The 54,954-nt window shown below is 53.3% G+C and carries 63 protein-coding genes and 6 tRNA genes (1 of these 69 only partly in view); 25 read left to right on the forward strand and 44 right to left on the reverse strand.

All coding sequences use genetic code 11. From position 1 onward, the window contains the following. Positions 1–118 precede the first annotated feature (118 nt). The 3 genes from serA (at position 119) to ABCO64_RS07510 (ending at position 2,441) form a co-directional block, all read left to right on the forward strand. Positions 119–1,705: a phosphoglycerate dehydrogenase gene (gene serA, locus ABCO64_RS07500; RefSeq protein ID WP_253459411.1), complete on the forward strand. Its 1,587-nt coding sequence runs from the start codon at positions 119–121 to the stop codon at positions 1,703–1,705. Between the two features lie 85 nt (positions 1,706–1,790). Then, positions 1,791–1,864: transfer RNA gene (locus ABCO64_RS07505), tRNA-Val, on the forward strand. 145 nt (positions 1,865–2,009) lie between these two features. Continuing rightward, positions 2,010–2,441 carry a pentapeptide repeat-containing protein gene (locus tag ABCO64_RS07510; RefSeq protein WP_253459005.1) on the forward strand — a complete coding sequence of 144 codons (432 nt, stop codon included), beginning with the start codon at positions 2,010–2,012 and terminating at the stop codon, positions 2,439–2,441. A 94-nt stretch (positions 2,442–2,535) separates the two neighbouring features. On the opposite strand, the gene ABCO64_RS07515 is transcribed toward ABCO64_RS07510, so the two are convergent. Beyond that, positions 2,536–3,258 carry an FkbM family methyltransferase gene (locus tag ABCO64_RS07515; RefSeq protein WP_253459008.1) on the reverse strand — a complete coding sequence of 241 codons (723 nt, stop codon included), beginning with the start codon at positions 3,256–3,258 and terminating at the stop codon, positions 2,536–2,538. A 326-nt stretch (positions 3,259–3,584) separates the two neighbouring features. Here ABCO64_RS07515 and ABCO64_RS07520 point away from each other — a divergent pair, with 326 nt between their 5' ends. From ABCO64_RS07520 to ABCO64_RS07530, 3 genes are all read left to right on the forward strand, one after another. Next, positions 3,585–4,187, forward strand: a complete 603-nt coding sequence (locus ABCO64_RS07520) for a superoxide dismutase (RefSeq protein WP_253459011.1) — start codon at positions 3,585–3,587, stop codon at positions 4,185–4,187. Positions 4,188–4,223: 36 nt separating this feature from the next. Continuing rightward, positions 4,224–4,472 carry an FKBP-type peptidyl-prolyl cis-trans isomerase gene (locus ABCO64_RS07525; protein WP_253459014.1) on the forward strand — a complete coding sequence of 83 codons (249 nt, stop codon included), beginning with the start codon at positions 4,224–4,226 and terminating at the stop codon, positions 4,470–4,472. Between the two features lie 90 nt (positions 4,473–4,562). Then, the gene (locus ABCO64_RS07530; protein WP_253459017.1) at positions 4,563–5,102 is read left to right on the forward strand and encodes a hypothetical protein; all 540 of its coding nucleotides are present in this window, start codon (positions 4,563–4,565) and stop codon (positions 5,100–5,102) included. A gap of 22 nt (positions 5,103–5,124) precedes the next feature. Here the strand turns inward: ABCO64_RS07530 and ABCO64_RS07535 are convergent, their stop codons facing one another. Together ABCO64_RS07535 and ABCO64_RS07540 are read right to left on the reverse strand one after the other, a co-directional pair. Continuing rightward, positions 5,125–5,586, reverse strand: coding sequence for a hypothetical protein (locus ABCO64_RS07535; protein WP_253459020.1), 462 nt, complete (start codon positions 5,584–5,586; stop codon positions 5,125–5,127). 64 nt (positions 5,587–5,650) lie between these two features. Continuing rightward, positions 5,651–5,724: transfer RNA gene (locus tag ABCO64_RS07540), tRNA-Ile, on the reverse strand. Between the two features lie 175 nt (positions 5,725–5,899). Between ABCO64_RS07540 and iorA the strand changes: the two genes are divergently transcribed. Next, positions 5,900–7,669 carry an indolepyruvate ferredoxin oxidoreductase subunit alpha gene (iorA, locus tag ABCO64_RS07545; RefSeq protein WP_253459023.1) on the forward strand — a complete coding sequence of 590 codons (1,770 nt, stop codon included), beginning with the start codon at positions 5,900–5,902 and terminating at the stop codon, positions 7,667–7,669. Further along, positions 7,666–8,247, forward strand: a complete 582-nt coding sequence (locus tag ABCO64_RS07550) for an indolepyruvate oxidoreductase subunit beta (RefSeq protein WP_253459026.1) — start codon at positions 7,666–7,668, stop codon at positions 8,245–8,247. The genes iorA and ABCO64_RS07550 overlap by 4 nt, the downstream gene beginning before the upstream one ends. A gap of 113 nt (positions 8,248–8,360) precedes the next feature. Here ABCO64_RS07550 and ABCO64_RS07555 read toward each other — a convergent pair. The 5 genes from ABCO64_RS07555 to ABCO64_RS07575 all read right to left on the reverse strand — a co-directional run bounded on the left by ABCO64_RS07555 (position 8,361) and on the right by ABCO64_RS07575 (position 10,717). Next, positions 8,361–8,432: transfer RNA gene (locus tag ABCO64_RS07555), tRNA-Ala, on the reverse strand. Positions 8,433–8,444: 12 nt separating this feature from the next. After that, positions 8,445–9,452 carry a transcription initiation factor IIB gene (locus tag ABCO64_RS07560; protein ID WP_253459029.1) on the reverse strand — a complete coding sequence of 336 codons (1,008 nt, stop codon included), beginning with the start codon at positions 9,450–9,452 and terminating at the stop codon, positions 8,445–8,447. Then, positions 9,440–9,688 (reverse strand): H/ACA ribonucleoprotein complex subunit GAR1, encoded by a 249-nt coding sequence (locus ABCO64_RS07565; RefSeq protein WP_253459032.1) that lies wholly within the window; start codon positions 9,686–9,688, stop codon positions 9,440–9,442. The genes ABCO64_RS07560 and ABCO64_RS07565 overlap by 13 nt, the downstream gene beginning before the upstream one ends. 91 nt (positions 9,689–9,779) lie before the next feature. After that, complete coding sequence (locus ABCO64_RS07570; RefSeq protein WP_253459035.1) at positions 9,780–10,442, reverse strand: histidinol phosphate phosphatase domain-containing protein; 663 nt, start codon at positions 10,440–10,442, stop codon at positions 9,780–9,782. Then, entirely contained in the window at positions 10,439–10,717 is a 279-nt protein-coding gene (locus tag ABCO64_RS07575; RefSeq protein ID WP_253459038.1) for a signal recognition particle subunit SRP19/SEC65 family protein, read from the reverse strand. The genes ABCO64_RS07570 and ABCO64_RS07575 overlap by 4 nt, the downstream gene beginning before the upstream one ends. 50 nt (positions 10,718–10,767) lie before the next feature. Between ABCO64_RS07575 and hypB the strand changes: the two genes are divergently transcribed. The 4 genes from hypB to ABCO64_RS07595 all read left to right on the forward strand — a co-directional run bounded on the left by hypB (position 10,768) and on the right by ABCO64_RS07595 (position 12,956). Continuing rightward, a complete protein-coding gene (gene hypB / locus ABCO64_RS07580; RefSeq protein WP_253459042.1) occupies positions 10,768–11,418 on the forward strand; it encodes a hydrogenase nickel incorporation protein HypB in 651 nt (216 codons plus the stop codon). 108 nt (positions 11,419–11,526) lie between these two features. Next, a complete protein-coding gene (locus tag ABCO64_RS07585; RefSeq protein WP_253459045.1) occupies positions 11,527–11,904 on the forward strand; it encodes a 30S ribosomal protein S8e in 378 nt (125 codons plus the stop codon). Between the two features lie 153 nt (positions 11,905–12,057). Further along, positions 12,058–12,480 (forward strand): hypothetical protein, encoded by a 423-nt coding sequence (locus ABCO64_RS07590; RefSeq protein ID WP_253459048.1) that lies wholly within the window; start codon positions 12,058–12,060, stop codon positions 12,478–12,480. Then, positions 12,477–12,956: a DUF2240 family protein gene (locus tag ABCO64_RS07595; RefSeq protein ID WP_253459052.1), complete on the forward strand. Its 480-nt coding sequence runs from the start codon at positions 12,477–12,479 to the stop codon at positions 12,954–12,956. The genes ABCO64_RS07590 and ABCO64_RS07595 overlap by 4 nt, the downstream gene beginning before the upstream one ends. Positions 12,957–12,979: 23 nt before the next feature. Here the strand turns inward: ABCO64_RS07595 and ABCO64_RS07600 are convergent, their stop codons facing one another. Both ABCO64_RS07600 and infB read right to left on the reverse strand, forming a co-directional pair. Continuing rightward, positions 12,980–13,381 carry a 30S ribosomal protein S6e gene (locus ABCO64_RS07600; RefSeq protein WP_253459055.1) on the reverse strand — a complete coding sequence of 134 codons (402 nt, stop codon included), beginning with the start codon at positions 13,379–13,381 and terminating at the stop codon, positions 12,980–12,982. Between the two features lie 69 nt (positions 13,382–13,450). After that, positions 13,451–15,226, reverse strand: coding sequence for a translation initiation factor IF-2 (gene infB / locus ABCO64_RS07605; protein ID WP_253459058.1), 1,776 nt, complete (start codon positions 15,224–15,226; stop codon positions 13,451–13,453). 193 nt (positions 15,227–15,419) lie between these two features. Here infB and ABCO64_RS07610 point away from each other — a divergent pair. From ABCO64_RS07610 to ABCO64_RS07620, 3 genes are all read left to right on the forward strand, one after another. Further along, a tRNA-His gene (locus tag ABCO64_RS07610) sits at positions 15,420–15,492 on the forward strand. A gap of 262 nt (positions 15,493–15,754) precedes the next feature. After that, entirely contained in the window at positions 15,755–17,722 is a 1,968-nt protein-coding gene (gene cooS, locus ABCO64_RS07615; protein ID WP_253459061.1) for an anaerobic carbon-monoxide dehydrogenase catalytic subunit, read from the forward strand. After that, entirely contained in the window at positions 17,712–18,539 is an 828-nt protein-coding gene (locus ABCO64_RS07620; protein WP_253459064.1) for an ATP-binding protein, read from the forward strand. Before cooS ends, ABCO64_RS07620 begins: the two co-directional genes overlap by 11 nt. Positions 18,540–18,553: 14 nt before the next feature. Here ABCO64_RS07620 and ABCO64_RS07625 read toward each other — a convergent pair whose 3' ends face one another. Further along, the gene (locus ABCO64_RS07625; protein WP_253459067.1) at positions 18,554–19,024 is read right to left on the reverse strand and encodes a peptidylprolyl isomerase; all 471 of its coding nucleotides are present in this window, start codon (positions 19,022–19,024) and stop codon (positions 18,554–18,556) included. Between the two features lie 79 nt (positions 19,025–19,103). On the opposite strand from ABCO64_RS07625, the gene ABCO64_RS07630 reads away from it, so the two are divergent. Both ABCO64_RS07630 and ABCO64_RS07635 read left to right on the forward strand, forming a co-directional pair. Continuing rightward, on the forward strand, positions 19,104–19,799 hold the full coding sequence (locus tag ABCO64_RS07630; protein WP_253459072.1) for a SagB/ThcOx family dehydrogenase: 696 nt from the start codon (positions 19,104–19,106) through the stop codon (positions 19,797–19,799). Continuing rightward, a complete protein-coding gene (locus tag ABCO64_RS07635; RefSeq protein ID WP_253459075.1) occupies positions 19,799–21,547 on the forward strand; it encodes a serine hydrolase domain-containing protein in 1,749 nt (582 codons plus the stop codon). The genes ABCO64_RS07630 and ABCO64_RS07635 overlap by 1 nt, the downstream gene beginning before the upstream one ends. Before the next feature lie 2 nt (positions 21,548–21,549). Here ABCO64_RS07635 and ABCO64_RS07640 read toward each other — a convergent pair whose 3' ends face one another. The 6 genes from ABCO64_RS07640 to ABCO64_RS07665 form a co-directional block, all read right to left on the reverse strand. Continuing rightward, positions 21,550–21,693: a hypothetical protein gene (locus ABCO64_RS07640; protein WP_253459078.1), complete on the reverse strand. Its 144-nt coding sequence runs from the start codon at positions 21,691–21,693 to the stop codon at positions 21,550–21,552. Positions 21,694–21,922: 229 nt separating this feature from the next. Continuing rightward, complete coding sequence (locus ABCO64_RS07645) at positions 21,923–22,936, reverse strand: flippase-like domain-containing protein (RefSeq protein WP_253459081.1); 1,014 nt, start codon at positions 22,934–22,936, stop codon at positions 21,923–21,925. Between the two features lie 5 nt (positions 22,937–22,941). Continuing rightward, positions 22,942–24,696, reverse strand: a complete 1,755-nt coding sequence (locus tag ABCO64_RS07650; protein ID WP_253459084.1) for a ferrous iron transporter B — start codon at positions 24,694–24,696, stop codon at positions 22,942–22,944. Then, positions 24,693–25,568 (reverse strand): nicotianamine synthase family protein, encoded by an 876-nt coding sequence (locus tag ABCO64_RS07655; RefSeq protein ID WP_253459087.1) that lies wholly within the window; start codon positions 25,566–25,568, stop codon positions 24,693–24,695. Before ABCO64_RS07655 ends, ABCO64_RS07650 begins: the two co-directional genes overlap by 4 nt. Next, positions 25,565–26,221 carry an SAM-dependent methyltransferase gene (locus tag ABCO64_RS07660; RefSeq protein WP_253459089.1) on the reverse strand — a complete coding sequence of 219 codons (657 nt, stop codon included), beginning with the start codon at positions 26,219–26,221 and terminating at the stop codon, positions 25,565–25,567. The genes ABCO64_RS07655 and ABCO64_RS07660 overlap by 4 nt, the downstream gene beginning before the upstream one ends. 141 nt (positions 26,222–26,362) lie before the next feature. Beyond that, entirely contained in the window at positions 26,363–26,818 is a 456-nt protein-coding gene (locus tag ABCO64_RS07665; protein WP_253459092.1) for a PPC domain-containing DNA-binding protein, read from the reverse strand. 89 nt (positions 26,819–26,907) lie between these two features. Here ABCO64_RS07665 and ABCO64_RS07670 point away from each other — a divergent pair, with 89 nt between their 5' ends. Genes ABCO64_RS07670 through ABCO64_RS07680 form a run of 3 tightly spaced genes read left to right on the forward strand, consistent with a single transcriptional unit; the run spans position 26,908 to position 29,670 of the window. Further along, complete coding sequence (locus ABCO64_RS07670; RefSeq protein ID WP_253459095.1) at positions 26,908–28,473, forward strand: beta-ribofuranosylaminobenzene 5'-phosphate synthase; 1,566 nt, start codon at positions 26,908–26,910, stop codon at positions 28,471–28,473. Positions 28,474–28,481: 8 nt separating this feature from the next. Next, on the forward strand, positions 28,482–29,198 hold the full coding sequence (locus ABCO64_RS07675; protein WP_253459098.1) for a glycerophosphodiester phosphodiesterase: 717 nt from the start codon (positions 28,482–28,484) through the stop codon (positions 29,196–29,198). Between the two features lie 52 nt (positions 29,199–29,250). After that, positions 29,251–29,670, forward strand: coding sequence for a rhodanese-like domain-containing protein (locus ABCO64_RS07680; protein WP_253459102.1), 420 nt, complete (start codon positions 29,251–29,253; stop codon positions 29,668–29,670). Positions 29,671–29,679: 9 nt separating this feature from the next. Here ABCO64_RS07680 and ABCO64_RS07685 read toward each other — a convergent pair whose 3' ends face one another. After that, complete coding sequence (locus tag ABCO64_RS07685; protein ID WP_343089317.1) at positions 29,680–30,534, reverse strand: tetratricopeptide repeat protein; 855 nt, start codon at positions 30,532–30,534, stop codon at positions 29,680–29,682. Positions 30,535–30,740: 206 nt separating this feature from the next. Here ABCO64_RS07685 and ABCO64_RS07690 point away from each other — a divergent pair, with 206 nt between their 5' ends. Continuing rightward, positions 30,741–31,766 (forward strand): hypothetical protein, encoded by a 1,026-nt coding sequence (locus ABCO64_RS07690; protein WP_253459108.1) that lies wholly within the window; start codon positions 30,741–30,743, stop codon positions 31,764–31,766. A gap of 157 nt (positions 31,767–31,923) precedes the next feature. Here the strand turns inward: ABCO64_RS07690 and ABCO64_RS07695 are convergent. The 4 genes from ABCO64_RS07695 to htpX all read right to left on the reverse strand — a co-directional run bounded on the left by ABCO64_RS07695 (position 31,924) and on the right by htpX (position 34,205). After that, positions 31,924–31,997 (reverse strand) — tRNA-Val (locus ABCO64_RS07695). 105 nt (positions 31,998–32,102) lie between these two features. Next, positions 32,103–33,098, reverse strand: coding sequence for a cache domain-containing protein (locus ABCO64_RS07700; RefSeq protein WP_253459111.1), 996 nt, complete (start codon positions 33,096–33,098; stop codon positions 32,103–32,105). 62 nt (positions 33,099–33,160) lie between these two features. Further along, positions 33,161–33,231 (reverse strand) — tRNA-Gly (locus ABCO64_RS07705). Positions 33,232–33,323: 92 nt separating this feature from the next. Beyond that, positions 33,324–34,205 carry a zinc metalloprotease HtpX gene (gene htpX / locus ABCO64_RS07710; protein WP_253459114.1) on the reverse strand — a complete coding sequence of 294 codons (882 nt, stop codon included), beginning with the start codon at positions 34,203–34,205 and terminating at the stop codon, positions 33,324–33,326. Between the two features lie 103 nt (positions 34,206–34,308). Between htpX and ABCO64_RS07715 the strand changes: the two genes are divergently transcribed. After that, positions 34,309–35,076 carry a sulfide-dependent adenosine diphosphate thiazole synthase gene (locus ABCO64_RS07715; protein WP_253459117.1) on the forward strand — a complete coding sequence of 256 codons (768 nt, stop codon included), beginning with the start codon at positions 34,309–34,311 and terminating at the stop codon, positions 35,074–35,076. Positions 35,077–35,091: 15 nt separating this feature from the next. Then, on the forward strand, positions 35,092–35,751 hold the full coding sequence (locus ABCO64_RS07720) for a putative phosphothreonine lyase domain-containing protein (RefSeq protein WP_253459120.1): 660 nt from the start codon (positions 35,092–35,094) through the stop codon (positions 35,749–35,751). A 24-nt stretch (positions 35,752–35,775) separates the two neighbouring features. Here the strand turns inward: ABCO64_RS07720 and ABCO64_RS07725 are convergent, their stop codons facing one another. The 10 genes from ABCO64_RS07725 to ABCO64_RS07770 all read right to left on the reverse strand — a co-directional run bounded on the left by ABCO64_RS07725 (position 35,776) and on the right by ABCO64_RS07770 (position 41,489). Further along, entirely contained in the window at positions 35,776–35,922 is a 147-nt protein-coding gene (locus ABCO64_RS07725; RefSeq protein WP_253459122.1) for a 50S ribosomal protein L40e, read from the reverse strand. Between the two features lie 64 nt (positions 35,923–35,986). Continuing rightward, a complete protein-coding gene (gene rdgB / locus ABCO64_RS07730) occupies positions 35,987–36,520 on the reverse strand; it encodes an RdgB/HAM1 family non-canonical purine NTP pyrophosphatase (RefSeq protein ID WP_253459125.1) in 534 nt (177 codons plus the stop codon). Between the two features lie 11 nt (positions 36,521–36,531). Next, entirely contained in the window at positions 36,532–38,100 is a 1,569-nt protein-coding gene (locus ABCO64_RS07735) for a bifunctional N(6)-L-threonylcarbamoyladenine synthase/serine/threonine protein kinase (protein ID WP_253459127.1), read from the reverse strand. A gap of 9 nt (positions 38,101–38,109) precedes the next feature. Beyond that, a complete protein-coding gene (locus ABCO64_RS07740) occupies positions 38,110–38,265 on the reverse strand; it encodes a 30S ribosomal protein S27ae (RefSeq protein ID WP_253459129.1) in 156 nt (51 codons plus the stop codon). 2 nt (positions 38,266–38,267) lie between these two features. Further along, positions 38,268–38,561, reverse strand: a complete 294-nt coding sequence (locus ABCO64_RS07745; RefSeq protein ID WP_253459131.1) for a 30S ribosomal protein S24e — start codon at positions 38,559–38,561, stop codon at positions 38,268–38,270. 28 nt (positions 38,562–38,589) lie between these two features. Next, on the reverse strand, positions 38,590–39,093 hold the full coding sequence (locus ABCO64_RS07750) for a GTP-dependent dephospho-CoA kinase family protein (RefSeq protein WP_253459133.1): 504 nt from the start codon (positions 39,091–39,093) through the stop codon (positions 38,590–38,592). Further along, positions 39,093–39,299, reverse strand: coding sequence for a transcription elongation factor subunit Spt4 (spt4, locus tag ABCO64_RS07755; protein ID WP_253459136.1), 207 nt, complete (start codon positions 39,297–39,299; stop codon positions 39,093–39,095). The genes ABCO64_RS07750 and spt4 overlap by 1 nt, the downstream gene beginning before the upstream one ends. Next, entirely contained in the window at positions 39,286–39,867 is a 582-nt protein-coding gene (locus ABCO64_RS07760) for a DNA-directed RNA polymerase (RefSeq protein WP_253459138.1), read from the reverse strand. The genes spt4 and ABCO64_RS07760 overlap by 14 nt, the downstream gene beginning before the upstream one ends. A gap of 9 nt (positions 39,868–39,876) precedes the next feature. Beyond that, positions 39,877–40,290 (reverse strand): type II toxin-antitoxin system VapC family toxin, encoded by a 414-nt coding sequence (locus ABCO64_RS07765; protein ID WP_253459141.1) that lies wholly within the window; start codon positions 40,288–40,290, stop codon positions 39,877–39,879. Further along, the gene (locus tag ABCO64_RS07770; protein ID WP_253459144.1) at positions 40,254–41,489 is read right to left on the reverse strand and encodes a translation initiation factor IF-2 subunit gamma; all 1,236 of its coding nucleotides are present in this window, start codon (positions 41,487–41,489) and stop codon (positions 40,254–40,256) included. Before ABCO64_RS07770 ends, ABCO64_RS07765 begins: the two co-directional genes overlap by 37 nt. 211 nt (positions 41,490–41,700) lie before the next feature. On the opposite strand from ABCO64_RS07770, the gene nikR reads away from it, so the two are divergent. After that, positions 41,701–42,123: a nickel-responsive transcriptional regulator NikR gene (gene nikR, locus ABCO64_RS07775; protein ID WP_253459147.1), complete on the forward strand. Its 423-nt coding sequence runs from the start codon at positions 41,701–41,703 to the stop codon at positions 42,121–42,123. A 4-nt stretch (positions 42,124–42,127) separates the two neighbouring features. On the opposite strand, the gene ABCO64_RS07780 is transcribed toward nikR, so the two are convergent. The 11 genes from ABCO64_RS07780 to ABCO64_RS07830 form a co-directional block, all read right to left on the reverse strand. Next, complete coding sequence (locus tag ABCO64_RS07780) at positions 42,128–42,412, reverse strand: DUF2098 family protein (protein ID WP_253459151.1); 285 nt, start codon at positions 42,410–42,412, stop codon at positions 42,128–42,130. 113 nt (positions 42,413–42,525) lie between these two features. Then, positions 42,526–43,503, reverse strand: a complete 978-nt coding sequence (locus tag ABCO64_RS07785; RefSeq protein WP_253459154.1) for a histone deacetylase family protein — start codon at positions 43,501–43,503, stop codon at positions 42,526–42,528. Positions 43,504–43,624: 121 nt separating this feature from the next. Further along, entirely contained in the window at positions 43,625–45,370 is a 1,746-nt protein-coding gene (gene glmS / locus ABCO64_RS07790) for a glutamine--fructose-6-phosphate transaminase (isomerizing) (protein ID WP_253459158.1), read from the reverse strand. A gap of 1 nt (position 45,371) precedes the next feature. Beyond that, complete coding sequence (locus ABCO64_RS07795) at positions 45,372–46,535, reverse strand: sugar phosphate nucleotidyltransferase (RefSeq protein ID WP_253459162.1); 1,164 nt, start codon at positions 46,533–46,535, stop codon at positions 45,372–45,374. A 6-nt stretch (positions 46,536–46,541) separates the two neighbouring features. Beyond that, positions 46,542–47,759: a bifunctional sugar-1-phosphate nucleotidylyltransferase/acetyltransferase gene (glmU, locus tag ABCO64_RS07800; RefSeq protein ID WP_253459165.1), complete on the reverse strand. Its 1,218-nt coding sequence runs from the start codon at positions 47,757–47,759 to the stop codon at positions 46,542–46,544. Next, positions 47,756–49,012, reverse strand: coding sequence for a phosphopentomutase/phosphoglucosamine mutase (locus tag ABCO64_RS07805; RefSeq protein ID WP_253459168.1), 1,257 nt, complete (start codon positions 49,010–49,012; stop codon positions 47,756–47,758). The genes glmU and ABCO64_RS07805 overlap by 4 nt, the downstream gene beginning before the upstream one ends. Positions 49,013–49,046: 34 nt before the next feature. Next, positions 49,047–49,664, reverse strand: a complete 618-nt coding sequence (locus ABCO64_RS07810) for a hypothetical protein (RefSeq protein WP_253459171.1) — start codon at positions 49,662–49,664, stop codon at positions 49,047–49,049. Continuing rightward, a complete protein-coding gene (locus ABCO64_RS07815; RefSeq protein WP_253459173.1) occupies positions 49,649–50,254 on the reverse strand; it encodes a cyclase family protein in 606 nt (201 codons plus the stop codon). Before ABCO64_RS07815 ends, ABCO64_RS07810 begins: the two co-directional genes overlap by 16 nt. Further along, positions 50,251–50,904, reverse strand: coding sequence for a protein-L-isoaspartate(D-aspartate) O-methyltransferase (locus ABCO64_RS07820; protein WP_371922866.1), 654 nt, complete (start codon positions 50,902–50,904; stop codon positions 50,251–50,253). The genes ABCO64_RS07815 and ABCO64_RS07820 overlap by 4 nt, the downstream gene beginning before the upstream one ends. Beyond that, complete coding sequence (locus ABCO64_RS07825; protein WP_253459176.1) at positions 50,904–52,016, reverse strand: SufB/SufD family protein; 1,113 nt, start codon at positions 52,014–52,016, stop codon at positions 50,904–50,906. Before ABCO64_RS07825 ends, ABCO64_RS07820 begins: the two co-directional genes overlap by 1 nt. Continuing rightward, entirely contained in the window at positions 52,001–52,732 is a 732-nt protein-coding gene (locus tag ABCO64_RS07830; protein WP_253459179.1) for an ABC transporter ATP-binding protein, read from the reverse strand. The genes ABCO64_RS07825 and ABCO64_RS07830 overlap by 16 nt, the downstream gene beginning before the upstream one ends. Positions 52,733–52,943: 211 nt before the next feature. On the opposite strand from ABCO64_RS07830, the gene ABCO64_RS07835 reads away from it, so the two are divergent. Beyond that, a complete protein-coding gene (locus ABCO64_RS07835) occupies positions 52,944–53,096 on the forward strand; it encodes a hypothetical protein (RefSeq protein WP_253459181.1) in 153 nt (50 codons plus the stop codon). A gap of 81 nt (positions 53,097–53,177) precedes the next feature. Here the strand turns inward: ABCO64_RS07835 and glgP are convergent, their stop codons facing one another. After that, positions 53,178–54,954, reverse strand: the 3' portion of a protein-coding gene (gene glgP, locus ABCO64_RS07840; RefSeq protein WP_253459184.1) for an alpha-glucan family phosphorylase. 362 nt of this gene lie beyond the right edge of the window; only the last 1,777 of its 2,139 coding nucleotides appear in the window; its start codon lies off the right edge, out of view; it ends in the stop codon at positions 53,178–53,180.

Genomic DNA, 54,954 nt, shown 5'->3' on the forward strand with positions numbered 1-54,954 from the left:
ACGACCCTGAATTTCATCCCATCAAATCAGGAGGGGTGTTGTTTTGATGGCCTCACGTGATGTCCTGACAAGAACAACCATGATTATCCAGGAGGATGATACTATACGTGGGTTTTACATGAAGTTTAACGTCCTTGTCAGCGATCCGCTGGCAGAAGAAGGCATCTCAATACTCAGAGGATTCTGCAATGTTGATGAGAAGAGCGGGCTCTCCGAAGACGAACTGGTTGCTATCATCGGTCAGTATGACGCGCTCATCGTGAGATCAGGAACAGAGGTTACCGCCAGGGTGATCGACGCAGCACCGAAGATGAAATATATCGGGCGGGCAGGTGCAGGCGTGGATAACATCGATACCGATGCAGCCACCCGGAAAGGTATCATCGTCGCAAATGCTCCTGAAGGCAATACGCTTGCTGCAACCGAACACACAATGGCAATGATACTCTCTCTTGCACGAAGAATCCCGTCTGCCAATGCATCCATGAAGAAAGGCGAATGGAAACGATCCGCCTTCATGGGTGTCGAGATGAACGAGAAGGTGATCGGTATCGTTGGCTTTGGCAGGATTGGCAGGGAAGTTGCCAAACGTGCCCAGTCTTTTGATATGCGGGTTGTCGCATATGATCCCTTCATCACAGCCGAGCGGGGTGCGCAGTTTGGTGTGGAGATGATGAGTGTGGAGGATCTCTTCCGGGTTGCCGATGTTATCACTGTCCATACCCCGCTCATCAAGGAGACGAAGCACCTGATTAATGAGAAGTCCATTGCGACAATGAAGGACGGTGTCCGGATTATCAACTGCGCCCGCGGAGGAATCATTGATGAGATGGCACTTGCCGAGGCTGTGAAGAGTGGAAAGGTTGCCGGTGCAGCACTTGATGTCTTTGAGGAGGAGCCCCCGGCAAACTCGCCCCTGCTTGATCTGGATACAGTTATTGTCACCCCGCATCTTGGTGCAAGCACAGTCGAGGCGCAGAAGAATGTTGCCATCTCGATTGCACACCAGTGCATAGATGTGCTGAAAGGCGGGGCTGCGAAGTACGTGGTGAATGCACCGATGATCCCCCCAGATCTCCAGGATACCATTGAGCCGTATGCCCGCCTTGCCGAGAAGATGGGCAGGCTTGCCTCACAGGTGCTACCTGGCGCGATAACAAAAATTGATGTCACATATGCCGGTGACCTTGCAGAGATGGGGCAGAACCTGAAGTTTGTCACCCGGATGGCAATCAAGGGAATCCTTGATCCGATCCTCCAGATGCCGGTGAATATTGTCAATGCGGGATTCATCACCCGGGAGCGCGGGATTGCTGTTTCAGAGACAACTACCGAAGAGTCGCACGGGTTTAAGAACCAGATCTCCCTCACTGTCAGAACAAAGGATGGTTCCGAGACGATTATCGGGTCGGTGTTTGGGAAGGACAGGATGCGGATTGTCGGAATCGGCTCCTTTACCATGGACCTTGTACCTGAAGGGTCAGTCGTCATAGCCTACCATATCGACAGGCCGGGCGTCATCGGACCAGCAGCAACCGTGCTCGGGAAACATACCATCAATATCGCAGGAATGCAGGTTGGCAGGGTGAAAGCAGGTGAGGAAGCACTCATGGTTCTGAATGTTGATTCAGACGTCCCGGAGACGGTGATGGATGAGCTCCGCTCTGTTCCCGGGATCAACAGGGCAACCTTTGCCACCCTCTGAAGCCCCGGAAAAGCGAGGGGGTTTGGGGGGCAAAAACCAATTCTTTTATACTGCAAAAGCCAATATCGTAAGGTCGAAAACCGTGGGGCTCGTGGTCTAGCTGGTTATGACGTCGCCTTGACATGGCGGAGGTCCTGAGTTCGAATCTCAGCGAGCCCATCTTCTTTTTGCAATTAAGAGATAAATAATGATTATTTAACATAAATATCACATATTCAGGATAGAATAGTAATTTCCAGCAGAGAATGTGCCTGAAAAATAAGCCGAAAAATATATCATCCCAAACATTATAAGCAACACGCTAATGAAGACCATAAACAGCAGAGAACTGAGGGGAATTCTCGAGAACCATGAGCGCTGGACAAGCTCCGGCGGCAGAGAAGGAAAGCGTGCATCCCTGATTAAGGCAGATCTTACTGGTGCAAACCTCATCGGCGCAAACCTTTCCTATGCCGATCTTATCGAGGCCAATCTCCAGCAGGCCGATCTCTCCGGAGCAAAACTCGGGAAGGCAAATCTCTATGGTGCCAACCTCTCAGGAGCGATCCTGACAAATGCGGATCTCTTTGGTGCCAATATCAGGAATGTGGAATGGAATAAGCCAATCCAGCCAGCCGGGTATGAGAGGCGGGAGCAGGTGCAGGTGCCGCAGCAGGCAACACCACCAGCTTCCCCGGATGAGACGCAGGATCCGGGCTTTTTCGGGAGGCTGAAGAAATTCTTCTCAGGGAGCTGACTGCGACTGGTACCTGAGCCGGTTCCCCGGTATGCAGGGGTGGAGCAGCTGGCTTACCCTGCACCATCCATATAAAAAAAAAGTGCCAGGTGGATTACCTGTTTGCAACACGCGAGAGAGAATCAGAGCGCACTGCCGCTATAACCGCAGGTGATCTCGCACCGTTTCGCAGGTAAATAACGCCACACTGCTTTGACCGGCAGAGGAGTTTCTCAAGGTCGGCATCAGTCACCAGAATACCGTCATGGCCGCTTTTGTAGACAATCCGGTATCCCAGTTCGGCAAGCCGCCTGGAGACCCACATGGGATCTTCCTCAAAGAGGAAAGGATGTATCTCAACAATAATGACGCGTGGGCGGATCTCAAGTGAAGAGAGAATGGCAACCTCGGATCCCTCACAATCCAGTTCAAGCACATCGCAGTCCGGGATCTCCTCCGGGCCAACCCGGGCAGCAGATCCAAAATCCCCACCATAGACATCGATATGAGGGCCGACGACTGCATGGTGGAGCGTGCAGGTTCGGGAGATGCCTTCCCTGACACAGGTCCGGACAAGCTGGCTGATTGCCCGGTCTCCACCCTCAAAGACCTGAACCGACCCGTTTGGACCGACCCGTTTTGCGGCGGCAACAGCTGTCACCCCATCACCACCACCAATGATAACAACACGATCCCCGGATATCGTCAGCTGGTGATGGGCATGCACAATGCCCTTCTCAGAGATCCCGGGTTGTGAGACATAGCGGCAGACACCAAGGAAGAGATCCACAAAATCATTGTATTTATAAATCGTATGTGCTTCACGTATCAGACTCATATTCTTCTCTCATCTCTCTTTTTTTGGATACATCTGAGATATGTGTGCCTGGCTTCAGCGATTGCGTTGGAACAGCGTGGTACAGGCGGTGAAATCGGTTTTGACATACCAGTATATGACCACTGAGCGTATCTGCGTTTTGATCGGCAGGATTGCTGACAAAAGATATCCGTCAGGGTACGCGAACCCTGCATACGCATTGCACCATCCGTTACCTTGATGTACCAAAAGGATAGAGAGAGGGATATGGAGGTGAAGGCCTGCTGTGCCTCCTCCAGACAGGCATACACCCATTTCCACAGGGTGTGACACAGGAGTGACAGAAGATGTCAGGAGAAACAAAATATACACTGCCGCCTCTGCCATATGCAGCAGATGCACTTGAGCCCCATATCTCAAAAGAACAGCTCACTATCCACCATGACAAACACCACATGGCATATGTGAACGGGGCGAACGCCAATCTGGTCGCACTTGAAGAAGGGCGGAAACAGGGAGCGGATCTGAATATGAAAGCCGTCTTAAAGGATCTCTCCTGGAACTTCGGCGGTCACTATCTCCACTCGCTCTTCTGGAGCAACCTTGCACCCGCAGGCGCCGGTGGCGGTGGAGAGCCGAAAGGAGCCGTTGCAGAAGAGATCAAGGCTGAGTTTGGCAGTTTCGACCGCTTTAAAAAGGAGTTTACGCAGGCAGCAGCTACTGTTGAAGGATCTGGCTGGGCTGCACTGACCAGGTGCCCCCTCACCCGGCGCCTCCAGATCATGCAGATAGAGAAGCACAACACCAATGTCTTCCCATCCTGCCCGGTTCTGCTGGTGCTCGATCTCTTCGAGCATGCATACTATCTTGATTACAAAAATGACCGTGCCGCATTCATTCAGGCCTTCTGGAACATCGTCAACTGGGACGAGGTGAACAGGAGGATCTAACCCCCCCCCTTTTTTCTCTGACATGCTCTGCGAGGGATGAGTGTTGGTGAAGAAAAAACAGTCACAATCCCGTCTGAAGAGGCATACGGGTCATGGGATGAAGAGAGGGTGCTTGTACTCCCCCGTGACATGGTGCCAGACGAGGTTGCAGTCGTTGGACAGTCTCTCTACCAGCCACAGGGAGTTGTCATTTCCGTTGATGACGAAGCAGTTGTTATCGACCAGAACCACCACCTGGCAGGCGAAGATCTGACCTTCACCATAACACTTGTTGAGATCCTCTGAATTCCGCCCCCCACTTTTTTGTTCCAGCTGATCTGGAACCAGAAGAACCATATCCACTCACGTGCAGTAACTATGACAGAGGGATTACCTATGGACAAAATAATAGAAGACGGCTTTACCCGACTCACCGAGACAATAAAGGAGCTGGATACAAAAGCCGATGAACTTGATGCAGCAATCAGATCAGATCTCGCCGGGCTTCTTGAAAGGATGGCAGCAAAGGCAACACCGCTTGTTGGAAAAATTGGAAACGAGCTCCTTGATAAGAGCAAACAGGATGCAAAAGGCGACCTGTACGATTCCCGCCACTATGAGATGAAGATGATTCTCCTTGGGCGTTCTGACGAACCGGCAGCATACAGGCCGGATGATATGATGAAGAAAGTCAGCAGGCAGTTCTGCATCCTCAGGGAAGACGGTGTCATTGCGGAGCTGATGTACTCTGATGATGGATTTATCATCGACAGCTACATCAACCCGCTGACCCCTGAAGAGGCAATCGATCTCTATGGCCCGGGAGTCATCTTCATGCTCTACCGCGCACTGCTGGAGTATGGGAATCTGGAAGAGGAGTTGGTACAGGCACTCGAAAAGACGCTCTCTTTTATCCAGCAAGAAAAAGAGGCGTGAATTTTTTTATTTTTTTATACATCTATTTTCCCCAGCCAAAGAGCGGGATCATTGGTTTAAGTGGATCATAGGCCTCACCATCAAGTGAGGAGAGAGGATAGGAGTGCGTTATAGGCTGGCTGCTTGTTCCATCTGAGTACTGGGCAACTGCTTTTGCCTTTTCCAGCATTTTATCGAGAGTATAGACATATTCTTCGTCAGGCGCGAGTTCCCGTACCTCAAACTCAATATCATGCGGAACAAGCGCCACCTGAATTGCTTTTGCAGGAGCGGTGCCGACATTTCTAACAATAACCGACTTTGCATCCTCTGCCAGCGAACAGACCACGTGCGGCTGGGATGCTGAATCATGCATAATCCAGAGTGACATATACAGAACACCGACCAGGACTATGGCAAAGAACGAGAGATAAAGGTCAATAAAGGCAAGCCCGATACAGGCTATTGCCCCTCCCACAATAAGAAGACGTTGCCGCGAATCCATAGTGGTATTCTCTATCCAGAGAATATAAGCAATGTGGAATACTTTTTCTGTTGAAAAACAGGAGTGGGCCCGATGCGATTCGAACGCATGACCTCTCGGTTATCAGCCGAGCGCACCACCGGGCTATGCTACGGGCCCAAATATTACCTTAATACATTCTCATTTGCTGCATTTATAGCTTGCCAATGAACCCCGAATCCAGCACCCCCGATCCGGGCAGTAAAAGATCCCGGAGTATCCATGGATTGTACTACCATTTTGTTATTTATGGTCAGAAGACGAGATAGTGAGCATACACGTGCCGGAGGATTTGATGAAGAGACGATATCTCCTTGGAAATATGGCAATAGCACATGCATGCAGAGAAGCAGGCGTTGATTTTGTCTGTGGATACCCCGGAACTCCCTCATCAGAGATCATTGACACACTGAGGCAGGTGCAGAACCCCGGTTTCCATCTCGAATGGTCGATTAATGAGAAGATTGCATATGAAAATGCACTCGGTGCTGCATGGTGCGGCTGCCGCGCACTTGTCACCATGAAACATGTTGGTGTCAATGTCGCAGCTGATCCCCTCATGACAAGCAGCTATACCGGAGTCACCGGCGGGTTTGTTCTTCTTGCAGCAGACGATCCATTCGCCCACAGTTCCCAGAACGAACAGGACTCACGGATATATGCCTCTTTTGCCGGAATACCATGTATCGATCCATCCGGAATCCAGGAAGCCCATGATGCAATTACCGATGCGTTTGAACTTTCAGAAGAGTTCGGGCTGCCGGTAATGGTGCGTCCCACCACACGGATCTGTCACAGCAAGGCGGATGTTCTCCTTGGAGAACTCTCAGAGACGCGGAGAACGGGATCATTCACCAAAAACCCAAAACAGTATGTCGTTATTCCGGCACACACCCGCATTCTCCACCGTGAGCTGATCGAAAAACAACCCGGAATCATAAAGCGGCTTGGAGAGTGTAATTTCAATACCGCAGAGATCAGGGGGGAGAAGGCGGTGATTGCTGGTGGAATATCCGCAGCATATGCACGTGAAACTGTCCCGGAGGATATTTCACTTGCAACCATAGCCGCCTACCCGATAGACGAGGAGTGGCTCTCTGACTTTGTATCCCGGCACACCGAGATCCTGGTTATTGAGGAGATGATGCCGGTCATCGAGAGCGCAGTCAGGGAAGCAGCCTCAAACCAGAAAATCTACGGGAAGAAGAACGGATACCTCCCCTATGATGGTGAGTTTTCACCTGCCACAGTCGCAAAAGCCCTTGCCGCGTGCGGCTTTATTGAGGAAAACCCCTACCTGGCCGTGCAGCCAGCAGAAAACCTCCCCATAAGGCCACCGATCATGTGTGCAGGCTGTATGCACCGCTCCACATTTTTTGCGATGAAGAAGGTCTTCAAAGACGGTATCTTCCCAAGCGACATCGGGTGCTATACCCTTGGCCTGCAGCTTGGCGCAGTCGATACCACCATCTGCATGGGAGCAGCCATCACGGTTGCAAGCGGTATCAACCTCTCCGGGGAGAGCCGGGATGTGGTCTGCACCATCGGAGACTCCACGTTCCTCCATACAGGCGTCCCAGGACTCATCAATGCGGTCTATAATGGATCGGATATTGTTGTTATTATCCTGGACAACCGGATCACCGCGATGACGGGCCACCAGCCCAACCCAAATACCGGCCAGACCGCATGCGGTACACAGAGCCCGCCTCTCTCACTTGAGGCACTCTGCCGCTCCTGTGGCGTCTCTGTTGTTGAAACGGTTGACCCCTATGATCTCACCAATCTGCTTGAGACGATGAAGAAGGTCAAGGCCGGGCGTGGTGTCCGGGTGGTCATCGCCCGCCAGCCATGCGTCATTGTTTCAAAGCGGGAGGGTGTGAAGCGGCGGCGGTATATGGTTGAGGAAGAGACCTGCACCAGCTGCCGGCTCTGCGTCAGGTACGGGTGTCCCGCAATCGAGTACCATGAGGAGAAGGCATCAGTCAATGATCTCTGCATGGGATGCGGCGTCTGTGCAGACATCTGTCCTGAAGGTGCAATCAGGCAGGAGGTGAAGAGATGAATCCGGGTTTTGATATCATGATCGTCGGTATCGGCGGGCAGGGAACCATCCTCGCCTCAAACGTGCTCGGCGAGGCATGCCTGATCGAGGGGAGAAGCGTCCGTGGAGCAGAAACGCATGGTATGGCACAGCGGGGAGGATCTGTCGAGAGCCAGATCAGGATCGGCGGCATACACGGGCCCCTCATCGTCCCGGGTACTGCTGACCTCTTAATTGCCTTTGATCTCCTTGAAGCGGTCAGGTACCGGCATTTCCTCAAGCCCGGCAGGAAGATGATCGTCAACAGCCAGCTCGTGCTCCCGACATCTGCCTTTACATCTGAACAGGCAATCCTGACGGCAGCAGATATCACAGACATGCTCAGCGGCCCTGAAACAACCATCGTCGATGCAACCGCCATCGCAACCGCTGCAGGCAGTCCTCTTGCCGCAAATATCGCACTTCTCGGCGCAGCCTCACATGCAATACCCCTTGACACAGAATCGCTTCTGGAAGGCGTCAGGCGGTGCGTACCGCAGAAGACCATTGCCATCAATGAGCAGGCATTCCTTGATGGAAGAGCTGTGCTGCAGCCCTGAAGAAGAGAGCCATTCCATCCTTTTTTTGAGAGAGCCGGAACCCGGGATGTCGGGAGATGGTGTTCTGGCGTCAATGAGTGAAAATAAGCTGGGTTCTATCGTATAGCAATCCATGGACCCGGCGGGATTTGAACCCGCGGCCTTTACGTTGCGAACGTAACGATCTACCCCTGATCTACGAGCCCCTGGCAAAAAGATTAGAGAATAATCTCTATATCTAATTTCTCTGCCAGTTCTTTATATCTATTCCGAATCGTCACCTCTGTGACGCCCGCAACCTCGGCAACTTCACGCTGGGTTCTCCGCTCCCCTGAGAGGATTGAGCTGATGTAGATGGCAGCAGCCGCAACACCGGTTGGTCCGCGTCCGCTTGTCAGTTCACGCTCACCCGCCTGCCGGAGGATCTCAACAGCCCTGCTCTGGACCTCGCCTTTCAGGGTCAGCCCTGAGCAGAACCGGGGCACGTAGTCGATCGGTGAGGTCGGGAGGAGTTTCAGACCCAGTTCACGGGAGATGAACCGGTATGTCCTGCCGATCTCTTTCCGTGAGACACGGGATACCTCTGCAATCTCATCAAGTGTCCGCGGGACGCTGCACTGCCTGCAGGCCGCATACAGGGCTGCTGCTGCAACACCTTCAATCGATCTGCCGCGGATCAGGTTCTTGTCAACGGCATCACGGTACACGACTGCGGCGGTCTCCCTGACATTCCGGGGCAGACCAAGCGCAGATGCCATCCTGTCAAGTTCAGAGAGGGCAAATGCCAGGTTTCTCTCGGTTGCATTCGAGACACGGATACGCCGCTGCCATTTACGGAGACGGTACAGCTGTGCCCGGTTCTTCGAAGAGATCGCCCTTCCGTAGCTGTCACGGTTTCTCCAGTCGATCATCGTCGAGAGACCTTTGTCATGGATGGTAAAGGTCATCGGTGCACCCACACGTGACCGCTTCATCCGCTGATCATGGTCAAACGCACGCCATTCAGGACCACGGTCGATGAAATCGTCATCAAGCACAAGTCCACAGCTCTGGCAGACGAGTTCGGCACGCTCATAGTCATGGATGAGCTGCCTGCTCCCACACTCGGGGCAGACAGTCTGGATATGCTCCTCGTGCTTCTGCTTCTCCTGGACAACTGCCTTTTGACGCTGCTTAAGTGCTTCACGTTCAGATTTAAGTTGTTTTAATTTCTCTATTTCCTGCATGGCTTCACCCTCTCCTTCATATAGAGTTTCTCTCCTTCAAGGACGCGGCAATCATTTCTGCAGATGATCGTCGCATATGGAGCTGCAATATTTCCAAATAGATCGACAATTCGGCCAACAGGCTTCATGCGGCTGTCCACCACATCGCAGAAAAGCGGGGGCAGCTGGCCTGCATCACACCCTGCAACGAGGAGGCGACGACCAGATACACTATGTATTCGACCTGCAAATTTCAAAATATAACCTCATGTTGGAGATCCGAATACAATTCGGAAGCTATATATAATTATACATTTGACTTCAGATATATTTAAAAGTATCGTAAAACTATAAACGTGAGAACCGTCTGATGAGGTCCGGATCAGGGGCCAGCACGCGTTCTGCCTCCTCTTCGGTCAGTCCGGCGCCCCTCGCGACAAGCCATTTTGCAGTTGAATCCAGAAGATCGCGCGGTTCATGCGCATCAGACTGCACAAGCATCCTGCACCCGGTATCCCGTGCAACCTTCACCAGGTGGCCATTTGTCCGATTATGCCCATTTCTGGAGGTTATTTCAAGATAGATGTCATTTTCAGCAGCAATGCTGGCATCTTCATGCGAGATCAGACCAGGATGCACGAGTATATCCACATCCGGAGCCCGGACAGCAGCCTCATTTGTTCCCCCGGCTACCGGTTCGACAGTGGTTTCCCCGTGAACCAGGACAAGATCCGCACCAAGCTCTTTTGCCTGCCGTGCAATCCCCGGTATCTCTTCCGGGGGGACATGGGTTATTTCCACACCGCAGAAGAGATTCACCCCAAAGAGCGAGGCAGATGGCTTCAGGCGGGAGACGGAATCGATCACATGGTGGAGGTTTGTTGCATCGACATGGTCAGAGATGGCAACAGTTGAATACCCAAGAACCGCCATCCTCCTGATCAGTTCAATTGGCAGCATACCACCATCCGAGAGGGTGGTATGGCAGTGAAAATCGTACATTCCCGTCATTGTTTCTCAGAAAGTTTCCTGGCAATTTTTCGTAACAGCTGCTCTTTGCTCCCCTTCCATTCGAGGACAAGGCGCCCCTCGCGCCTGAACCATTGGGCAGGATGGGAATGTGGTTCGATGACTGCGTCCGCAATTCCAAGGCGGCGCACCACCCGTTCCAGCTCCTGCACCTTTGGAGCAGCCTTCTGGGTATATTTCCTGCTGACCCGCCTCCCCTCTGCCCGGGAGAGCGAACCATCAAAGTAACAGGGATATATGATCCTGCTGGTTCCCATACCCAGTACATCCGCGATGAACCTATAAACAGATCGCGCCTAGTACCTATATGCATCACATCGACGTCCATATGGAAAAGGACATATTCGATGGGAATACCCGTCTTGCAGAAGCAAATGCACGCCACCTGAAGGAACACGGTGTCAGGGCATTTGATCTGCTTGGAGCGATTGGATCAGGCAAGACCGCGCTCATCGAGAAGATGGTTCCCCTCCTTCAGGCACGAGGTCTCCGCCCGGCAGCCATTGCAGGCGATGTCTACGGGGATGACGATTTCCAGAGGATTGTAACAACCGGTATCCCGGCATATAACGCAAACACCGGGAAAGAATGCCATCTTGACGCGCACCTGGTCAGACACGGCCTTGAGCACCTTCCTCTCGATGATATAGACGTGCTCTTTATCGAGAACGTCGGGAACATGGTCTGCCCGACAGACTTCGCCCTTGGTGCGGAGAAGCGGATCATCGTCATCTCCTCAACCGAAGGCGACGATGTCGTGAACAAGCACCCGATGATGTTCCGGGGCGGCGATATCGCGGTCATCAATAAAGTCGATCTGGCACCGCTGATCGGATCCGACCTCTCTCGTGTAGAACAGGACATTCGGAAATACAACCCCGAAATGCCGATATTCAGGACGAATCTCAAGACGGGAGACGGAACAGAAGAGCTGCTCTCTGCCATTCTTGCAGAGTGAGAACGCCAAAAGCCCATACCTAAAGTTAAATACCTCTCAGAGTGAAATATAGAGAACTCTACTTGGGAATACCCTGAGACGAAATAGCATCAGTAACGAGGAGAATCAATGCTCTGGCAAGGAAGATCAGTAAGAAAGCCATCAGGCGGACGATACCACTACGCCGCTGGCAAGAAGCGTTTTGAGATCGGCAGATCACCTGCGGATACCGTCATTGGTGAGAACCGGAACCGTATCATCCGCACCCGCGGGGGAAGCACAAAGGTGCGCGCACTCCGTTGTGAATTCGCCTCTGTCTCGGACAGAAAAACCGGCATCACTAAGAAAGTGGCAATCGAAAAAGTTGAGGCAAACACCGCAAACCCAAACTACGTCAGGAGAAACCTCCTCACCAAAGGAGCGATCATCAGGACAGAAATCGGGCGCGCCCAGATTGTCTCCCGTCCAAGCCAGGACGGCACAGTCAACGCAGTTCTGATTGAATAAATCAATAAACACTTTTTTCTCAATCAGAACAACCCGGTTGTATCAGCAGATCATCGACAGGATCATCTGGCACGACACATACTGCTTGCCGAGACAGAACGCTTCCCTCAGGGGATAGGGTTTTAGCATTGTATCATCCCATATACGGATAGTATGCGTCGAATCTCCTACCAGTTTCCAAACCGTTGTGATCTCGTCTTCGATCACGACACGCCGTTTTCACATGCGATTGCTGCTATCTGCAGAATGGATGGAAAACAAACCAATTTCAGAACCGACATGGGACTATTCAAACGGGAAATGAAGGTCGATATCGCCTCTGAGAAGACCGGGTTTGAACCGGTCAGAACAGATAACGAGTTCATCTCCGGGATCAGCGAGCGCGCAGACTTCACACTCAGGATCAATGACACGCTCCTCAAGGGTGAAGGCCGCTATCCGGCAGCAGAATATACATTTCTCCTCCGCGTCGATGACCATGGCAGCAGAGTTGAATGTTTTGTCATCCAGCAGGGGAGATCCGGCGAGATCGACTCTCTTGATCTGAAGAACATGCTCAAAGGTGCTCTCGGGTGAGCCTGAAGACTGTTGTCGCAGCTGCCTTCAAACATCTCAGGAAAGATAAGCTCCAGAAGGTCGAGTTCATCTATTACATCTCGATAGACCGGAAGTGGATGAATAAAGACCAGGCGGCACTCCTCCTTGAGCGGGCACGCGAGGACGATCTGATCACCCAGCGTGACGGTGCGTGGGTTCCGACATTCGATCCCGAGGATGTTGAGATACCGCTTGGATTCAGGCCAACTGCTGACGTCCTGGAGAGCCGTGGAGCCCTCGAAGAGCTGGTTGCAGACATCGCAAAACAAACCGGCACCGATCAGAAATCCATCTATGCGGAGATGAACACCATCATCAGGGATGGTTTCGCAGGAAAACTCCTCCCTGAAGCAGCAGTTGTCATCATTGCGCGCCGGTACCGGGTGCCATGTGATAACTACATTGACGAGCTGCGTAAAGAGGTTGTGAAAGAAAGCCTGCTTGAAAAAAGATGAGATTGGAGATACAATACAAAGGCTTATTCAGCCTTTGCTTCCTCTTTTGCACCGAGAATCTCATCAAGTGATGTGGCGCCGTATTCAACGACCTTCACATTGACCTGGACAAAGTCTCCGGTAATCTCTGATCCACGCACGGTCTTTCGCCGCCGCTCACCGCGCTTTACCGGGTTAAAGCCGACGCCGCCACCAACAAGGAGGGCACGGCGGGCAGATCCCGGAAGACCTTTTCGTGCAGGAATTCCGGTTCTGTCACTACCGCCGGTAATCTCAATTTTATACCCGTCAAGGCCGATTGCCCCGCCGTCGATCTGCGAAGAGATCGCCTTTCCGATAAAGGCGCCAGCCGCACCCCCACTTGCCACCGTATTATAGGATCTGCCTGTTTTGGGGTCGGACACTACGATTTTAAAGTCTACCATATATTGATACAACTCCTTGTTCTATTCCGAAGCCGAAGTACCCATAATATTTGAGTGTCCGGGTTAATACTACTTGCCCCAGAAGGGGTTCTCCTTCCTCCTGATCATCGCATATTCAGAGAGAGCTTCCTGTGAACTGATGTTGATGTGGGAGAGCATCTCGCGTTCGAGCACCTTCACATGCCGTTCAGGTATCTCCACGTACAGGACATCACCCACATTGATCTGTCGTCCAACCGTCGGCCCGTCAATTGAGACTGCAATCTCCATTCCTTCCTTTGCCTCGGTTACGGTATCGCCCTTGTCCTGCATCATCTTCAGTGTGCCGACTGACCGACCCTGCATGTTCATCAGATCAACCTTTGGCCGGAGCAGACCGGCAAGAACCCTGACACCAACAACAGCAGGGCCGCTCTGGCGGAAGGTACAGTCCGGAAGAAGCTGGATCTTTGCAGGCATCACAACTGCCTCGAACTGCTGGGCTTCACGCCTCCGGATCTCCTCGTCACGCCATTCGATATACTCATCGATAACCCTGTAGATAATATTCCCCGAGAAGACCGCAATATCCGAATACCGGGGATGTTTGAGCATTTCATTGACATCCGGAAGGATATCGGTATTAAAACAGAGGATCACTTTATGCAGCGGATCACGCATCGTTTCAAGCTCAATGATATCATGCCTTGAGACCGGGCCGACATCGGCACGCATGATCTCGATCTCCTTGGCTTCCAGCTCTTTTGAGAGCGCCTCAAGCGCACCGATGGTATCTGCCTTGATGCTGATACCAAGGCCGGAGAGGGTGATATTTGCCGACTCCATCTCCTGCTCAATAAACCTGATCACCTCGTCCTTGTTCCCCTTGATAACGCGGAGCGGCGATCCCGAGATGACATCATCGAGGTTTGGGGCAGAGAGCTTGATCCCGGATGCCGCAGTCACTGCCTTCACCCGTTCAAACCGGTCCTCAAGGAGGATCTCCTGCATGGGACGTGGCTTCAAAAGTGATCTGACCTTTGTGATGATACACCCGTCTGCACCGGCAACAGCTATCTCATCACCCACCGAGAGCGTACCGTCATAGAGGATCAGATCAAGCGTCATGCCAAGGCCCTTCTCTTCCTTCACCTCAAGGATAGTTCCCTGCCCCGGCCCGTCTGCGGTGATCTTCAGAGATTCCGTCAGGTACCGCTGTGCAAGGCCGATCATCACCATCAGGAGATCAGGAACGCCCTCACCGGTGATCCCCGATGATGGAACAATGGCAATGTTTCTGGCAAAGTCACGGACACGATCGTAGCGTTCAGAATTGAACCCGAGATCCGAGAGCATACCAACGAGTTCGTAGAGACGGGTCTCAAGAATCCCCTGCACACGCTCATTCTGCCTGGCAAAGGTCTTCTGGAATGGTTCATTCTCGTGTACTCGCCATCCCGGTATCCTGTCAACCTTTGTCGCTGCAATCACAAACGGTGTCTTTGAATTCCTGAGGATCTGGAGAGCCTCCTGGGTCTGCTGTTTGAAGCCCTCGTTGATATCAACAACAAGGATCGCAATCTCAGCCAGAGCCCCGCCCCGTGCGCGGAGCGTGGTAAAGGCACGGTGGCCGGGCGTATCAATAAAGAGCAGGCCGGGGATATTGATCTCGGTCGTCTCTGTCAGTCCGCTCATCTTCCGGATCGATTCTATCGGAATTAAGGTCGCCCCGATATGCTGTGTAATAGCTCCTGCTTCAGAAGCAACGACCTGGGAGCCCCGTATCTTATCCAAAAGCGATGTCTTCCCGTGATCGACGTGCCCGAGAACGCAGACGATAGGTGTTCTGATGTTTTTCTGTGCCATATCTGGTTGCCCCTCCAAAAAGCCGTGAGATACCGGGTAATCCCAAAAAGTGATACTCTATAGTGCAGTCTGAGTATTAATATTCTTGGAAGACCCGGAATACCCCAACAGGTACAACCCCTGGGACGGGGCTCCAATAGAGTTGTTCCGTTAGCTTAAATAGTGTTTACCAACAACAATAAAGAGCATTTATGCTAGGGTAGGGTAGCTGGACATCCTATAGGACTGTGGATCCTTTGACCCGGGTTCGAGTCCCGGCCCTGGCCTGAATCACCTGTTTTAAAGCCCAGGCACAAACTTTTCCAAGACCTCCCATGACGCATACGCTCAGGGCATGATCCCCTCTGAAGCAGAGACGCATCATCCGGAATACCCGGTTTCTCACCCTCCCGGCATCTCACCTTGTGCGAGACTGTTGCGAGACTGTTGCGAGACCTTTTGCGATACTTATAAGACGCATGATGTTCCTTCATCGCTGTGTGCGATGCCGATAGCTGGTGAATCGGACGCGTGCTGGAGTGATAAGGTATGTCTGATGGAGAGAAGAAACCAAAACCGCAGCTCATCGGAGATAAGATGGAGACCTGCGAGATCGACCGTGCGAAGATGGCGCTCATGAACCCAAAAGTCATTCAGCAGAAGGTCGAAGAGCGGACGATTGATGAACTGGCAAAGAAATCAATTGAACACTGCCTGAAAGAGGGGCTCGAGACGGTCTGGGACCGAAGCGAGATGCAGGAGCCTGCCTGTAAATGGTGTGTAACCGGCCTCTCATGCGCCCGCTGCACAATGGGCCCCTGCCGGATCATCCCTGAGAAGAACCGGGTACGCGGCGTCTGCGGGGCAGATGCCGATCTGATTGTTGCACGAAACCTGCTTGACACGCTTGCAACAGGTGCCGCGTCACACTCGGATCATGGCAGGGAGATCGTCGAGACCCTGCTCCTCGTCGGCAAGGGTGAAGCACAGGGCTATACCATAACCGATCCCGAGAAACTCTTTGCACTTGCCGAAGAGTACAACATCCCGACAGATAAGGAGGCAACCGAGGTTGCGCACGATCTGGCACTTGCCCTGCTTGAAGAGTTTGGGACCATCAAAGGCGAGATCGAATTCTGCCGCCGTGCGCCGGAAGCAACCTATACAATCTGGAAAGAGACCGGCATCCTTCCACGGGGTGTTGACCGCGAGATCGTTGAGGCGATGCACAGAATCCAGATGGGCGTCGGCGCCCACTATGCAAACATCCTCCTTCACGGGCTCAGGTGCGCACTGGCTGACGGATGGGGGGGATCCATGATGGGAACAGAGATCTCAGATGTCCTCTTTGGAACACCGACACCCTGTGAGTCAAGCATCAACCTCGGTGTCATAAAAGAAGATCAGGTGAATATCGCGCTCCATGGCCACAACCCGATGCTCTCGGAGATGATAGTCCAGGCAGCAGAAAGCGATGAAATGCAGAAGCTCGCAACGGAAAACGGGGCAGCCGGCATCAACCTCGTCGGGCTCTGCTGCACCGGAAACGAGCTCCTGATGCGGCGGGGAGTGCCGATGGCAGGCAATCACTTCAACCAGGAGCTCGTCATCGCAACCGGTGCACTCGACACAATGGTTGTCGATTACCAGTGCATCTTCCCCTCGCTTCCGCGAACCGCAAGCTGCTACCATACACAGATCATCTCGACAAGCCCAAAAGCAAAGGTACCCGGCTCGTACTACGTGGAGTTCTCTGCAGAGAACGCAACCGAAGCAGCCGATACGATCGTCAGATCAGCTGTCCGGAACTACAGGAACCGGAACGGTGAGAAGATCCACATACCGGGAAAGCCGGTTGCAGTCCATGCAGGGTTCTCGGTTGAGGCGATCACTGAAGCCCTTGGGGGCAGCCTCCAGCCGCTTGTTGATGCGGTGGCAGACGGCAGGATCCGCGGCGCAGTCGGGATTGTCGGGTGCAATAACCCAAAGATCAAGCATGACTATGGCCATGTCACCCTCTCAAAAGAGCTGATCAAACATGATATCCTCTGTGTCGAGACCGGATGTGCAGCTGTTGCGTCCGGAAAAGCCGGGCTGCTCACCCCGGATGCTGCCTTCCTCGCAGGTGACGGGTTAAAGGCCGTCTGCAAGGCTGTCGGCATCCCGCCTGTCCTGCACATGGGATCCTGTGTCGACTGTTCACGGATACTCGTCCTCCTCGCCGCACTTGGGAACACGCTTGGTGTTGGGATCCACCAGCTCCCGGTTGCAGGCGCAGCACCCGAGTGGTACTCCCAGAAGGCTGTTGCCATCGGTGCATACTTTGTCGCATCCGGTGTCTACACCGTCCTTGGACCCATGCCGAACATCACAGGCAGCCAGGCAGTCGTCGATCTGCTGACAACCGGGTTACATGATGTCGTGCATGCATCATTTGCAGTTGAACCCGATCCCGTGAAGGCAGCAGAGCTGATTATTGACCATATCGAAGAGAAGAGGAAGGCGCTTGGCATCTGAGAAGAGGAGAAGTCCCCGGAGAAGGCTCCAGAAAAGACAAACCGGACCCCTCCCCGGGATCCGGGTGATCGTCAGCGGAAAAGGCGGTGTCGGCAAGACCACCGTCACCGCTCTTCTCGCAGGCAGACTCGCAGAAGACGGAATCTCTGTCCTTGCAATTGATGCAGACCCACAGGAGGATCTCGCTCACCTGCTCGGACATTCAACAGACAATATCATCCCCATCACAAAGAACAGGGTATATATCGAGGAGAAAATCGGCAGGGGCGGGATCATCAATCTCAACCCTGATCTCTCGGATATTGCAGACCGCTGTGCTGTCCGGACAGATGATGGGATCTCCCTCCTCGTGATGGGAACAGTTGCTTCAGCTGGCGGCGGGTGCCTCTGCCCTGAGAACACCCTGGTCTCCCAGATCGTCCGCCAGGTGAAAGTGAGCGAGGGGGAGGCAGTTCTGATGGACACACCAGCAGGCCTCGAACACTTCGGCCGGGGTCTTGGCAGGGGGTTTTCAGACCTGATTTCTGTATCAGAACCTAACCGGAATGCACTCAGGACCGCATGCAGGACAGCGCACCTTGCATCGGAAATCGGCATTATGAACTGCAGGCTCGTCATCAACAAGGTCAGGGACGATGAAGAGTACCAAACAGCACTGGCAGTGCTTGGAGATGATCACCCTTTCTCTATAATCTACAGGATACCGTATTTTGACGGGCTTGCTTCATCAGAGTCGCTCCGGGCACTCACACAGTCTGCCGGCCCAGACGTTGCAGAGACCATTGCAGAGATTGCAGGCACACTGCTTGGGGAATAAGAAAAAAATGAGATTCAGACCAGGGTCGCGGACTCGATCCTGACCTCGGTCTTTGGTCGATCATGCCGATCAGTCTTTGTCTTGCCGATGTCATTGACAACTTCCATCCCCTCGACAACCTGGCCAAAGACCGGGTGTTTTGAGTCAAGATAGTTGTTGTTGACCAGGTTGATGAAGAACTGGCTGCCACCGGTATTTGGGCCTGCATTTGCCATGGCAAGTGTCCCCCGCATGTTCTTCCTTGTTGGAGAGAATTCGTCTTTGATGGTGTATCCCGGGCCTCCGGTGCCGGTGCCGGTCGGATCTCCGCCCTGGATCATAAAGCCTGCGATCACCCGGTGAAAGATAACGCCATTGTAGAAGCCTTTCCGGACAAGATCGGCAAAGTTTCCTGCGGTCACCGGCATGTCATCAAAGAGTTCGATGGTAATATCGCCCATCGTGGTCTTCAGGAGAACCTTCTGCCCTTTCTGCAGTTCAGTCATGCAGGATACGTTGGCTCCAGGGATCAATAATGGTTCTTACCCACAACTCTTTTTAAGGCAAAAAACAAGGGAGGCATATATGGTGCGGTTGATATGGTTCGCAGTAATTCTGGTTATCGCTTGTGTAGCCACCGCTCTCTGTACAGGAGTTGAGGACGGGGAAACAGAAACGCTTAACGAAGGCAGAATCTCGCTTCCGCAGCCTGATCTCACCGGAACGGCAACCCTTGAGGAAGCACTCCGGGAACGGAGATCGGTTCGATCCTATACAGATGACCCCCTGAAACCAACTGAACTCTCCATCCTCCTCTGGAGCATGCAGGGGATAACCGATCCCCGCGGATTCAGGACAGCGCCGTCTGCCGGTGCACTCTATCCCCTGGAAGTGACCGTGGCAGTCGGGAAGGTGGACGGGATCGCACCCGGAGCATACCGGTACCACCCTGATACGCATGATCTTGAGATGATCCATGACAGGGACATACGATCAGATCTGGCTGCTGCATCCCTTGGCCAGCAGATGCCAGCAGAAGCACCGGTAACATTTGTGATCTCAGGAATCTATGAGCGGACACGGGGGCGGTATGGAGACCGGGCAGAACGATATACCTGGATGGAGGCAGGCCATGTCTCCCAGAACTGTTACCTGGTTGCAGCATCACATGGGCTTGGGACAGTTGCTATCGGTGCTTTTGACGAAGCTGCCGTCCAGGAACTGATGGGGCTGCCAGGTGACGAGATCCCCCTCTACCTGATGCCTGTTGGGAGAATCTGATGAACTGGCGATATTTCATCACCCTTTTCTTCCTGGTTATCCTTTTCAGTACAGCTTCTGCTCTTGAAGGAGATGAGATCGAGGATATCATCGACCCGATACTGAATGCCGATCTGAGATCTCCTGGGATCTTTGGTGCGGTCGTTTCAGTTGTCATTGATGGCGAGATCGTCTTCATCCGTGGATATGGGACAGCCGATGTGGACGGAACATACCCGCTTGATCCGCATCAGACGCTTCTCCCAATCGGATCAGTCTCAAAACTCTTCACCTGGGAGGCACTCCACCTCCTTGCTGATGAGGGGAGGGTGGATTTTGAGTCTGATGTGAATACGTATCTGAACGAACCGATCATCAAAGAGACCTACCCTGAGCCGATCACCCTCCACCACCTGGTGACCCATACCGCAGGGCTTGACGAGGTGGCAAGCGGTATATTCACGCAGAACCCTGATGAGATCCTCCCTTCATTTGATGCATATGCCCGGATACAGCCGAATCGCGTCCGCCCTCCAGGCAGGATCGCCGCGTATTCAAATATCGGAGGATCACTTGGCGGAGCAGTCATAGAGGCAGTCTCAAAAGAGTCCTATGAAACATATGTGACACGTGAGATCCTTGAGCCTGCCAATATGAGGTCGACTGCGGTCAGCGAGCCAATGAATGAAGACCTTGCCCGGCATTCTCCGGGAACAGTTCTTACCGAAGGAATTCCCGTCTATTCGAGATACCCGCCATCCGGGGGGATTCATTCGACCGCATACGATATGGGCCTCTATATGATCCACCGGATGGAAGCAGGCAATGGTGCATACCAGCAGGCATTCACCCATGACGAGCGGCTCTCCGGCATCACCGCCGGGGGGTTCAATGAACGGCTTGTGAAAGGGAACCGGGTGCTCTGGCATGCAGGCGACGTCCCCGGCACCTCCACCCTCCTTGCAATCGTTCCGGACCAGGATATCGGCATCTACGTCTGCTATACCGGCACAGACGGTCCCGGAGAGCGGTTAAACCTCATGAACGCCTTTCTGATGAGCGTGCTTCCTGAAGAGGGGCGTGCTGAGGTACATGAGCCGGTTCCGGGACCAAAAGATGCATATGCCGGCAGATATCTCTCGTCCCGCACCCCGGCTGACGGGTTTGAGAGGATGGTGCTGATCCTTGGACGCGACGAGGTGTTCACCAGGGTTGTTGCAGACGGTGAAGAGATACTCATTGGTGCTGCCCGGTATAGCGAGATCGAGCCCGGCTATTTTGTCGGGAGAAACACCCATGATCGGCTGGTCTTTGCGGAGATTGATGGAGAAGAGTGGCTCTTCATGGACAGTCTCCCGACAATCGGGTGGAAGCGGGCACCCTTGTCCCTGGCTCCAGAACTCCACACCCTGCTCCTCCTCTTCTTCGGAGGGATCTTTCTCTCAGGCGCCGTGATCGGGGGAAAGCGGGTCAGGGAGACAGATGATCGGGAAACGAAGAAGACGCTCATCCTTATCACTGGTGTCGCAGGCAGCGCTATCCTCTTCCTGCTGCTCTTCTTCGGATCGATCCAGTTTTTCGGCCTCCTCTTCGGCACACCACCATTCTTTTCGGTGATACGCGCCATACCCATCCTGACAGCCGGAGCAACGGGTCTTTTGCTCCTGCACCTGCGACACCAGCGAGATGCTGCTGGCATGCTGATTGCGGGAGTCTCTATCCTCTTTTTGATCTGGCTGCATTTCTGGGGCATGCTGCTTCCCGTTTAGGATCAGATAAGCCACCAGCCTTTTTCCGTGAGAAGATACCGGACCGGCAGTTCCCCGGAACCACCCGGACAGCCGCAGCAGCCTGGACAGAGATCTGGAGATTCAGCATCATGGGTGCATCCGGAATCCCGTTGAAGGTAGCCCATATGCACCAACATCTCAAGCCGCTCATGCAGTTGTCCGGTTGTGATACCGAGGCTCGCAGCAAGCAGGGGGATGGCAACCCCTTCGTAAATTTTTTTTCGAGAGCTCGAGGAAACCGAAGAGAAGTGTCAGCCGGTTGACAAGAAGGACAAACCCGGCTGCAGGATCACCTGAGATCCCAAGGGAACTCAAAGGTTGCAATCCCCGGCAAGCCAGCCGCAATGAATGCAGCTATATATCTGGTGCAGGAGTTATAGTCCGGGTACTGAAGAGATAGAAGGTCACGCCTGCTGAGAGCAGAAGCGGAATCCAGAACGTGATCACCCGTGACAGTATTGCAATAGAGAATGCTTCAGGAAGGAGCAGGCCGCCTGAGACAAGGACAAGCACCATCGTCCCCTCAAATGTCACAAGACCTCCCGGGAGGAGCGGTACCATGCTGACAAGATAGGCGGTAAAGGTGGCGATGATGATGACAGGAATACTGATCTCATACCCAAGGAGAAGAGAGACGATATACACCTTGACCGGATAGAAGACCCAGACAACCAGTGCCAGCAGGAAGAGAGCAACATGTTTTTTTGAGTCCTTCAGAAGATGCCGCGACTCGTCTGCTGCTTCTCCAATGAACCCGGCTGCCCTGCGCCAGCAGGAAGAGAGTTTTGTGAAGACCGGAATGGAGCCTGTGGAAATCCCAGATACAGGAGTTCCCGGGCTGCCTGCATCTTTTCTCTGATACCGGAAGAAGAGCGGGAAGAGGAGTGTCAGCAGCAGGACTCCGGCAAAAGCAAGGTAGACAACCCCGGGAAGGGTTATGGAGGTGAATGCCAGTCCAAGCGTGACCAGGCTTATAGCCAGAAACGGGAGGAAATAGTAGAATTTACTGACGATGGCAACCGCTGCAAGTTCGCTGTATGAGAGGCCGGTCTCCTGTTTCATCAGGTAGATCTTCATCGTCTCCCCCCCGATCTTCACTGACGGCGTGATACTCTCGACAAAGACCCCGGCCATACTGATGAGAAAGACCGGGAAGAGCCGGACGCTGTCACTCTTCTGCCTGAGCAGGAAGAACCAGATATATGCCGTCAGCAGAAGCGTGAAGAGCTGGAGTGCGGTGAGCAGCACCAGTCCGGAGAGAGTCATCCTGCCTGCGATGGTCGATATTTCCTCTATTCCAATGGCATACAATGCAACCGTGATGATCAGAACACCAAGAGCCAAGAGATGTGTCCGCTTCAGTTTCATTTTTTTCAGATCACCATGAAGAAAGCGCCGGTATGTGCGATGAGGCCGCCAATGAAGAATGCAAGCACTGTCGTGATAACAAATGTCAGCAGTGCAAAGTACGCACCGAATTCACGGTACAGTATCGCCATCATCGCAATGCATGGAACATAATACAGGGCAACAACTGCCCCGACCACCAGCTGGAGAACCGAGAGATTCATGTCAAGCAGGGGAAGGACGGTTAATTCTCTCCTGAATATCCCAAGAAGAAGCGGTACAGCAGCCTCTTCCGGCAGCCGAAGCCAGCCTGTCACAAGCGGGCTCATGAAGGTGCCAAGCCTGGCCATCCAGCCTGTTTCATAGAGGATGGCAGCAACTGCAACACCTCCAACAACAGCCGGGACAGCTTCAACAAGATAGTGCCTGGTCTGCACCCACATCTTCTTCCCGATCATCCTGGCACGGGGCATCAGGAGATCGGGCATCTCCATAACCATCGGCATCGTTCTTCCCGGAATAAGACGGTTGAGGATGACGCCGGATGCAATCAGCGTCACAAACGAGAGAAAGGCGACAAATACAAGTGCAAGTGGTGATTGTGCTGCAAGAAGCGAGATGAATGCTCCCGTCTGGGCGATGCACGGAATACTGATCGAGGCCATCAGCGCAACCATCAGGCGGTTTTTCCGTGACGCGAGGGCACGGGTTGAGATGATCGCCGGGATACCGCACCCGTACCCGAGGAGGAGCGGGATGATTGAAGGCCCTGAGAGACCGATTTTTGTCAGAAGACCGTCCAGCATCACCCCAAGGCGCGGCAGGTAACCGCTGTCCTCAAGGATGCAGAGCGCAAGGTAGAACGAGAGCACATACGGCATGATCAGGGTCAGGGGCCATTCGATACCCTTGGTCAGGAAACCATAGTCTCCAACCAGGATATTCCGGAGAAGACCGGGATCAACCAGGGCATCCACGCCGGTAACAATCAGGGGGATGATGAAGTCACGGACAATCGGCAGGAGGATAAACTGGCGCAGACCCATACCAAGACCAAGCACGATTCCAAAGACCGAGGCCATCACCAGAAGAGCGATGAGAATACCCGGCCAGGGTCGCATCGAGGCATCTCCAATCCTGTCCCGAAGCCGTTCCTTTGAACCACCCCTCCGCTGTATCACCCTGTTTTTGATGGATTCGGCGAGTTCCCATGATGCGTCCTGTCGCCTGCCGGGTTCAGGCAGATCCCCGGAGAGGGCAGCTGAAATCCGATCCCGGAGTTCATCGACACCATCCCCGTCGAGTGCAATTGTTGTCAGGACAGGTACACCAAGTTCCTTGGAGAGTGCGTCTGAGTCGAGATGAAGGCCCCGCTCCCTGCAGAGATCCATCCTGTTGACGACAACGAGAGTCGGCAGTCCAAACTCAAGCACCTGGAGAGCAAGGAATATGCTGGACTCAAGATGTGACGCATCCAGGACACAGACGACAAGATCCGGTCTCTTTTCAAGAAAAGCAACCGCCACCTCCTCGGCTTCGTTGGAGGCTGTTAAGGTATAGGTTCCCGGGGTATCAACAATATGTGCCCGGATATCCCCAAACCGTGCAATACCTTCGGTATAATCAACGGTTGTGCCGGGATAATTGGCCATCCCCACATGGATTCCGCTTAACCTGTTGAAGATGACACTTTTACCGATATTTGGCGGACCGATGAGCAGTACCTGGCTTTCCCTGGCCTGGTTCGTCCGCCTGTGCTGATCCGGGTTAGCTCCGTTCATTCTTCAACATAGATTTCGCGTGCGAACTCACGGGCAAGAGCGATCCGCCGTCCTTCGACCTCAACCACAAGGGGGCCGCCAAAGGGATGGCGGCAGTGGATGGTTACCTCTTTACCCGGACGGAGGCCAAGAGGCGAGATAACAGGGTGGCTGGGCGCTTTGACCACCCTGACCGGCGTTTCAAGGTGATGATCGTCAAGGACAAGGCATTCCTCACATGAGCAGAGGGACCCGGGATGATCCACACAGTAATCACATGCGCAGCTCCTCTCGATGCAGACAGCCTCCTTCACCCGGTCTATTGGTATAGCATGGAAGGGGCCGTCATAGCCGAACTGCTCCGGTATAATCCGGGAGTAAAGAGATGCGAGTCTGCTATCACTTCGCGGGTTCCGATAGATGAGTTTTGCTCCATTCCGCATATGCCCAAGGAGGTGAAGAACAACAGCCTCTTTCGGGCCGACATTGAGGGAGACCCAGACTGCATCATAATCAGAGGGATCGCAGTTCGCTCCATTCAGGCACTCAAACGTGACATCCGCATCCGGAGAGTGGTGCCTGACATAGCGCTCTGCAGCAAGAAGGGCAGACTGATCGCTGTCAATTGCGGTGACTGAGAAGCCCTTCTCTGCAAGATGAAGTGCGGTATAGGGGAGTGCACCGCACCCGACATGGAGGATACGTGATCCTTCCCTGAGATCGGCAAGCCCAATCTCGGAATCAACGACACTGCTGTAGAGCCGCGCTGCATAGAGATGCCCAATACCCGGCCACCTGCTTAAGAAGGACTCAATGCTCTTTGTCAGTCTGCCAATCCGGGGAAATGATCTGATCGTGTGCTTCAGAGCAAAGGTCTGTTCAACATTATTCATGTGTTCTGCCTCCTGTTGCTCCCCATGTAGAGGAGAGATTTATTGAAAGTCTTCATATTCTGATCTATCCAGGCATCAAACCGGACGCTCTCCGGAAGGGCGTCATACCTGTTTTTGAAGGAAGGACTCGGACTCCTGAAGACATACCGGGATGTATCGCCCCCGGTCTCCCGGAGTTTTTTGAGTATCTCCTCCTTGGGATTTGCCTGGAGTGCGACAATTGCGGCGTCAAATCCCGTTGGAATATCCAGTGCCGCATCGGCGAGGACAATGTTGATGCTATCCTGGAGATGCAGCCGGCTGATACAGTCCCGTGCACATCTCACTGCAGCCGGATCACAGTCAAGAGCTGTCACCTTCACACCCGCCTGCCTCGCAAGATGAATCGCTGTGAATGGAACGGAACCACACCCGATATTCAGCACATGCTCGCCGCTTCTGATACCTGCAAGTGTGATCTCTTTTGCGACAACATCGCGGTAGGGGTGGGAGTACAGCTCGGAGACTGCCACACTCCTGCTTGCGATCTTCTCAAGTGCAATTGTTATCCGTGCCACAAGTGATCGGTATCTCTGGCTGTCTCCCCCACGCTGCGGTATATGGGAGTACGGTGAATATGCATACTGCTGATCGACTGACCCGGACTGCTTCATTACCATAGATATATCTTGTTTGGTTTGAATAAACACAATTCGAACATTATTCGGATGAGGAGATCGGGATCGAAACTCTTTCGGTTTTGTACGCGATACCCGAAGTTTTTTGATAGGGTTTCAGGAAGTTTGTGAGCCTGATCATTCCTCCCCTTTCATACCACCAGGGAAGGGGAGAGCTGCACCAATTGCCGGATCATGCCTCCTGATCCCCTCAATACCCAGCACCTCCCAGATGACCGCCTCAACAACAAGATATACCCTGCAGTCTGTCCTGAGGCATCCGGTGAGCGTGTCACGGCCCCGGCCGACAGTGGCATGGAGATGAAGGGACGGGCCATCCTCACCGGGGTAGATGGTGGCGGTGCCAAGGCACTCCCACCCGCCATCAATTGTTTCATGGTGAGGTACCGGAGGGATGACTGCGTCTTCAGGGCCCGTGACAAGTCCTGCGGAGTGGAGTGCACCAAGGAATGAGAGTACCCCATGGCTGATCTGCTGATCCCGTATGAATGAGCGGGCTGTTTCGATGAGATCCTCGCCTTCATCAAACCTGATGAAGAAGACCCGGCCGACTCTGCCTTCCGAATACTGCATACGGGGAATATGTGCTGTTCATGGATGTTATGGTTTTTGAAAAGACCGATCAATAGTGGTAAAAACCCCTGCGTCACTACCGGATCATAATGGATTTAAAAGATTCGATCCATCCGCTTGGCCCAACCGAGATCGCCATGCGTATGAGAGAGATCGAGATGTATACCGGGAGTTTGTCACCATTTCAGAAGGTGCTCCTTGGAACGGACGGCTCAGTCACCCATCTTCTGTCGCTTGCAACCGAGTCGAATGTGGGGGTGAAGACCCGGCTCCAGGAGGTACTCAGTGCAGATCGTGAGGTATCACGCCTGCTAGCAATTCGCGAGGGTGATTCCGTCAATCACCGGATTGTTGATCTCGGTGAAGGGAAAGGAGGACGGCCACTCATCTATGCCATCTCCTATACCCCGATAGACCGGCTTGCATCAGGGATGAAAACTGATATGATGAAAGCCGATATTCCTATCGGAATAATTCTCAAAAAACACAAAATTGAGTCGCGCCGGGAGATCCTGACTATCGATTCGTATCCGGCAGACGAGCATCTTGCGGATGTCTTTGGCATTCTCCCCGGAGAGCCGCTCTTTGCACGGCGGTACCGGATCATCCATAAAGACGAGCCCCTGATGGTGATCACCGAGATCTTTCCATCCGGTACTTTTGCTGATACGAAAAGAGTCATCGTGGATGCCCCATCCCGCATACACCTTGGGTTGATCGACCTCAACGGGAGCCTGGGACGCGTTGACGGGGGGATCGGGATCACGCTTGACCGGCCGCATATCCTTGTTGAGGCGCGGGCAGCTGACCGGGTATCTGTGCATGGTGGCGATGAAGAGAGCAGGCAGCGTGCAGCAGAGGCAGCAGATGCTGTGATGAATGCCTTTGGACTTACCGGCGGTGCCGGAATCATCCTGCATACCCTCCTCCCACGGCATGCAGGTCTTGGCAGCGGAACACAGATTGCACTGGCAGCAGCAAAGGCCGTGGCAGAACTCTTCGGGAGAGAGGCAACACCACTGGAACTTGCCAGGATCACCGGCCGTGGGGGGACATCCGGGATCGGAACGGCTGCTTTTGATGCGGGAGGGTTCATCATTGACGGAGGCCACCGGTTTGGATCTGATCAGGAGAAGACAGATTTCAGGCCTTCCTCTGCCTCACGCGGGGTGACGCCTGCACCGGTCACGATCCGTCATCCCTTCCCGGAAGACTGGGGGATCCTGCTTGTTACGCCGGATACGGTACCCGGTGCCTCAGAGAAGGCCGAGGTGGATATCTTCTCGGAATACTGCCCGGTACCGCGTGCAGAGGTGCAGGAGATCTGCCATCTCGTGATGATGCAGATGCTCCCGGCTCTTGTCGAAGGCGATATGCATGAATTCGGACGCGTGGTGAACCGGCTCCAGGAGATCGGGTTCAAGCGGCACGAAGTGGAGCTTCAGCCGGATAACGTCCGGAACCTCCCCACCCTGCTCTGTGAGGCTGGTGCATACGGGGCCGGGCTCTCCTCGTTTGGCCCGACGGTCTTTGCAATCATCCGGAAAGGCGATACCAGGGTCGCTGAAGCTGCACGAAGGGCGCTTGCGGGTATAGGCGGCACGGTTGAGGAGGTATCGGCAAGGAACTGCGGGGCAGTTGTGAGGAGGGGATAATCAGGGTAATGATCATCATCGGCCACCGGGGAGCCCGTGCTCTCTGCCCTGAGAATACCATTGCCGCACTCCTCGAGGGGAGCAGGTATGCAGATTATGTCGAGATAGATGTACGGATCAGCCGGGATTCCGTGCCGGTTGTGATCCACGATCCGACGCTGGACCGGACAACCAATGGAACCGGCTTTGTCCGGGATTATACCCTTACTGAGCTGAAGAGGCTCGATGCAGGGGAGGGAGAGCCGATACCAACACTCGCCGAGGTGCTTGCCCTTGATACCGGCGGATGCGGGCTTGTAATCGAGCTGAAGGAGGGGGGCTACGAGGAGCAGGTTGCGGCGATGGTTCGGGAGGCGGGGCTTTCCAGGTTGCTTATCGCCTCCTTTGATGCCGACTGCCTCCGCCGGATCGCTCCCCTCCTCCCGGATGTAGGGATTGGGTATATCTTCCGCTCTCCCGGTGCTGATCCGGTATGGGTGGCGGAAGCTATCCCGGCATCATATATCCTTCCGCAGTTTATGGACGTAACAGAGGAGCGTATGGATTCCGCAGGGAACGCTGATCTCAAAGTGATTGCATGGACACTCAATTCGGAAGAGGAGTTCGAAAAAGCCTCCAAAATCGGAGTGTACGGAGTTGTAACCGATGATCCGCATTCGGCACGGGCATTCTTTGGCTCTTTCAGGAGTGCAGGAGATGCAGAAGAGGCACCATCTGATTCATAGCAGCGATACCGGCAGGAAAAACAGATATCCGGAGTAAGGCAATAGAGATCCTATGCGAACAGCGATCCTTTCGGCAGCGGCAGTTCTTCTCATGCTGCTTGCCGTATCCGGATGCGCCAGCCAGGGTGAATCCATGGAGAGCTCTCCGGCTCAAGCGCTCCAGACAATTTCAGCAGGAGATGCGATTCTGCTGATCAGCCTTGATCCAACCCTTACCATTATTGATGTACGGACAGCTGGCGAGTATGCTGCCGGGCATATCCCCGGTGCAGTGAATATCGATATCTCCTCATCATTTACTGAAGGATTGGGGAAGCTCGATCGAGATGGAACGTACCTCATCTACTGTGCAGCTGGAGGAAAGAGCAGTTCTGCACTCCGGATTATGGAAGAGGAGGGGTTTATGAACGTCTATAATATCAGGAGAGGGATCTCCGCCTGGGAGATGGCAGGGGGAGCCATTGTCAGGTGAAGGGATCGATCATGTTCTTCTGAGCAGATCTGAGAAGACAGCCAGATACCGTGAGGCGGTCAATCCGATGTTAACCGGATCAAGCCTTGCCGCCTCTTTCATTGATGTTTCTGCCTCCTCCACCAATCCAAGCGTGTGAAGCACAATACTTCGATAGAACCACGTATTTGCATTCTCCGGATTATGAGACAGGGCGGCGTCAAAGGATTCAAGCGCTTTAACATACTGGTGAGAATCCATCAATGCCCGTCCATGAAAGTGCCAGGTATATCCACTCTCCGGATCTATTGAGAGATTTTGCTCAAGAAGAGGGAGGGCTTCAGCAGGTCGTTTCAATTCCACCAGCGCCGCACCCATGACATTCTGGAAATTCAGATCCCACGGCCATCTCTTCCGCCCCTCATCTGCCGCCCTGAGCGCCTCATCGAACCGCCGGGCTTGTTTCAGGGAATCACACCAGAGAAGATATTCTCTTTTTGAGTTCCGTAGATCCGGATCGGTTTTTGGTGCAGAATCAGGAGAATCCTTTGGTTTCCTCAGCCTTTCCCGTGCAGTTCGAAGTGCAGGATGATGTTGATCAATCTCCTCTGCCTTTGCAATCGAGGCGGCTGCTTCCCCGCTCCTGCCCATCTCATGGAGGAGTACACCACGGCCAATCCAGGCAGCCGCATCAAGCGGATGAATCTGAATTGAGCGGTCAAATGACTCCAGAGCCTCCTGATCACGCTTGAGACAGGTAAGAGTGGCTGCATGCTTCATCCAGAAACCTGCATGATCCGGTCTCTTCTTCAGGATTTCAGTATAAATATGAAGTACCTCTTCATATTTTCCCGTATTAAGAGCTATTTCTCCCCGTTTGATCATTTTCTGAAGCGCCTTTGGATTGATAGGAACACCTCCGAAGATTCCTGTTATGATTGGTACCAGATTCTTATGATAATACGCCCTTCCCAGTCTTATGATTCCACACCCAAACACCGTCGGGATGACCAACAGAAGAAACAATTTTGATCTCTGCCATCATTGGAATCGTTGATGCCACCTGGAATACAAAAACAACGGTGATATTAATGAGCCAGAAGAGTTGGAAACTACAATCAGTTCTTGCCCTGATTCTGCTATCCGCGATCCTGGGCATATCCGCAACAGCTACTGCCTCCATGTCGGGGTCACTTCAGTCAACTGCAAAGGGCGACAGCGTCTTCATCGAAGGCTATGCCTATGGGAGCCCGGATGCTGGTGTTGCAATCTGGATCTTCGGGCGGAACTTTTACCTGCGGGACACGCAGCATGTTGAAGCCGATGCATACTTCTCATACGAACTCACGGGTTCAGAGACCCTGACGATGGCGCCGGGGCAGTATTTCGTTGTCGTCCAGCACCCGATGAGAACAAACAGGTTCGATGTCATCGAAGATACCACAACGACACCCGGAACAACCTATGTACGGATGAGAGGAACTGTTGGGACAGCCGGCACCGGAGTCTTCACAGCGGAAGGACCCGGCCGGCTCCAGGGAACTGACGCCGCAGAGGCGCTCGTTCGCCTTCTGGACAATCCAAATATCGACGATACCTACATGAGATTGTCGTTTATTCTCGAGGAACCCTGGATCACAATCGACCCGATAGATGAGATATACACCGCGGAGAGGTTTATCATCACAGGTCAGACGAACCTGGCTGCCGGAAGCGATCTCATTGTCGAGATTTCCGGAGCAAAGTTCGGGCCAATGCCAAAGGCAGTCAGAAATCAGGTTCCAGATCCAATTCCGGGAACAGCAGGCGTGGTAACGGTGATCCCAGGAGACGCGTTCCAACAGAGGTTCTTCTTTGAGATCGATTACGGCACCCTCCCCCCTGACGACTACACGGTGAGCGTTGAGTCGGTGAAGACGGGGCATAGTGCCACTGCCACCTTCACCGTCATCGAAGAGATGCCAAAGGCGCCGGAGCCGCCCGTGGCGACGCCAGCACCAACGCCTGCCATTCCAAAGCCAGAGACTCCTGCACCAAAACCAGAGAAGACCCCGCTCCTCTATGCAAGCTTCGCAGCTCTCTTTGTTGTGGCGGTGTTTGGATGGATGCGGCGGTAAAGTGACGTGTGAGAGCTAGTCAAAAAGAGATGGATAACACCTGTTCCGGAGGTTTCCTGCCCGGCAACCATCTTTTGACTATCAAAAACAAGTACGTGAGGAACCAACAGATTCAGCATCTCGCTGAAATGCAAAACAGAAAACATGGAGAAAAACATGGACCCGTCGTGATTCGAACACGAGATCTTCGCCGTGTGAAGGCGACGTCATAACCAGCTAGACCACGGGTCCGGGTGCACTGATTCTATGCTTATTCTATTCTTCATTCTCGGAGATAAGGCTTTTCAAAAGGAAAGAACCGGGTGAAAGGCAGATATGAATAAAAATAGTGAGTATTCAGGGCCCGCCAACCGGCGTATACTCTCCCGTCACCTCGCTCAGGTATACACCCGACCCAAGCCACCACTCATCATTCACCGGGAGGACATAGCCTATTTTCAGCTCCTCGCGGTTCCCTTCATCAGGGTTTGGCCAGATAAAGACAACAAAACCGCCGCCCTCCCCTGCTGCCTCTGCGAGAGACTGGATCACCGTCATGCCATAGATGCATTCCCTGCCGCTGAGATCCATCCCGATTTTTGCAGCCAGGTGCGGATGCCCGATCAGTGTCCCGTCATACCGGTAGGCATAGAGATAATGGCCCTGTTCATTCACAAACCTCCCGTTGAGATCCGATATCTCAGTAAGGGCCGCCTCATCCCCCTCTGATAGAGCATAGAGGGCCCCGTCCTCAACCAGCGCAATCATCCCGGAGACAACCGGGGGGTGCGGCTCATGAGGACTGAGGTCAGTGAGGGCAACACCGGATCCGATCCACCAGCCCTCGCCTGCCGGGAGGACATACCCAAGCTTCGGCTCATAGGTTTCATATGCCGCCTCATCGATCCCGGCCTCTGAGGGGCGCGGATAGAGATAGGTGATGAATCCCCCGCCTGCAAGGGCAACGTCCCGGCCTATCCGGATCACCGGCAGGCCCCGGCTGTCTCTCCAGTCGGATCGGTTAAGCCCGACACTCCGGGTTTCATAGGGATGGGCAAGCAGGATGCAGTCATCATCATAGGCATAAACATACCAGCCGCCATAGGAAAACGCACCATCAGGATCACCAAATACAGCCAGAGCCTCTTCTTTTCCGGCATCTGCCGCATATGATACGGCATCCTGCATATATGACTCAAGTGACGAAATCGTCATGGTCGCATACTGCCCCTCCCCGGATGGACAAACAGAATCAACAGAGACAAAATCATCCGGTACCGGCTCCTCTTCAGCAACACACCCGGCACAGGCAAGCAGCAGCACCAGGAAGAGACCAACAATCCAGTATTTCATTATAGTTGTTCATTGGGAGAAGATGCCAAAAAGATAACGTTTGTGAAAATAGGGAAGAAAAGTGCATCGACCGGGAATTGAACCCGGGCTATTGGCTTGGAAGGCCAAAGTCATACCACTAGACCATCGATGCAATGCGTCATTTATATTGATGCTGAAGAGATTTAAGGATTGTGTAACGAGCGTTCACTGCTTCTGTTTCTTCGGAAAAAAAAAGGAAGGTTGTTACCATCCTCCCCGAATCTCCTGGTTCACCTTTTCCAGGTTTTCGATCCGCTTCTCAAGCGGGGGGTGGGTTGAGAAGAGCTCCATCAGGGACTGGCCGGAGAGCGCAGGGATGATGAAGAACGCATTTGCACCTTCAACCTCCTGTTTCTTCGCCGGTGGAACAGCCTCCATTCTGCTGCTGATCTTCATAAGGGCATTGGAGAGAGCCTGCGGATTATTGGTGATATATGCAGAGCCCCGATCTGCTGCAAACTCGCGGTACCTTGAGAGCATCCGGATGAGCAGGGTTGCCGCAACCCAGACCAGGATCGCAACAATCCAGGCAATGATCCAGGGATTGCCTTCCCGCCTGTCAAAAAGCGAGGCAAAGAGTGCGTTCTGGATGATCAGTGCCGCAACCATCGCAAGGAAACTTGCAATCGTCAGCGTCATCACATCACGGTTCTTGATATGGGCAAGCTCATGGGCAACAACAGCCTCAAGCTCATCCTTTGTCAGAAGCCGCATGATCGAGTCGGTCACAGCCACAACGCCCTTTTTAGGACTTCTGCCGGTTGCAAATGCATTTGGAACCGGAGACTGCATAATTGCCACACGAGGCTTTGGCATATCAGCAGTGGCACAGAGCCGCTCAACCATCCGGTGCAGCTCGGGATACTCATCTTCCTCAACAACCCGTGCACCAGTACTCATCAGCACAAGCTTATCTGAGAAATAATACTGGCTGAATGCCATCACAAAAGCAATTCCTATCAGAAGCTGGAGTGACAGCCCCAGTACAGCACCCAGTACCGTGAGGAAGACGAGGTAGACAAGGAGCAGTAAAAACCACGTTATCATAACCCTCGTCGTGAGGCCAAAGTCGCGCTTCCATTTCATACCCTTTATTTTTCATCTTTGGTAAGATAATACCTGCGAACAGGATCACCATCTGAAGAGAATATTAGTAATACCAGCACACCTATATCGAGTGAGGAATCAGATGAAACTCGATGAAGTGACAATCAGCAGGGCAATTGTCGAGACACACGCACGAATCTTCTCAGAATATCTCGATCTTGACATTGCCATTGTCGGTGGAGGACCATCAGGACTGACATGCGCAGCACTTGCAGCAGAAGATGGACTGCGTGTTGGGATCATCGAGAAGAAACTGTCTGTCGGCGGAGGGATGTGGGGAGGAGGGATGACCTTCCCGCGTATCGTCGTCCAGGAAGAGGCCCGCCGTCTCCTTGACAGATTTGCCATATCCTACGAGGAATACCGTTTAGGATACTACGTCGCCAGCTCAGTTGAATCAGTTGCAAAACTGACTGCTGCTGCCTGTGACGCAGGAGCAGAATTTTTCAACCTTACTTCAGTCGAAGATGTCGTAATCAAGGAAGATGGCAGGGTCAGCGGCCTTGTCATCTCGGGAACACCAGTTGAGATGAGCAGGCTCCATGTCGACCCCCTGACGCTTGCAGCAAAAGTAACCATCGATGCAACCGGCCACGATGCAGTCGTTGCCCATTGTGTCAGGAAGAAGGGAGGAGACCTGGTAATCCAGGGCGAGAGCTTCATGTGGGCTGAACGTGCAGAGACAAATATCATCAGCCACACCCGCGAGATATTCCCAGGACTCATCGCCTGTGGAATGGCAGCAAATGCGGTCGCCGGAGAGGCCCGGATGGGCCCGGTATTCGGAGGGATGCTCCTCTCGGGCGAACGGGCAGCAGAACTTGCCAGGGAACAGCTTGGATGGATGTGAGGGAGGAATGGGGCAATGGAATCTCCGGACCAGGACAATGCAGAGGCGCTTGCCGATATCGCCTTTGGGATCTTCACCATCTATTTTGGAAAGGTAATGGAAGAGGCAGACACGCCGGTCTTCCAGCTGCTCCAATCAGAACCCCAGCTTGTAGAGGCCTGCAGGAAGACGTTTGCGCGTTTTCAGGACGAATATCCGCCTCTGGCAGATGCACTCCTCTCGACAGTCGGCGGGTGTGATGAGATCTGCTGCCTCTACCAGCTTGGTGAGGGCATACTCCCATCGGAGACACACAGAATGCACTGGATCATCCAGGACGCACCCGGAGTCGATCCCGAGTCTGTCAATGCAGAAGATGCAGGCAAATGGCTGATATTTCTCCCGCGAGATACGGCAGATGATATCTGGATATCAGTCAGGGATGAAACCTGGGCAGGAAATCTTGGAATCTCTGCGAAAGTAAGCACAGTCAAGGAAAATCCCGAATCAAGAGACGAGCGGCTTGTCATCTATGTCTATACCAGCGACTGGCAGGATGTTGATGAGGTGATGCGTGTCCGTGAGCGCCTCAGGGATTTTGGGATCACTGATCGTATCGGATATAAACGAAATATCGAAACCTTCGCAGGGGAGTACAGCTCCGCTGGAAAAAGAGTCACATATTACAACGCATAAAAAATAAAAACGAACGGAAAAGGACTATGCCTTCCGTTCCTTGTTCTTTGTTCTGAGCTGGTTTGAACCACATTTCCGGCAGGTTTTTGCGCGGATTGCGTTACGGGCATTGCATTTCATGCAGACCTTGACATTGAGAAGTCGTGCTTCAGCTTCTGGAAACCGTGCCATAGTAAACACCAAGAGATATGCGTTCTTATAAGTGGACGTTTTAACGTCTTAACCATTGTTGTATTCAGTCGCCACGGGAGACGAACCAGTCGCGGAAGAGAGCAAGGGCTTTTCCCCTGTGCGATACGGCGCTTTTTTCTGAAAGCGGCAATTCGGCGAGTGTTCGTGTATCAAATAAGAAGATTGGGTCGTACCCAAATCCTCCCAAACCTCGCGGCGCGCCGGTAATAATCCCGTCAATCCTGCCAGTGAAGACTTCAATCCCCTCGGGAGAAGCATAGGCAATCGCAGTCTCAAAGTACGCAGATCGATCTGCCTCCCCTTCAAGAAGCTTCAGGATACCGCCGTTCCCAATCGTCTTCATACAGTATGCCGCACAGGTGCCGGGAAACCCGTTGAGCGCAGGAACAAAGAAACCGGTATCATCCACAATTAAAGGCCGCCGCAACAGGTTCCATGCAGTTTCAGCTTTTGCACGGGCAACGGATCTGACATCATCATGCCTGAGTTCGGGGATCTCACAATCAACCTGCTCGATCTGCGCGATACCTGAGAAGAATGAGGCGACTTCATCAACCTTGTGAGGATTGCCTGTCACAACGGTGATCTTCAGAGATAGCGCCCCCGGAGTTCGATCTCATGCTCCCGGACAATGACATCATCGGCACCCTCAAACGTCTCCCGGTATCCTTTCATAAACGCCTCTTTCAGAACAGGGGCATCCTCCCTTGTACTTTCGAGTGTCTGGAAGAAGACATGGAGATCAACACCCCGCGCCTCGATCTCAGACGTCACATGGCCAAGGCCGAAATCGATTGGGACAACATCGCCATCTCTTTCGATCATGTTGCTCGTGGTCAGATCACCATGGACGATTCCACCAGTATGAAGCTTCCCGACCATCCTGCCAGCCTCTTCGGCTAGATCAGGGTCAAGCGTATACTTCAGGACAGATCCATTAATCTCCTCCATCACGATCGTATCAGAGGTCAGATCCCTGATCACCGGCGTAGGTACACCGGCACGCCGGGCAGAGACAAGAATCCGCGCCTCTGCCCGGGTGCGCTCGCGGATAAGTTCAGCATCAAGCTGTGGATGGCGGTACCCCTTCTTCAGGCGCCGCTTCCATGCATTCCCTGACGAGAGCGTTACCTGAGCCTCAGCACCCCGAAGGCCAATATCCAGGGCCTCTGCATCAAATACGGATCCGGTATCGCTTCGCCAGGTCACCTCAACCTGATCTGATCGATAGACCGGGTTGACGCATGAGTCCGAAACCGGGATCGTCTGGCCGCTTTCAAGCATGATCCTGCCGGTATAGGCGATCATGGCACCATTGTCGCCCATATAGAGACGCTCAGGCACAGCAAACGATGCGCCCCGCTCCCTGCACATCTGCGCAAGCATCTCCTGCATCCGTGCATTCACCCCGACACCGCCAACCAGGATCACCTCGTTCTTTCCGGTATGGGCAAGAGCCCGCTCTGTCACCTCGACACACATGGCAAACGCCGTCTCCTGGAGACTGCAGCAGACATCCGGCAACGGGGCATCTGCATCCCTTGCAGCAGACACAAGCCCTGAAAACGCGAGATCCATTCCTTTCACCGTGTAGGGAAGCGGGAAGTACGAGCCCTTTTTTGCCAGGTCTTCGACAACCGGCCCGCCGGGATGGGGAAGAGCATGGTGGCGGGCAAACTTGTCAAGCGCATTGCCGATCCCGATATCCAGCGTCTCGCCAAATATCCGGTATCTGCCATTTAAATAACCGAGAACCTGAGTATTTGCACCACTCGCATAGAGTACAATCGGATCAGTAAACCCCGTTTTAAACCTGCCGATCTCGATATGGGCAACACAGTGGTTGACCCCGACAAGAGGCACTCCAAGACCAAGCGCAAGCGAGCGGGCAGCAGTTGCAACCGTTCTGAGGCAGGGTCCAAGGCCCGGGCCCTGTGAGAAGGCAACAGCTGAGATATCATCAGCTTCTGCAAGCGCAGCGCCGATCACATCCTTCATCACAGCCGCATGGTGCTGGGCAGCCTCACGGGGATGAATACCACCATGTGGCGGAGAATAGGCAGAGGACGATATTGTTACCAGATCGTCATCAAAAACAGCGGCACTGAGGTTCCATGCAGTCCCCTCAATTCCCAGTACCTGCCCGATACGAGGCATAGAGAAAAATTATTTGTTAAATTCCGTGAAACCGCACTTTCCACACGAGACACGATCGGAATGGTTCGCAAGGAAGACACCCGGTCCGCAGCGCGGGCAATGCCGTTTCTCTGCTACCGCAGACTCACCATCCACTTTATAGTGTTTATAACGGCCGCCTGCCATACTCACTCCTCCGCTTCTGCTTTCGGCTGACCGCGTGAGAGGAGGAAATCGCGTTCTGTCCGGGTGCGGGCTTCTGCTGTATCATAGATACGGGCAAGACCCTTCCCTGTCCGGGAACCATACTGCATATTGACTGAGTCAAGTACAATCAGGTCCTCCCGGGCATTCTGAAGGGCTCCAAGCTTTCCGGTGATCTGCATTCTTGACGGGGTTGCGCCATCAAACGTCAGGGTAAACTCCAACTCATTCCTCAGCAGGAGTTCATTTCTTGTATTGGCTGTGATGTTAATCTCCATCAATATCCCAGAATTATTCTCCTGATACTTATTTAATACTGGCGTTCTCCCGGGTAAAATACGAGAGAAGAATAGTTGCCTCCTTGCGGGCAGACTCATCAATCTTCCTCATAACAACACCTTCACCGGGCTGGCCATAGAGGACAAGTGCTCCGTCAGGCGATGCGATGACAAGAGGAATAACCGCGAGATCTTCTTCGCCATCCACAAAGACGAGTGCAGGAGGATTGGCAATTGCCTCATGAAGCCCCCTGACCAGATCATCGGTGATGGTACCTGCCGGGTTTGTCACCCTGATGTACCGGGCGCCTGCATAGAGAGGGGTCTTGAGAAATGGTGAGCGCATAGAGTAGCCATCGATGACGACGATGTCAGGATAGATACCGCGCGAGAAGAGTGAGTCTGTGACCACATCACCTACGGTATAGACGACGTTTCCGGCAAGGTATGGAATCACCTGGGAGATATCAGAAAAGAGTGTGCCAAAGGGCTTTCTCAGGAAGTCGCGGCATTCATCCTGGAGGCGGAGCATCAGCGGACCTTCAGAGCATACCTTCCGGGAAGGTCTATATTCATCTTTTCTGCTATCGCGGAATGTTTTGGATCGATGATAACCAGATACCCCTGCCAGTCTGTGGAGAGGTTTGCATCCCCACAGACAACGCACGCCTCCTTATCTGACTCAAGCACCCTGTGGCATTGCCTGCAGACCTGATCCTGCTTCTTACGCGCTGGCATGGCCACCTTTCTCCGAGGAAAGTTTCGCATCTTCATCGGCAAGCCACGATGCGGTTCCAAGCCCTGCCTGCCTCATTGTCAGACCAATCTTGCTCTCACGCGGCTCACGCTCATTTAATGAGAGAGAGACGATCCGCGCCCTGACACTATCTCCAACACCGATTGTCCTCTCAGACTGCTGGCAGACCAGGCGGGAGTTCTTCTCGTCATGATTGATGAAGTCATCTGATATCTGGCTCACATGCAGCATTGCATCAATTGGGCCAAGGCTGACGAACGCTCCAAATCCTGTCGTCTCAACAACAAGCCCCTCAATGACCTCCTGGAGAGCAAGGCGAAGCGCCAGGGCTTCAAACGTGACATCATAGTACACCGCCCCATCCCCGGGGATAATCTCGCCTTCCCCAATCTCGTCAATTGCGGTAACGACAATGAAGATCCCGATCTCCTTATCAATGCTCCCTTCGAGCTGTTCCTGGAGAACATCAAGGAGAACAACCCTGAGATCCTCACCAAGACGGTGGGCGGGAACCCGGACCTTATCGGCTAATTTCAGTTTATAATACATATCTCACACCTATTTTCTGATGAGTTCCAATCGTTTCTGATTTCTTAATACTATCACAGGCAACCCTTTCTGAAGGAGGGCCTCTTTTAATTTCCGATCATTTGTCAGGACATGAGCAGAAAGGGCTTCTGCCTGAATGGCAACGATCTCATCAACCGGGAGATTTGGATTCCCGGGAGGAAGAGTCCTGCACCCTGATGCAAGCGTCAGGCCAAATCGTGCTGCCGCAGCCGATTTCCCCCGACCCTGTGCAAGCGCCCTCAGTTCATGCACCACTTCAGCCGGCACAACCGGCTCATAGGTGCCATAGATCTCCTGCAGGCCGGCGAAGATATCCACACCGGACCGTTGGGGGATCAGGAGCGCATTGGTGTCCAGGAGAACAACTACTCGGTCAGAACCCCCATTCCGATCAGCCGCCATCGACCGCCAACCTGCCTTGATATTGCGATACGGGATCCAATTTCTGCACAAACCGGGCGTTTCAGGACGACATCGACGATATTCTTCCTGGTTCCGGTAACCACACCGACTGTGACAGCAGTCCCCACAGAGAGCATAAGCGGCTCTTTGTGCTTCAGTGGCTCAATCAGCTGCTCAGATGTTGCACCAACGACACGCTCCATCAGGGTGACGTCAAACTTCATCGTATCCCATACCGGCGGTAGTTTTCCGGGATGGCCTGCCACCTGGCCGACGAGCGTATCGCTTTTGGTGATAGCAGGATCAAGTTTTGTGCCAAGACCCGTGAGACCACCCGGTGTTGCCAGGGTGATCTTCTTTGCACCCATGTGCATGGAGCTGATCTTTGTCTGTATAGGCTCCCATTTCGTCTTATTTTCGATGATTTGCTGCCTTCCGGGACGAATCTCGATCTCCTCACCATCACGGAGCAACCCGCGGATCAGCGACCCGCCGATCACCCCTCCACGGATATCACGCCAGCTGGCGGCCGGCTTGTTGATATCAAAGGAGCGCGCAATCAGGAGAACCGGTGGAACATCGGGATCACGATCGATCTCGGGGATCGTCTCATCAAGTGCACCAACCAGTGCCGGGAAGTTGATCCCTTTCTGTGCTGAAACCGGTATGATGGGTGCATTCTCGGCAACCGTCCCTTTCACAAATTTTTTAATCTGCTTATAATTCTCAAGTGCAGCAGCCTGGGTAACAACATCGATTTTGTTCTGGACGATAACTATCCGGGTTATCCCGGTTAATTCAAGCGCCATAAGATGCTCTTTCGTCTGTGGTTGTGGACATGGCTCGTTTGCTGCAATGACAAGCATCGCACCGTCCATGATCGCAGAGCCGGAGAGCATCGTCGCCATCAGGGTTTCGTGACCGGGGGCGTCCACAAAAGAGACCGATCGAAACGGCTCGGTCTTCCCATTACAGACCGGACAATCCGGAAATGTGGATAGCGCATCAGATCCGGTACACGATGGACACCGGTAAAAGGTTACATCCGCATACCCCAGACGGATCGAGATCCCCCGTTTCAACTCTTCACTGTGGCGATCCGTCCAGGTGCCGGTAACCCCTGAGACAAGCGTCGTTTTTCCGTGGTCGACGTGACCGACGACGCCTATATTGACACTTGGTATTGTAGGATCATGCAAAGAAACTCAAACCTCCATAGCCTATATAATCGTTCTTCTCATAGATAATATCTCAGGGTAGCGGAACGATCAGGATACGATCAGGCACCCCCGTTTTTGGAAGGAGTTGAGACCGGCAACACCCCAGAGGACATATGGAGTATGTCAGAACATGAACAATTATTCCGAAATAGTAATATCATAGTGCGAATCAGATACAGTAGGAAATGATATGACCGGAGAATCAGAGTTATCACGAATTGGCATCTCACTCCCGAAGAATCTGCTTGACAAATTTGATGATATCATCGGTATGCGCGGGTACTCATCACGTTCCGAGGGTATCAGGGATGCGATCCGCAGCTACATCACATACTACCAGTGGATGAGTGATGTGAAGGGAGATCGCCAGGGTGTTATTACGATGGTATATGATCACGAACACCGCGGCCTCATCCAGACACTGACAGAGATCCAGCACGACTATATGTCCCTTATCCAGGCATCACTCCATTCCCATGTCACCCATGACCGGTGCCTTGAGGTGATACTGGTGAGAGGGGATGGTAATGACATCAAGGCGGTTGCCGAACGCCTGATGTCGCAAAAAGGTGTTGAATCTGTTAAATTAACAACGATTCCGGTAAACAGGTGAGGGATCAGCCCCCACACTCAACATTATCGTCACAGAGACGTGCACTCTCGGCAGCCAGAGTCTGGCGGATGACATCCTCCTGGATCTCTTCACGCACATCCTTCTCTTTCTTTGGCTTATTCTCTTTCAGGCTGGTTATAGGCGTGAGCATGTCGGCACGGTAGAGAAGATCGGTTGTATCGACAATACAGAAGAGATCACCCCCAATCTCTTCAATACCGGTCACAGTACCGACGGTTCCGGTTCGCCCATACCGGACCGCCTGGCCGGGCTTGATAGCAGTGGTCATGGTTAGCATTGTAGGTACGGGACGGGATAAAGATATTGGGATCGGTTGTTCCATCCACCCCCGGGGGGCTGATTGCCTGGACCTTCAGAGAACCTGCCAGTAGTACCCGGACCCTACCAGTGCACCCTCTGGAGCAGTTTGGCAACCCGCCGTGTTCCTGGCTGCGGCTTCAGGTTATCGGGAAGATGAACAGCATCCCCTTTCAAAGCCGAGAATATCGAGCCAAGTGATCTGCCCATCGAAGGGCCGTATCCGCCTTCAAGCACAAGCGCAATCGGCAGATCCAGTGCATCTGTAATCGTGCGTGCCATCATCCCGAAATCTTTTGGAACAAGATGCATGCCTGCAAGCGGATCATCACTGAGCCCGTCCTGGCCGGATGAGATGATCAATGCATCCGGATCAAACCGGATCATCGCCGGGATAAAAACCTCCCGGAAAACCCAGAGAAAATCAGCTGATGTGCAGCCGGGAAGGATCGGGGCATTTAAGGTGTAGCCTTTACCGGCACCTGATCCTATCTCATCTATCCATCCTGTCCGGGGGAAGCTGTTACTCTGGTGGATCGACATCACAAGCACCCGGTCACTTGTATAGAATGCTTTCTGCGTCCCATTGCAATGGTGGACATCCCAGTCAAGGATGGCAACCCGGTCATAATCCCTGAGAAGGGAGGCTGCAGCAATCGCAGCGCTGTTAAAGAGGCAGAAGCCCATGGCACGATCCGGTTCGGCGTGGTGTCCCGGGGGGCGGCCGAGGGCAAAGGCGCGTTCACCATCAATTGCACGCTCTGCTGCAAAGACAGCCGAACCGGCTGCATATGATGCCACCTCAAAGGAGCGGGGGGTGATATAGGTGTCGGGATCAATAAATCTCACCCCACCAAACTCGGAGAGCTGGCGGATCATCCGGATATGTGCAGGCGTATGCACAGAGGCAAGATCCGCTTCCTCTGCCAGAACCGGGGGATGGATGGTGACGCCATCTGGAATACCCTCACGGAGGGCATCCAGACGGAGTGCGCATTCCGGATGGTTGTCAATATGGTGGAGGGAGAAGATCTCCCCTGAGACAGCAGATGTGCGGGGCATACGGGATCAACAAACTACAGCACTCTTGTCAGGTGCCAGATGAAACTGAGCTGAAATACGATTGCAGACAGAATACTGTCTGGAAAGCATCAGGATTTGGCAGGAACCATGCACGAACAACTCACTCCACAGTCACACTTTTTGCCAGGTTCCGTGGCTTATCAATATCACACCCAAGCGCATCCGCAGTCTGGTAGGCAAGCCGCTGGAGGAGGACAGAGACCGATGCAACAGCAGCCACCTCGTCCTGAGCCGGAACCGGGAGGAAGAGATCCACAAGTTCCGGCAGTTCATCATCACCGGTTAAGCCGATTCCGATCACCGGTGCTCCACGCGCTTTAATCTCCTTAATATTTGAGAGCATCACCGGGTATGTCCTGCCGGGCATCGCAACCGCGATGACAGGAGTATCCGGGGAGAGGAGTGCAAACGGCCCATGCTTCAGCTCGCCTGCCGCATACCCCTCAGCATGGATATAGGTGATCTCTTTCATCTTCAGTGCCCCTTCAAGCGCCACGGGATAGTAGAGACCCCGGCCAATGAAGAAGATAGAGTTCGCACATTTGCAGAGTGAGACTGCCCCGTCAACCGGTATGGTGAGTGCGTCCTCGATCATGACATTCACGCGATCAAGATCCCATTCAGACAGGTTCTCCGAGAGGGAAGAGGCGATCTCAAGACCTGCTGCAAGCTGGGCAATGAACGATTTTGTCGCAGCGACACTCACTTCGGGACCGGCACGGGTATAGATCGTCGCATCAGCGATCCTGGCAACTGATGATCCGACCACATTGGTGATCGCAATTGTGGGGCAGCCGCATGACTTTGCCATCTTCAGTGCGGCAAGCGTATCCGCAGTCTCACCGGACTGGGTAAGACCGATGATCAGGTCAGTGAGCGGTGGAGTATAGTACTTAAATTCTGATCCGATCTCAACCCTGACGGGGATACCGCAGTATGACTCAAGGATGTACTTATAGAGAAGGCCAGCATGATAGGATGAGCCGCAGGCGATGACCGATATCGTCTCTTTTCTCTTTGAGAGGATGGCAAGAGCCTCGTCTGCCTCTCTCACCGCCTGAAGGGTATTGTAGAAGACCTGGGGCTGTTCAAAGATCTCTTTCAGCATAAAGTGGGTGAACCCACCCTTTTTGGCATCCTCAACATCCCAGTCCACCTCTTCTGCCTGACGTGAAACCGGGTTGCCATCATGGAAGATCTGCAGCTCTGATCTCAAAAGGGCAATACAATCGCCATCTTCAAGATAGATCACCCGTCGGGTATACTCGAGTAGGGGAGTGATATCTGATGAACAGAAGAACTCACGATCTCCAATCCCGATCACAAGAGGGCTTCCGTTCCGGGCGCCAACAATTGTGTCGCATCCTTCTGCAGCCACGAGGAGGGCATATGAGCCTTTGAGACGCGGAAGAATCGCAAAGAAAGCAGACCGAAGATCTCCATCAAACTGCTCCTCAACAAGATGGGCAACCACCTCGGTATCGGTATCTGATCTGAAGATATGTCCGCGTGCAAGTAATTCACGCTTCAGTTCTGCATAGTTCTCAATGATCCCGTTATGCACCACCGCAATTCTGCCGGTACAATCAAGGTGGGGGTGAGCATTGCGGTCGTCTGGAACACCATGGGTTGCCCACCGGGTATGCCCAATCCCAATCGTCCCCGGCAGACTGGTAAACGAGGGATCGGCACCAGAGATTCTGCCGCTCTTTTTAGCTACAGAGAGACCTTCATTCAGTGTTGCAAGGCCAAAGGAATCATATCCCCTGTATTCAAGCTTCTTTAAACCCTCAATCACAATTCTGGCTGCCTGGCGATTACCGATATAGCCCACAAGCCCACACATTTCAGATCACCCGCGAGCCATCAGGAATCACTCCTTCAAGCCGCCTGCCAGAACGGACATCGACATTGTTTCCAAGGATGCATCCCGTCAGGACAACAGATGGTTCAAGCCGGACACCTTCGCCAAGAATGGCGCCAAACGTGCCGCGGTGAAGCATCTTCGCATCTCCGTCCCCAAGTGAATAGAGGCCGGATGTCGTGATCGTTGAGAGATGATCAGCTATCAGGCACCCATCCCCGATAACAGAGTCAGAAATCCGGGAATGGGAGCCAACCCTGACATCATCCATAAGAATACTGTTTTCCACAAAAGTGAATGGCTCTATACTGACACGGCTCCCGATACTCACATCAGGTCCGATGACCGTATTTGGGTGGATGACGGTATCATCCCCGATCCTGACCGGACCGGTGATACAGCAGCCAGGGCCGATGGTGGTTCTGGATCCAATTGATACATTCCCCCTTATCGTGACAAGACGGCTTATAGCCCCGCTTTTTTGTGGCTCATTGGTTCTGAGCAGATGCCGGTTCTGACTGAGAAGATCCCATGCATGGATCGCATCATCCCATTCACAGCCCCGGACAGCCCGGATCAAAACACCCTCAGCTATCAGGCGGATGAGGAGATCTGAAAGTTCAAATTCGGAGACAGATTGTATCACTTCAGGTGTGAAGAGATAGAGCCCGCTGCTGACAAGGGAAGGTCCTGTTTCATCCGGCTTCTCGATAAAGGAGGTCACATAATTGTTCTGCACGGTCACGACACCATAATGGGACGGAGAAGAGGAGGAGTTGACCATGATGGCGTTCCCATCTGATCCCATCATCCTGATGGAGTCGGCATCCACGTACGTATCCCCTGAGAGAACGAGTGCCGTATCGTGGATGAGGGGTGCTGCACAGGCGAGGGCATGAGCAGATCCAAGCTGCCGCTCCTGGACGACAACCCGAACCTCATGATCGAGACTGTTTAAATGCCTGATCACCTGCTCTTTCCTGTACCCGACGACGACGATGATATCCCGTATACCGGATGCGAGGAGGGCATCAATACAATAATCGATTAAAGGGCGGTTGCCAACGGGTATAAGCGCCTTTGGCCGGTTTTTTGTTAACGGGCGAAGCCGCCAGCCCTCGCCACCTGCCAGAATAACTGCCTGCATCTTCTCTTACCTCGAAATGATTGTGTCATCGTCATAGACGCCATCAACAAACGAATGTGGCGCAATTCTTGAGTTCGATCCGATGATCGATCCCGTATTGACCGAGCAGTTGATGCCAAAGAGGACATCATCGCCTATGACCGCACCAAACTTCTTTCTTCCTGTGGCAATCCCTCCTGATGACACAATCCCATGATCATGCCGGAGATTGGCAATTTTTGTCCCTGCACCGAAATTGCACCCTGCTCCGATGACGCTGTCGCCGATATAGTTGAAATGAGGGATCTTTGTGCCATGGAAGATGACAGAATTCTTCACTTCCACGGCATGGCCGATATGGCATGAGTCGCCGATAGCAGTCTTTGGCCGGATATAGGCATGGGGCCCGATGATGCAGTTTTTACCTATACAGCAGGGGCCTTCGATATAACTGCCAAAACGTATGACTGTCCCTTCCCCGATTGTGACCTGGCCGGTTATGAAAACCCCTTCCTCGATAAATCCGGCGTTCTCTGCTGCTTCATCCGGGAGGATAGTTTCATGGGCAGCAAGGATATCCCATGGGTAGCCGACATCCATCCATGACCGGAAATGGACAGCAGCAAGCCGGCCCTCGTCAATGTACCTGGTGAGGGCATCGGTCAGTTCGTACTCGCCCCGGCCCGAAAGCCCGATTGTCTGAAGCAGGTCAAATATTTCTGGAGAGAAGAGATAGGCGCCAGCATTGATCATGCTGCTCTTTGGATGCTTTGATTTCTCTTCCAGGTTCACAACCCGGTTGCTTTCAAGAACAACCACACCGTACTCGCCGGGGTTTTCAGTCTCTGCAACTGCCATTGCGGGAGCAGGCAATTCCGAGAGTGCCTCTATCTCGCCGGAACTGACGATCATATCCCCGTTCATCATCAGGAAGCTGCCGGATACAAGCCCTTCGGCAGAAAGGAGCGCATCTGCTGTGCCACGCTGCCTCTTCTGGAGGACATACTCTATCTCAACACCGAGCCCGCTGCCATCACCAAAGTGATCCCGGACAGCCTGTTCCCCGTATCCGACCACCAGGATAAAGCGCCTGATACCGGCATCCCTTGCAGCAATAATTAAGTGTTCAAGCATCGGGCGGTTAGCAAGCGGGATCATCACCTTGGGGCGGTTCGTTGTCAGCGGCCGCATCCGTTTTCCTTCTCCCGCTGCAAGAATGACACATTCAGTTGGTACTGCCATCATGAGACCTTCCGGATCGCTCTTTTTAATCTATCTTCACCTTCTGAAAGAAGACGTTTTGCATTATCTTTCGTTCTGCCTTCCGCGGTCACCCGGACTTTTGGCTCAGTGCCACTTGCACGTACCAGGTACCAGCCGTCCTCCTCCTCCACCCGGAGACCATCTGTTGGGTTCTCTGCACCAAGAGCACGGAGTACTGCTGCTCCATCAGGTGTCGGAATTGATGAGCGCAGGATTGGATACACCGGCATGCCATCAACTTCTTCTGCGAGATCCCATTCACCGGCGATTTCACAGATAAGGGCCGCAGCATAGACGCCATCGGGGCAGAGCGAGTGGGAGGGGAAGATCCAGCTCCCGGAGGGTTCGCCTCCAAGGCTTCCCCAGGAGAGGAGGGCTTCAGAGACATAACTGTCACCAACAGGCGTGCGGCGGACTGTCGCAACCTCGTCAACTGCCATGGACGCATCCATGGTTGTCACCACCTCGCCGAGGTCAAGGTATGACGCAAAGAGCATCAGGAGGTGTTCGCCTGCAATGAACCGCCCCCTGTTATCAAAGGCAACGCACCTGTCTGCATCCCCGTCCTGGGCGATCCCGCAGGCAGCACCGGAGCTCCTGATAACCTGTGGCATATAGGAGAGGTTCTCAGGCAGGGGTTCAGATGGACGCGGAAACAGCGGAGTTGGATCGCAGTTGAGCAGCACGGCAGGAAGATGGCTCTCTTTGAGAAGGGCGGGGGTGATGAGCGATCCTGCACCGCCGCCGCAATCCAGGACAACCGTCATCCCTTCAGGAAGAGAGAGGGAAGAGAGGATTGCGTCCTGGTGCTGCGTCACAATCTCTGATTCGACCCTTGAACCGATGGTTCTCCAGTCAGTCCATGAAGGATCACCGAGGGTCGCTTCAATCTCATGCTGCTCTGCACGTGTGATGGATGAACCATCGGGATTGAAGACTTTTAATCCATTATATTCTTCAGGGTTATGCGAGGCCGTCACCATGATGCCGGCATCTGTATTCCGGGCCGCATAGGCAACAGTCGGGGTCGGCGCAACCCCTCCGGAGAGAACATCAGACCCGGCAGAGAGGAGGCCTGCAATAAGAGATTCGGCAAGTATATGGCCGCTTGATCGCGTATCCCGTGCGACAACCACCTTCTGCCTGCCGGCACCCATGGAGAGGCCGAGACTAAGGGAGAGATCAAGAAGCGTTCTGCCATACTGCATCCTGATCCCCGATGATCCAAAGAGCATACAGAAGATGGGATCAATTCCTAATTATGGTTACTCATCTGCCAAACGGGCACCAGTGCTTCAGGTCCATGAGAGAACAGACTCCGGCAGTTGACGGCCCAAGGAAGACGAACTCTTTTGTCTCAAGATACTGGTCCTGTATAGCGACACCTTCGTCAGAGACAAGACCATCGCCTGCAATAATGATGATATCAGCTTCCTCAGGGCTCGCTGCAATACGGCCCTTGAAGAGATCCGGAATGGAGTTCAGATCCCCAACAGGGTAGACACTGCCTGCATCATACATCCGGAGGAGAAGTTCCCGGCACTCTTCATGGCTGGAGGGCGAACATGCATGCAGCTTCCGTGACATACAGGCAAAGCCTGTCAGGACATTCATGATGGCGCAGGCAGCAGCCCGGGTCTTTGGTTTCTTTAGTGCAGCCTCATACAGAAAAGAAATCTTCGTCTTCCCCTCAAACGGGGTCGTCGTCACCATCTCTGCGGTTCTTCCGCCATACACCGCTTCAAGGCAGACACCTTTTGGGTACTGGCAGGTTGGAACATCAGTATTAATCCAGAGTGAGACGATGCCATCATCGCACCCGCTTCCCTCAAGTTGTTCTTTCAGCTTTTTTACCGCTCTCCTGATAAGTGTCATGGTATCACGCATTCCAAATCCTGAAAAATAACCCTGGCCGGTGAGCCATCAATTCCCCTGAATGGCAGAGGCAGGGCGATCATCATATACATTCCTTCCGGAATCCCCTCAAGCTGCAGGAGTTCGATGATAAGAACACCTGCTGCGAGGAGTATCCTGTGAACCTCACCATCACCATCAGGCGCTTCTATGGAGGGAGCATCGGTTCCAACTGCCACAACCCCAAGCTCAACGAGCGTGCGGGCGTCATCAGGTGTCAGGTACCCGTATTCATCGGGGCGGTCAAAAGACCATCCCGAGTGGATAACAAGCCTGTATACACCAGGGGGAAGCTCCCCTCCGATACCAGCCTGAATCCTGCCGGGTGGCACCTGCTTCAGGAGACATGAGCCGATGCAGGCGTCTGGCGGAATCTGCTCAATCGACGCCCCACCGGGGAGATAGTGGCGTGGTGCATCGATATGGGTGCCGGTATGGCTTCCCATCCTGATTTCTGAGACAGAAACACCATCCTTCTCCTCCATGGAGAAGGCAACCACGGGATCCCCCGGATAGCGGTAGAGTTCCTCTGAGATGATCCGGGTTGCATCATACAGCCTCATCTCTCACTCCACCCGTACCTGCCGATCAGCGGGACGAACCGGACCGGCTCAAATGATTCACGGAGATAATTCTCACCCTGCCGTCTGATACGGACGAGATACTGGATATCAGCATCACCAACAGGCGCAACAAGCCGTCCGCCCTCTGCCATCTGTGAGAGAAGGGGGGATGGAACCTCCGGGGTTGCAGCAGTGAGCAGGATGGCATTGTAGGGAGCACCGTCTGGAAACCCTGTTGTTCCGTCACCGATAATGACGCGGACACCGCTGATTCCAGCCTTCCTGAGGTTTTCCTCTGCGTTCTGTGCCACCGCCCCGATCCGCTCAATTGAGATGACTGCGCCTGCAAGTTTGGCAAGCAGCGCCGCCTGGTATCCACTACCGCACCCGATCTCAAGAACCAAATCATCTGGTTCCAGCTCCAGAAGTTCGGTCATCCGGGCAACGATATATGGCTGGGAGATCGTCTGGCCGTGGCCGATTGGGAGAGGACGGTCAAGATCCGCATCCTCTTCCATGCCGGAGGGGACAAAGAGATGGCGTTTTACCTCTTCCATGCATGAGAGAACCCGTTCGTCCTGTATCCCGCGACGCCTGATCTGGGTATCGACCATCGCCTTTCGCCGGAGTCCAAACGGGTCACTCATCATCAGAATCCTTTTTCAGCCGCATCAATGGCGGCGTCTATCTGTTTCTGGAGGGTTTCGGGGAGACCGCTGATACGGACATCCAAAAAGCCCCTGATAATGGTCGCAGTCGCCTCGTCCTCGGAGAGGCCACGTGCCATCAGGTACTCTATCTCATCACGTGCTATCTTGCCAACAGCTGCCTCATGCGAGAGCTCGCAGTCCACGACGCGGCCTTCGATCTCGGGGATTGCGTGTATCGTTCCATCTTTCAGGATTAAGGCGCGGCACTCGATATGGCCCTTTGTATCCTTCACTGATCCAAGGATGTGGCCGCGGGATATGATTGTTCCGCCGGTTGTGATCGCACGGGTGATCAGTTCAGCTGTCGCCCCTTTTGCAGAGAGGATGGCGCGGGAACCGGTGTCCAGGTACGAACCAGGGGTTGCCAGCATGATGCTGGAGAACCGGGCAACAGCACCTTCTCCCCGGAGTTCTGCTGTCGGATACATCTGGACCTTCTTTGCAGGCACCATGCAGACATAATTTGAGAGGAAGACGCCACGCTCTTCAACAATTGTCACACTGCGGGGGTAGACCTCGATCGATTCTCCCCAGGTATGGATCATGGTTGAGGTGACTTTGGCATCTTTTCCGACATAGATCTCGGTGACACCGTAGTGTGCCCCCTTCATCGTCTTCATCGAGCTTGCACACCCGGCAATCAGGTGAAGCTCAGCACCCTCCTCCGCAATGATGATGTTATGGACATACTGGATGTCATCCTTTGCAAGGAAGAGGCATGTCTGGAGCGGGTAGACTGTCTGGCTGCCTTTTCGCGCAATCAGGACATAGCCTTTCGGCTCCCGTGCAGCAATATACTGTGTGATCTCATCTTTGTCACGCGGTACAGCCTTCCAGTAATAGTCCTCAAGCCACGCATACTTCTCAAGCGCTTCAGCAATCGGCAGAATCTCGATCCCTTTCGTGCCGGTTGATGCATGATGGATATGCCCGTCCACCTGGAGAAAACTCCCGGATCGGCCTTCCAGCGATTCTGTCTGAAGACCTGTTAGCTCGATCCGTTTCAGATCGTCGCTTTCGAGATCAGAATACCCCTTCATAGTCTCTGGCATTCGATACACTCCTTATATCCTTTGCTCTGGATCATCTTGAGAATCTCCCGCGGGTTTCCATGGCATTTGAAGGTTCCGTCACACATCACATGCCCGATATCAGCGTCAATATAATCCAGAATATAGCCTGTATGGGTGATGATCAGCCCGCTCTTCTTCCTCTTGATGATATGCCTGTCCTTCTCGACAAGACCGGCGACGGTATCGCCAAGCAGGGCCATATTCTCAAGATCAACACCACTCTCGGGCTCGTCAAGCATCACGAAATCCGGCTGCTGTATCATCAGCTGCAACACCTCGCTCCGCTTGATCTCGCCTCCTGAGAATCCCTTGTTGATGTCACGTTCAAGGAACGTATCCATGTTCATTCTGCGGGCATACGTATCGACACGGTCAGCATCGCCTTTTGAAGTGACAGAAAGCAGTTTTCCAAGCTTCAGTCCCGAGATGGTTGGCGGCCTCTGGAAGAGCAGGCCGATGCCAAGTTTCGCACGTTCGTGGATTGGTATTCTGGTAATATCCTGCTCTTTAAAAAATATCGAGCCTTCGGTTACCTTTGATGTACCAAAACCCATGATCGCCCTGAGGAGTGTCGTCTTCCCCGACCCGTTTGGCCCCATCAGGACATGTGTTTCACCCTCCCTGATGGTGAGGTTGATATCGTGAAGCACTTCCCTGCCTTCGACCTCAACATGAAGGTCCTCAATCTCCAGCATAGAAAATCATGTAGTAATCAGCCCTGAGGATGTAAAAAGGCTTGTTTAGGAGAAGCGATCGACCCTGTATACTGCGCTCAGGAATATCCTTAAAAACAACTCCATTTGGAGAACAAGAGAAGATATGAGGGGAAAGGTGATTTTTGTACCGGGCTTCACTTTCGCCCCCCGCCCGAAAGGGTATTCATACGTCTTTTCCAGATGATGTATTATGGCATCCAGAACATTTTGCTACCTCGCAGAGAGAGCCAGAGAGCATGCAGCAGCACTCCAGGAGACCTCCGGGAGATATGAACTGAGAGAACACCGGGGTAAATCCGGATCATCTGTACGCGACCAGGGCCGCGGTATAATCATCGCCTGAAAACGCAAGATGGCGGGTGGAGCCGCATCTTCCCCATATGCAGTCTTCCTCCTCCCGGCAGAACTCACCTGCCAGGCGCCATTACCCTGTTCTGCAGAGATTCTCCTCTGCACAGGCAACCATACGCGGATAATAGGTGTGGACATACTCCTTTACCATCCTGCGTGCCGAGAAGAGCGGTGGAATACTCTTCATCGACTCTTTCATCATAGCGATCCACCCATGCGGGATCCCATTCATTGCCCGGTTATAGTAGAGCGGGGCAATCTCATCTTCCAGAAGGCGGTAGAGGGCCTGGGCATCATCCGCTGTCCGGTCGCCACGTCGTCCGCCGCCTCCAAACGCCCAGCCATTCCTCCCATTATAGCCCTCACACCACCAGCCATCAAGGATGCTGCAGTTTATGACGCCGTTCATAGCCGCCTTCATCCCACTCGTGCCAGAGGCTTCAAGCGGAGGGAGAGGCGTATTGAGCCAGAGATCAACGCCATGCACCATGTACTGGGCGATCTGTTCTCCGTAATTCTCAATAACAGCAATCCTGCCTGCCATCTCCGGCCGCATTGCAAGCTGATAGATCCGCTGCAGAATCTTCTTTCCCTCTGTATCATCCGGATGCGCCTTCCCGGCAAAGATGATCTGGACGGGATGCCATGTATTATTCAGGATCTCTGCAAGCCTCTCGACATCATAGAGGAGGAGATCCGCGCGCTTATATGAAGAAAAACGCCTGGCAAACCCGATTGTGAGAACACTCGGGTTCAGCAGTGTTCCTTCAGCCACCAGGTTCTCAGGCTTTTCAAGCCCTTCAGCCCACTTTCTCCGTTTATACTCCCGTATCCTGTTGAAAAGCTTCATTTTCAGCCAGGTATGCTGCTTCCAGAGAACCTCATCCGGGATATCATCAACAACAGCCCATATCTCCGTATTATCATGTTTCTGCTGCCAGTGAGGGCATATACGGGCGAAATACGCATTCAGGAGCATCTCCATCCTGGGATTCAGCCAGGTCGGGAGATGCACCCCGTTTGTTATTGCATCTATTGGGATCTCGTCTTCCTGAAGTCCGGGCCAGCACCCGCTCCACATCCCCCGTGTCACCTCGGCATGCTTCTTTGAGACTGCATTATGATAATGTGAAAGACGGAGCGCTAAAGCTGTCATATTAAACCCGTTACCCGGATTATCCGGAGAACTGCCAAGGGCGAGAAAATCCTCACGTGTCATACCGAGTTTCGCGATGTAATGGCCAAGATGCTGTTCAACCAGGTCCGGGTCATAGATATCGTGACCTGCAGGAACCGGGGTATGCGTGGTGAAGACCGTCAGGCCGCGGATCTTTTCGAGGGCCTCACCGACTGGTATGCCTTCTTCCTCCACGTACTCCCGTGCAAGTTCGAGGAGTGCAAATGCAGAATGGCCTTCATTCAAATGAATGCCCGAGAAACGCACACCCAGTTGTTTTAGTATGTGACGGCCGCCGATCCCAAGAACGATCTGCTGGAGGAGCCGCATCTTTCGGTTCCCGGTATAGAGATGGGAAGAGATGCCGCGGATATAGGGATCGTTCTCAGGAATATCAGTATCAAGCAGATAGAGTGGAACCCTTCCGACATCGACTCTCCAGACAGCCACTGAGACAGGCGGATCGATATCAGGGACCCCTATGACAAGATCCCTCCCCGACTCGTCACGCAGCCGCGTGATCGGGGCACAGTCACGGTTTACGGTGAGCGTTATCTCCTCCTGCCATCCGTCTGCGCGAATATGCTGGTGGAGGTACCCCCGTGAGTACATAAAACCGATGCCGACAAGCGGGACATTCATATCAGAACATTCCTTCAGGTGATCACCTGCC

Source organism: Methanocalculus natronophilus (genome assembly GCF_038751955.1).
Classification (GTDB): domain Archaea; phylum Halobacteriota; class Methanomicrobia; order Methanomicrobiales; family Methanocorpusculaceae; genus Methanocalculus; species Methanocalculus natronophilus.

Coding starts and splice junctions, on each gene's coding strand:
- serA (WP_253459411.1), top strand. CDS start 119: ATGAAGTTTAACGTCCTTGTCAGCGATCCGCTGGCAGAAGAAGGCATC.
- ABCO64_RS07510 (WP_253459005.1), top strand. CDS start 2,010: ATGAAGACCATAAACAGCAGAGAACTGAGGGGAATTCTCGAGAACCAT.
- ABCO64_RS07515 (WP_253459008.1), bottom strand. CDS start 3,258: ATGAGTCTGATACGTGAAGCACATACGATTTATAAATACAATGATTTT.
- ABCO64_RS07520 (WP_253459011.1), top strand. CDS start 3,585: ATGTCAGGAGAAACAAAATATACACTGCCGCCTCTGCCATATGCAGCA.
- ABCO64_RS07525 (WP_253459014.1), top strand. CDS start 4,224: ATGAGTGTTGGTGAAGAAAAAACAGTCACAATCCCGTCTGAAGAGGCA.
- ABCO64_RS07530 (WP_253459017.1), top strand. CDS start 4,563: ATGGACAAAATAATAGAAGACGGCTTTACCCGACTCACCGAGACAATA.
- ABCO64_RS07535 (WP_253459020.1), bottom strand. CDS start 5,586: ATGGATTCGCGGCAACGTCTTCTTATTGTGGGAGGGGCAATAGCCTGT.
- iorA (WP_253459023.1), top strand. CDS start 5,900: ATGAAGAGACGATATCTCCTTGGAAATATGGCAATAGCACATGCATGC.
- ABCO64_RS07550 (WP_253459026.1), top strand. CDS start 7,666: ATGAATCCGGGTTTTGATATCATGATCGTCGGTATCGGCGGGCAGGGA.
- ABCO64_RS07560 (WP_253459029.1), bottom strand. CDS start 9,452: ATGCAGGAAATAGAGAAATTAAAACAACTTAAATCTGAACGTGAAGCA.
- ABCO64_RS07570 (WP_253459035.1), bottom strand. CDS start 10,442: ATGACGGGAATGTACGATTTTCACTGCCATACCACCCTCTCGGATGGT.
- ABCO64_RS07575 (WP_253459038.1), bottom strand. CDS start 10,717: ATGGGAACCAGCAGGATCATATATCCCTGTTACTTTGATGGTTCGCTC.
- hypB (WP_253459042.1), top strand. CDS start 10,768: ATGCATCACATCGACGTCCATATGGAAAAGGACATATTCGATGGGAAT.
- ABCO64_RS07585 (WP_253459045.1), top strand. CDS start 11,527: ATGCTCTGGCAAGGAAGATCAGTAAGAAAGCCATCAGGCGGACGATAC.
- ABCO64_RS07590 (WP_253459048.1), top strand. CDS start 12,058: ATGCGTCGAATCTCCTACCAGTTTCCAAACCGTTGTGATCTCGTCTTC.
- ABCO64_RS07600 (WP_253459055.1), bottom strand. CDS start 13,381: ATGGTAGACTTTAAAATCGTAGTGTCCGACCCCAAAACAGGCAGATCC.
- infB (WP_253459058.1), bottom strand. CDS start 15,226: ATGGCACAGAAAAACATCAGAACACCTATCGTCTGCGTTCTCGGGCAC.
- cooS (WP_253459061.1), top strand. CDS start 15,755: ATGTCTGATGGAGAGAAGAAACCAAAACCGCAGCTCATCGGAGATAAG.
- ABCO64_RS07625 (WP_253459067.1), bottom strand. CDS start 19,024: ATGACTGAACTGCAGAAAGGGCAGAAGGTTCTCCTGAAGACCACGATG.
- ABCO64_RS07630 (WP_253459072.1), top strand. CDS start 19,104: ATGGTGCGGTTGATATGGTTCGCAGTAATTCTGGTTATCGCTTGTGTA.
- ABCO64_RS07635 (WP_253459075.1), top strand. CDS start 19,799: ATGAACTGGCGATATTTCATCACCCTTTTCTTCCTGGTTATCCTTTTC.
- ABCO64_RS07640 (WP_253459078.1), bottom strand. CDS start 21,693: ATGGGCTACCTTCAACGGGATTCCGGATGCACCCATGATGCTGAATCT.
- ABCO64_RS07645 (WP_253459081.1), bottom strand. CDS start 22,936: ATGAAACTGAAGCGGACACATCTCTTGGCTCTTGGTGTTCTGATCATC.
- ABCO64_RS07650 (WP_253459084.1), bottom strand. CDS start 24,696: ATGAACGGAGCTAACCCGGATCAGCACAGGCGGACGAACCAGGCCAGG.
- ABCO64_RS07655 (WP_253459087.1), bottom strand. CDS start 25,568: ATGAATAATGTTGAACAGACCTTTGCTCTGAAGCACACGATCAGATCA.
- ABCO64_RS07660 (WP_253459089.1), bottom strand. CDS start 26,221: ATGAAGCAGTCCGGGTCAGTCGATCAGCAGTATGCATATTCACCGTAC.
- ABCO64_RS07665 (WP_253459092.1), bottom strand. CDS start 26,818: ATGCAGTATTCGGAAGGCAGAGTCGGCCGGGTCTTCTTCATCAGGTTT.
- ABCO64_RS07670 (WP_253459095.1), top strand. CDS start 26,908: ATGGATTTAAAAGATTCGATCCATCCGCTTGGCCCAACCGAGATCGCC.
- ABCO64_RS07675 (WP_253459098.1), top strand. CDS start 28,482: ATGATCATCATCGGCCACCGGGGAGCCCGTGCTCTCTGCCCTGAGAAT.
- ABCO64_RS07680 (WP_253459102.1), top strand. CDS start 29,251: ATGCGAACAGCGATCCTTTCGGCAGCGGCAGTTCTTCTCATGCTGCTT.
- ABCO64_RS07685 (WP_343089317.1), bottom strand. CDS start 30,534: ATGATCAAACGGGGAGAAATAGCTCTTAATACGGGAAAATATGAAGAG.
- ABCO64_RS07690 (WP_253459108.1), top strand. CDS start 30,741: ATGAGCCAGAAGAGTTGGAAACTACAATCAGTTCTTGCCCTGATTCTG.
- ABCO64_RS07700 (WP_253459111.1), bottom strand. CDS start 33,098: ATGAAATACTGGATTGTTGGTCTCTTCCTGGTGCTGCTGCTTGCCTGT.
- htpX (WP_253459114.1), bottom strand. CDS start 34,205: ATGAAATGGAAGCGCGACTTTGGCCTCACGACGAGGGTTATGATAACG.
- ABCO64_RS07715 (WP_253459117.1), top strand. CDS start 34,309: ATGAAACTCGATGAAGTGACAATCAGCAGGGCAATTGTCGAGACACAC.
- ABCO64_RS07720 (WP_253459120.1), top strand. CDS start 35,092: ATGGAATCTCCGGACCAGGACAATGCAGAGGCGCTTGCCGATATCGCC.
- ABCO64_RS07725 (WP_253459122.1), bottom strand. CDS start 35,922: ATGGCACGGTTTCCAGAAGCTGAAGCACGACTTCTCAATGTCAAGGTC.
- ABCO64_RS07735 (WP_253459127.1), bottom strand. CDS start 38,100: ATGCCTCGTATCGGGCAGGTACTGGGAATTGAGGGGACTGCATGGAAC.
- ABCO64_RS07740 (WP_253459129.1), bottom strand. CDS start 38,265: ATGGCAGGCGGCCGTTATAAACACTATAAAGTGGATGGTGAGTCTGCG.
- ABCO64_RS07745 (WP_253459131.1), bottom strand. CDS start 38,561: ATGGAGATTAACATCACAGCCAATACAAGAAATGAACTCCTGCTGAGG.
- ABCO64_RS07750 (WP_253459133.1), bottom strand. CDS start 39,093: ATGCTCCGCCTCCAGGATGAATGCCGCGACTTCCTGAGAAAGCCCTTT.
- spt4 (WP_253459136.1), bottom strand. CDS start 39,299: ATGCCAGCGCGTAAGAAGCAGGATCAGGTCTGCAGGCAATGCCACAGG.
- ABCO64_RS07760 (WP_253459138.1), bottom strand. CDS start 39,867: ATGTATTATAAACTGAAATTAGCCGATAAGGTCCGGGTTCCCGCCCAC.
- ABCO64_RS07765 (WP_253459141.1), bottom strand. CDS start 40,290: ATGGCGGCTGATCGGAATGGGGGTTCTGACCGAGTAGTTGTTCTCCTG.
- nikR (WP_253459147.1), top strand. CDS start 41,701: ATGACCGGAGAATCAGAGTTATCACGAATTGGCATCTCACTCCCGAAG.
- ABCO64_RS07780 (WP_253459151.1), bottom strand. CDS start 42,412: ATGACCACTGCTATCAAGCCCGGCCAGGCGGTCCGGTATGGGCGAACC.
- ABCO64_RS07785 (WP_253459154.1), bottom strand. CDS start 43,503: ATGCCCCGCACATCTGCTGTCTCAGGGGAGATCTTCTCCCTCCACCAT.
- glmS (WP_253459158.1), bottom strand. CDS start 45,370: ATGTGTGGGCTTGTGGGCTATATCGGTAATCGCCAGGCAGCCAGAATT.
- ABCO64_RS07795 (WP_253459162.1), bottom strand. CDS start 46,535: ATGCAGGCAGTTATTCTGGCAGGTGGCGAGGGCTGGCGGCTTCGCCCG.
- glmU (WP_253459165.1), bottom strand. CDS start 47,759: ATGATGGCAGTACCAACTGAATGTGTCATTCTTGCAGCGGGAGAAGGA.
- ABCO64_RS07805 (WP_253459168.1), bottom strand. CDS start 49,012: ATGCTCTTTGGATCATCGGGGATCAGGATGCAGTATGGCAGAACGCTT.
- ABCO64_RS07810 (WP_253459171.1), bottom strand. CDS start 49,664: ATGCGTGATACCATGACACTTATCAGGAGAGCGGTAAAAAAGCTGAAA.
- ABCO64_RS07815 (WP_253459173.1), bottom strand. CDS start 50,254: ATGAGGCTGTATGATGCAACCCGGATCATCTCAGAGGAACTCTACCGC.
- ABCO64_RS07820 (WP_371922866.1), bottom strand. CDS start 50,904: ATGATGAGTGACCCGTTTGGACTCCGGCGAAAGGCGATGGTCGATACC.
- ABCO64_RS07825 (WP_253459176.1), bottom strand. CDS start 52,016: ATGCCAGAGACTATGAAGGGGTATTCTGATCTCGAAAGCGACGATCTG.
- ABCO64_RS07830 (WP_253459179.1), bottom strand. CDS start 52,732: ATGCTGGAGATTGAGGACCTTCATGTTGAGGTCGAAGGCAGGGAAGTG.
- ABCO64_RS07835 (WP_253459181.1), top strand. CDS start 52,944: ATGGCATCCAGAACATTTTGCTACCTCGCAGAGAGAGCCAGAGAGCAT.